Annotated in this window: 47 protein-coding genes, 3 rRNA genes and 2 pseudogenes (1 of these 52 cut by a window edge); 43 read left to right on the top strand and 9 right to left on the bottom strand. The window is 72.6% G+C overall.

What is annotated here, in order from left to right:
* Nucleotides 1-518 carry the 3' portion of an alpha/beta hydrolase gene (locus QQK22_RS08095; protein WP_284250470.1) on the top strand. Its footprint begins 250 nt before the window's first position, so only the last 518 of its 768 coding nucleotides appear in the window; the start codon falls outside the window, past its left edge; the stop codon is at nucleotides 516-518.
* Between the two features lie 84 nt (nucleotides 519-602).
* Here the strand turns inward: QQK22_RS08095 and QQK22_RS08090 are convergent, their stop codons facing one another.
* Nucleotides 603-989: a DUF1844 domain-containing protein gene (locus tag QQK22_RS08090; protein WP_284250469.1), complete on the bottom strand. Its 387-nt coding sequence runs from the start codon at nucleotides 987-989 to the stop codon at nucleotides 603-605.
* A gap of 294 nt (nucleotides 990-1,283) precedes the next feature.
* Between QQK22_RS08090 and infC the strand changes: the two genes are divergently transcribed.
* The 3 genes from infC (at nucleotide 1,284) to rplT (ending at nucleotide 2,925) form a co-directional block, all read left to right on the top strand.
* A complete protein-coding gene (gene infC / locus QQK22_RS08085; RefSeq protein ID WP_431310146.1) occupies nucleotides 1,284-2,186 on the top strand; it encodes a translation initiation factor IF-3 in 903 nt (300 codons plus the stop codon).
* A gap of 125 nt (nucleotides 2,187-2,311) precedes the next feature.
* Nucleotides 2,312-2,506, top strand: coding sequence for a 50S ribosomal protein L35 (gene rpmI, locus QQK22_RS08080; protein ID WP_284250466.1), 195 nt, complete (start codon nucleotides 2,312-2,314; stop codon nucleotides 2,504-2,506).
* A 26-nt stretch (nucleotides 2,507-2,532) separates the two neighbouring features.
* Nucleotides 2,533-2,925, top strand: coding sequence for a 50S ribosomal protein L20 (gene rplT / locus QQK22_RS08075; RefSeq protein WP_284250465.1), 393 nt, complete (start codon nucleotides 2,533-2,535; stop codon nucleotides 2,923-2,925).
* 112 nt (nucleotides 2,926-3,037) lie between these two features.
* Here rplT and QQK22_RS08070 read toward each other — a convergent pair whose 3' ends face one another.
* Nucleotides 3,038-3,607, bottom strand: coding sequence for a VOC family protein (locus tag QQK22_RS08070; protein ID WP_284250464.1), 570 nt, complete (start codon nucleotides 3,605-3,607; stop codon nucleotides 3,038-3,040).
* Nucleotides 3,608-3,777: 170 nt separating this feature from the next.
* On the opposite strand from QQK22_RS08070, the gene QQK22_RS08065 reads away from it, so the two are divergent.
* From QQK22_RS08065 to QQK22_RS08050, 4 genes are all read left to right on the top strand, one after another.
* A complete protein-coding gene (locus QQK22_RS08065; RefSeq protein ID WP_284250463.1) occupies nucleotides 3,778-4,593 on the top strand; it encodes a TrmH family RNA methyltransferase in 816 nt (271 codons plus the stop codon).
* Nucleotides 4,594-4,714: 121 nt separating this feature from the next.
* Nucleotides 4,715-5,491 (top strand): amino acid ABC transporter substrate-binding protein, encoded by a 777-nt coding sequence (locus QQK22_RS08060; protein WP_284250462.1) that lies wholly within the window; start codon nucleotides 4,715-4,717, stop codon nucleotides 5,489-5,491.
* A 3-nt stretch (nucleotides 5,492-5,494) separates the two neighbouring features.
* Nucleotides 5,495-6,193: an amino acid ABC transporter permease gene (locus QQK22_RS08055; protein WP_284250461.1), complete on the top strand. Its 699-nt coding sequence runs from the start codon at nucleotides 5,495-5,497 to the stop codon at nucleotides 6,191-6,193.
* The gene (locus QQK22_RS08050) at nucleotides 6,190-7,008 is read left to right on the top strand and encodes an amino acid ABC transporter ATP-binding protein (RefSeq protein ID WP_284250460.1); all 819 of its coding nucleotides are present in this window, start codon (nucleotides 6,190-6,192) and stop codon (nucleotides 7,006-7,008) included. Before QQK22_RS08055 ends, QQK22_RS08050 begins: the two co-directional genes overlap by 4 nt.
* An 86-nt stretch (nucleotides 7,009-7,094) precedes the next feature.
* Here QQK22_RS08050 and QQK22_RS08045 read toward each other — a convergent pair whose 3' ends face one another.
* Nucleotides 7,095-10,865: a GH92 family glycosyl hydrolase gene (locus QQK22_RS08045; RefSeq protein WP_284250459.1), complete on the bottom strand. Its 3,771-nt coding sequence runs from the start codon at nucleotides 10,863-10,865 to the stop codon at nucleotides 7,095-7,097.
* A 332-nt stretch (nucleotides 10,866-11,197) separates the two neighbouring features.
* Here QQK22_RS08045 and pheS point away from each other — a divergent pair, with 332 nt between their 5' ends.
* Genes pheS through QQK22_RS08025 form a run of 5 tightly spaced genes read left to right on the top strand, consistent with a single transcriptional unit; the run spans nucleotide 11,198 to nucleotide 16,761 of the window.
* A complete protein-coding gene (gene pheS, locus QQK22_RS08040; protein WP_284250458.1) occupies nucleotides 11,198-12,301 on the top strand; it encodes a phenylalanine--tRNA ligase subunit alpha in 1,104 nt (367 codons plus the stop codon).
* A complete protein-coding gene (locus QQK22_RS18695) occupies nucleotides 12,301-13,167 on the top strand; it encodes a phenylalanine--tRNA ligase subunit beta (protein ID WP_348525540.1) in 867 nt (288 codons plus the stop codon). The genes pheS and QQK22_RS18695 overlap by 1 nt, the downstream gene beginning before the upstream one ends.
* Complete coding sequence (locus tag QQK22_RS08035) at nucleotides 13,098-14,903, top strand: phenylalanine--tRNA ligase subunit beta (RefSeq protein ID WP_348525539.1); 1,806 nt, start codon at nucleotides 13,098-13,100, stop codon at nucleotides 14,901-14,903. Before QQK22_RS18695 ends, QQK22_RS08035 begins: the two co-directional genes overlap by 70 nt.
* Nucleotides 14,896-15,771 (top strand): SDR family NAD(P)-dependent oxidoreductase, encoded by an 876-nt coding sequence (locus tag QQK22_RS08030; RefSeq protein ID WP_284250457.1) that lies wholly within the window; start codon nucleotides 14,896-14,898, stop codon nucleotides 15,769-15,771. The genes QQK22_RS08035 and QQK22_RS08030 overlap by 8 nt, the downstream gene beginning before the upstream one ends.
* 54 nt (nucleotides 15,772-15,825) lie before the next feature.
* A complete protein-coding gene (locus tag QQK22_RS08025; protein WP_284250456.1) occupies nucleotides 15,826-16,761 on the top strand; it encodes an alpha/beta hydrolase fold domain-containing protein in 936 nt (311 codons plus the stop codon).
* Nucleotides 16,762-16,848: 87 nt separating this feature from the next.
* On the opposite strand, the pseudogene QQK22_RS08020 reads toward QQK22_RS08025, so the two are convergent.
* Nucleotides 16,849-17,831: pseudogene (locus QQK22_RS08020) on the bottom strand (quinone oxidoreductase family protein).
* Between the two features lie 128 nt (nucleotides 17,832-17,959).
* Here QQK22_RS08020 and QQK22_RS08015 point away from each other — a divergent pair.
* The 15 genes and pseudogenes from QQK22_RS08015 (at nucleotide 17,960) to rrf (ending at nucleotide 35,244) form a co-directional block, all read left to right on the top strand.
* On the top strand, nucleotides 17,960-18,334 hold the full coding sequence (locus tag QQK22_RS08015) for a DUF4267 domain-containing protein (protein ID WP_284250455.1): 375 nt from the start codon (nucleotides 17,960-17,962) through the stop codon (nucleotides 18,332-18,334).
* On the top strand, nucleotides 18,331-18,969 hold the full coding sequence (locus QQK22_RS08010) for a TetR/AcrR family transcriptional regulator (RefSeq protein WP_284250454.1): 639 nt from the start codon (nucleotides 18,331-18,333) through the stop codon (nucleotides 18,967-18,969). The genes QQK22_RS08015 and QQK22_RS08010 overlap by 4 nt, the downstream gene beginning before the upstream one ends.
* Before the next feature lie 8 nt (nucleotides 18,970-18,977).
* A complete protein-coding gene (argC, locus tag QQK22_RS08005; protein WP_284250453.1) occupies nucleotides 18,978-20,048 on the top strand; it encodes an N-acetyl-gamma-glutamyl-phosphate reductase in 1,071 nt (356 codons plus the stop codon).
* Nucleotides 20,045-21,208, top strand: coding sequence for a bifunctional glutamate N-acetyltransferase/amino-acid acetyltransferase ArgJ (gene argJ / locus QQK22_RS08000; protein ID WP_284250452.1), 1,164 nt, complete (start codon nucleotides 20,045-20,047; stop codon nucleotides 21,206-21,208). The genes argC and argJ overlap by 4 nt, the downstream gene beginning before the upstream one ends.
* Complete coding sequence (gene argB, locus QQK22_RS07995) at nucleotides 21,205-22,224, top strand: acetylglutamate kinase (protein WP_284250451.1); 1,020 nt, start codon at nucleotides 21,205-21,207, stop codon at nucleotides 22,222-22,224. Before argJ ends, argB begins: the two co-directional genes overlap by 4 nt.
* Nucleotides 22,221-23,471, top strand: coding sequence for an acetylornithine transaminase (locus tag QQK22_RS07990; protein WP_284250450.1), 1,251 nt, complete (start codon nucleotides 22,221-22,223; stop codon nucleotides 23,469-23,471). The genes argB and QQK22_RS07990 overlap by 4 nt, the downstream gene beginning before the upstream one ends.
* Nucleotides 23,468-24,484, top strand: coding sequence for an ornithine carbamoyltransferase (argF, locus tag QQK22_RS07985; RefSeq protein WP_284250449.1), 1,017 nt, complete (start codon nucleotides 23,468-23,470; stop codon nucleotides 24,482-24,484). The genes QQK22_RS07990 and argF overlap by 4 nt, the downstream gene beginning before the upstream one ends.
* The gene (locus tag QQK22_RS07980) at nucleotides 24,481-25,005 is read left to right on the top strand and encodes an arginine repressor (RefSeq protein ID WP_284250448.1); all 525 of its coding nucleotides are present in this window, start codon (nucleotides 24,481-24,483) and stop codon (nucleotides 25,003-25,005) included. Before argF ends, QQK22_RS07980 begins: the two co-directional genes overlap by 4 nt.
* A gap of 73 nt (nucleotides 25,006-25,078) precedes the next feature.
* On the top strand, nucleotides 25,079-26,527 hold the full coding sequence (gene argH / locus QQK22_RS07975; RefSeq protein WP_284250447.1) for an argininosuccinate lyase: 1,449 nt from the start codon (nucleotides 25,079-25,081) through the stop codon (nucleotides 26,525-26,527).
* A gap of 22 nt (nucleotides 26,528-26,549) precedes the next feature.
* A complete protein-coding gene (locus tag QQK22_RS07970) occupies nucleotides 26,550-27,206 on the top strand; it encodes a uridine kinase family protein (RefSeq protein WP_284250446.1) in 657 nt (218 codons plus the stop codon).
* Entirely contained in the window at nucleotides 27,199-27,849 is a 651-nt protein-coding gene (locus QQK22_RS07965) for a DNA-3-methyladenine glycosylase (RefSeq protein ID WP_284250445.1), read from the top strand. The genes QQK22_RS07970 and QQK22_RS07965 overlap by 8 nt, the downstream gene beginning before the upstream one ends.
* Before the next feature lie 64 nt (nucleotides 27,850-27,913).
* Nucleotides 27,914-29,182 (top strand): annotated as a pseudogene (gene tyrS / locus QQK22_RS07960) (tyrosine--tRNA ligase).
* A gap of 706 nt (nucleotides 29,183-29,888) precedes the next feature.
* A 16S ribosomal RNA gene (locus QQK22_RS07955) occupies nucleotides 29,889-31,417 on the top strand.
* A 473-nt stretch (nucleotides 31,418-31,890) separates the two neighbouring features.
* Nucleotides 31,891-35,006, top strand: a 23S ribosomal RNA gene (locus tag QQK22_RS07950).
* 120 nt (nucleotides 35,007-35,126) lie between these two features.
* Nucleotides 35,127-35,244: ribosomal RNA gene (gene rrf / locus QQK22_RS07945) — 5S ribosomal RNA — on the top strand.
* Together the 16S, 23S and 5S rRNA genes form the textbook arrangement of a ribosomal RNA operon.
* A 669-nt stretch (nucleotides 35,245-35,913) precedes the next feature.
* Here the strand turns inward: rrf and QQK22_RS07940 are convergent.
* Nucleotides 35,914-37,083, bottom strand: coding sequence for a hypothetical protein (locus tag QQK22_RS07940; protein ID WP_284250444.1), 1,170 nt, complete (start codon nucleotides 37,081-37,083; stop codon nucleotides 35,914-35,916).
* Here QQK22_RS07940 and QQK22_RS07935 point away from each other — a divergent pair.
* Genes QQK22_RS07935 through QQK22_RS07870 form a run of 15 tightly spaced genes read left to right on the top strand, consistent with a single transcriptional unit; the run spans nucleotide 37,042 to nucleotide 51,376 of the window.
* A complete protein-coding gene (locus QQK22_RS07935; RefSeq protein ID WP_284250443.1) occupies nucleotides 37,042-38,058 on the top strand; it encodes a hypothetical protein in 1,017 nt (338 codons plus the stop codon). The two genes, QQK22_RS07940 and QQK22_RS07935, sit on opposite strands and share 42 nt — an antisense overlap.
* Complete coding sequence (locus tag QQK22_RS07930) at nucleotides 38,055-39,104, top strand: HAD-IIA family hydrolase (RefSeq protein ID WP_284250442.1); 1,050 nt, start codon at nucleotides 38,055-38,057, stop codon at nucleotides 39,102-39,104. The genes QQK22_RS07935 and QQK22_RS07930 overlap by 4 nt, the downstream gene beginning before the upstream one ends.
* 33 nt (nucleotides 39,105-39,137) lie before the next feature.
* Complete coding sequence (locus QQK22_RS07925; RefSeq protein WP_284250441.1) at nucleotides 39,138-39,395, top strand: hypothetical protein; 258 nt, start codon at nucleotides 39,138-39,140, stop codon at nucleotides 39,393-39,395.
* Between the two features lie 2 nt (nucleotides 39,396-39,397).
* Nucleotides 39,398-40,258 (top strand): TlyA family RNA methyltransferase, encoded by an 861-nt coding sequence (locus tag QQK22_RS07920; protein ID WP_284250440.1) that lies wholly within the window; start codon nucleotides 39,398-39,400, stop codon nucleotides 40,256-40,258.
* Nucleotides 40,243-41,130: an NAD kinase gene (locus QQK22_RS07915; protein ID WP_284250439.1), complete on the top strand. Its 888-nt coding sequence runs from the start codon at nucleotides 40,243-40,245 to the stop codon at nucleotides 41,128-41,130. The genes QQK22_RS07920 and QQK22_RS07915 overlap by 16 nt, the downstream gene beginning before the upstream one ends.
* Nucleotides 41,127-42,143 carry an AAA family ATPase gene (locus QQK22_RS18690; RefSeq protein ID WP_348525538.1) on the top strand — a complete coding sequence of 339 codons (1,017 nt, stop codon included), beginning with the start codon at nucleotides 41,127-41,129 and terminating at the stop codon, nucleotides 42,141-42,143. Before QQK22_RS07915 ends, QQK22_RS18690 begins: the two co-directional genes overlap by 4 nt.
* Entirely contained in the window at nucleotides 42,140-42,853 is a 714-nt protein-coding gene (locus QQK22_RS18685; protein ID WP_348525537.1) for a DNA repair protein RecN, read from the top strand. Before QQK22_RS18690 ends, QQK22_RS18685 begins: the two co-directional genes overlap by 4 nt.
* An 8-nt stretch (nucleotides 42,854-42,861) precedes the next feature.
* Nucleotides 42,862-44,049 carry a putative cytokinetic ring protein SteA gene (gene steA / locus QQK22_RS07905; protein WP_284250438.1) on the top strand — a complete coding sequence of 396 codons (1,188 nt, stop codon included), beginning with the start codon at nucleotides 42,862-42,864 and terminating at the stop codon, nucleotides 44,047-44,049.
* Between the two features lie 3 nt (nucleotides 44,050-44,052).
* On the top strand, nucleotides 44,053-45,216 hold the full coding sequence (locus QQK22_RS07900) for a copper transporter (RefSeq protein ID WP_284250437.1): 1,164 nt from the start codon (nucleotides 44,053-44,055) through the stop codon (nucleotides 45,214-45,216).
* A complete protein-coding gene (locus QQK22_RS07895) occupies nucleotides 45,213-46,115 on the top strand; it encodes a hypothetical protein (RefSeq protein ID WP_284250436.1) in 903 nt (300 codons plus the stop codon). The genes QQK22_RS07900 and QQK22_RS07895 overlap by 4 nt, the downstream gene beginning before the upstream one ends.
* A complete protein-coding gene (locus QQK22_RS07890) occupies nucleotides 46,102-46,422 on the top strand; it encodes a hypothetical protein (RefSeq protein ID WP_284252831.1) in 321 nt (106 codons plus the stop codon). Before QQK22_RS07895 ends, QQK22_RS07890 begins: the two co-directional genes overlap by 14 nt.
* Nucleotides 46,335-47,783 carry a lipid II flippase MurJ gene (locus tag QQK22_RS07885; protein ID WP_284252625.1) on the top strand — a complete coding sequence of 483 codons (1,449 nt, stop codon included), beginning with the start codon at nucleotides 46,335-46,337 and terminating at the stop codon, nucleotides 47,781-47,783. The genes QQK22_RS07890 and QQK22_RS07885 overlap by 88 nt, the downstream gene beginning before the upstream one ends.
* Nucleotides 47,784-47,814: 31 nt before the next feature.
* Nucleotides 47,815-48,975: a glycosyltransferase family 4 protein gene (locus QQK22_RS07880; protein ID WP_284250435.1), complete on the top strand. Its 1,161-nt coding sequence runs from the start codon at nucleotides 47,815-47,817 to the stop codon at nucleotides 48,973-48,975.
* Nucleotides 48,976-48,989: 14 nt separating this feature from the next.
* Nucleotides 48,990-50,690, top strand: a complete 1,701-nt coding sequence (pyrG, locus tag QQK22_RS07875) for a CTP synthase (RefSeq protein ID WP_284250434.1) — start codon at nucleotides 48,990-48,992, stop codon at nucleotides 50,688-50,690.
* Nucleotides 50,687-51,376: an NUDIX domain-containing protein gene (locus tag QQK22_RS07870; RefSeq protein ID WP_284250433.1), complete on the top strand. Its 690-nt coding sequence runs from the start codon at nucleotides 50,687-50,689 to the stop codon at nucleotides 51,374-51,376. The genes pyrG and QQK22_RS07870 overlap by 4 nt, the downstream gene beginning before the upstream one ends.
* Here the strand turns inward: QQK22_RS07870 and QQK22_RS07865 are convergent.
* The 4 genes from QQK22_RS07865 to QQK22_RS07850 all read right to left on the bottom strand — a co-directional run bounded on the left by QQK22_RS07865 (nucleotide 51,350) and on the right by QQK22_RS07850 (nucleotide 57,248).
* Nucleotides 51,350-52,345: a COX15/CtaA family protein gene (locus QQK22_RS07865; RefSeq protein WP_284250432.1), complete on the bottom strand. Its 996-nt coding sequence runs from the start codon at nucleotides 52,343-52,345 to the stop codon at nucleotides 51,350-51,352. The genes QQK22_RS07870 and QQK22_RS07865 overlap by 27 nt on opposite strands.
* Before the next feature lie 189 nt (nucleotides 52,346-52,534).
* On the bottom strand, nucleotides 52,535-55,708 hold the full coding sequence (locus QQK22_RS07860; RefSeq protein ID WP_284250431.1) for a S8 family serine peptidase: 3,174 nt from the start codon (nucleotides 55,706-55,708) through the stop codon (nucleotides 52,535-52,537).
* Nucleotides 55,609-56,574: a S8/S53 family peptidase gene (locus QQK22_RS07855; RefSeq protein WP_284250430.1), complete on the bottom strand. Its 966-nt coding sequence runs from the start codon at nucleotides 56,572-56,574 to the stop codon at nucleotides 55,609-55,611. Before QQK22_RS07855 ends, QQK22_RS07860 begins: the two co-directional genes overlap by 100 nt.
* A gap of 242 nt (nucleotides 56,575-56,816) precedes the next feature.
* Entirely contained in the window at nucleotides 56,817-57,248 is a 432-nt protein-coding gene (locus QQK22_RS07850; protein ID WP_348525636.1) for an S-layer homology domain-containing protein, read from the bottom strand.
* Nucleotides 57,249-57,671: the final 423 nt, after the last annotated feature.

Below are 57,671 nucleotides of genomic sequence, written 5' to 3'. Positions count from 1 at the left end.
TCTACCAGGACATGGCGCACGGCGAGCGGTACTGGACCTACGTCTCGCAGGAGCTGCCCGAGCTCGTGCAGCGGATGTTCCGGGTGTCGGACCGGCGCGAGGACACCTTCGTGGCGGGCCAGTCCATGGGTGGCTACGGGGCAATGCGTATGGCGCTCGCGCACCCCGAGCGGTTCGCGGCGGCCGCGTCCCTGTCGGGTGCGCTGCACATGGCGCACCCGCAGGTGCGAGCCGAGCGCGGCGACTTCTACGCGACCGCCTTCGGGGAGGCCGACATCACGGGAACCGACGCCGACCTGCTCGCCCTGCTGCGCCGTCGGGATCTCGCGGAGCTCCCGGCGCTGATGCTCGCGTGCGGGGAGCAGGACGATCTGCTCCCCATGCAGCACGCGTTCCTCGCGGTGGCGGCCGACGTCGGCGTCCCCGTGAGCGTCTCGCTCACCCCGGGGGAGCACGAGTGGGGCTACTGGGACGCGCGCATCCGGGACGTCGTCGACTGGCTCCCCGTCCGGCGGTAGGACGGCGACGCCGACGTCGTCCGCGGGAGTCGACGTCGACCTCGAGCCTCCCGGCGCGAGACGTCCCGCGAGCGGGTCAGCGGCTCAGCGGACGGCGCCGGTCCACTTCTCGCCCGGGCCCTCGCCGGGGGCGTCGGGGAAGGCGGAGGCCTCGCGGAACGCGAGCTGCAGCGAGCGCAGGCCGTCCCGCAGCGGGCGGGCGTGGCGGTCGCCGATCTCGGGGGCGCCCGCCGTCACCAGGCCGGCCAGCGCGGTGATGAGCTTGCGGGCCTCGTCGAGGTCGGTCAGGTCGGCCCCCGAGGCGCCGTCGGTGTCGGGCGCTAGCCCGCACTTCACGGCGGCAGCGCTCATCAGGTGCACCGCCGCGGCCCCGATGATCTCGACGGCGGGGACGTCCGCGATGTCGCGGCTCGCCTCGGGCTGGCTCAGGTCGGCGGGCACGTCGGAGCCGGGGATGTCGGGGGAGGTCATGTCTGGTAGTGTTCCATGTCGACCAACCGGTCACGCACTCGTTCCTGCCTCGCGGCGGGGCCCGCGCGGGGTCGGTCAGCAAGCGGAGATCTCATCCCACCTCGTCCCGTCACCCGGGGCAGGTCCTCGGTCGGTGTGCGGTTCGCCGTCCACCTGCGCGTGTGCGTGCACACGCGACCGTCGAGGCCTCCGTCCGCACCGCGTTCGGGGGCCTTTCCCGTGCGCGGAGGTCGACACCGACACGACACCGAGGAGCACCACATCAGCGAGCCCCGCATCAACGAGCGGATCCGCGTGCCCGAGGTGCGTCTGGTCGGCCCGAACGGTGAGCAGGTTGGCATCGTTCGCGTCGAGGACGCGCTGCGGCTTGCCGAGGAGGCCGATCTCGACCTGGTCGAGGTGGCCCCGGACGCGCGGCCCCCGGTCTGCAAGCTCATGGACTACGGCAAGTTCAAGTACGAGGCGGCCATGAAGGCGCGCGACGCGCGTCGCAACCAGGCCAACACCGTGCTGAAGGAGATCCGTTTCCGGCTCAAGATCGACCCGCACGACTACGGCACCAAGAAGGGCCACGTCGAGCGGTTCCTGTCGGCCGGCGACAAGGTGAAGGTCATGATCATGTTCCGCGGTCGCGAGCAGTCGCGTCCGGAGATGGGCATGCGCCTCCTCCAGCGTCTCGCCGACGACGTCTCCGAGCTCGGTGTCGTGGAGTCCACGCCCCGCCTCGACGGCCGGAACATGACCATGGTCATCGGTCCGACCAAGAAGAAGGCCGAGGCCCGCGACGAGAACCGCCGCGAGCGTGCCCGCTCCGAGGCGCCCGCGAAGGCTCCGGCCGAGCAGATGTCCGCACCCGCGGCGCAGGCTGCTCCGGCGCCGGTCTCTCAGGCTCCGGCCGCTGCGGCTCCGACGCAGGCGCCTGCCGCTGCGGCGCCCACGTCTGCGGCCTCGACCGAGTCCGCTGCCGTGGAGTCGGCCCCGGCGAAGCCGGTGGCTGCGGCCAAGCCCGCGGCCGCTGCCAAGCCGGCAGCGGCTCCGAAGCCGGCGGCTGCTGCGAAGCCCGCTGCCGCCCCGAAGCCGGCGGCGGCGTCGAAGCCCGCGGCTCCGAAGCCGGCCGCGAGCCCGCGTCCGGCGGCACCCAAGCCGGGTGCGGCCAGGCCTGCGGCACCGCGTCCGGGTCCCAAGCCCGGCGCCTGAGCACCGACGCCGAGGGCTCGCGCCCGAGGCCACCCGCCGGGTCCCCACGACCGGCGACCAGCACGACCCGCACGTCCAGCACAACAGCACGTCCCCGCGCGAGCGGGCCAACCGAGGATGGCGAGATGCCGAAGAACAAGACGCACTCCGGTGCGAAGAAGCGTTTCCGTGTGACCGGGAGCGGGAAGATCATGCGCGAGCGCACCGGCGCCCGTCACCTGATGGAGCACAAGACCTCCACCCGTCGTCGTCGGCTCAACTCGGACGCTGCGGTGTCCCCCGCCGACCTCCCCAAGATCAAGAAGCTGCTCGGCCGCTGAGCCGTTCCAACTAGAAGGAGACTCACGTGGCACGCGTGAAGCGGGCGGTCAACGCCCACAAGAAGCGCCGGGTCGTTCTCGAGCGCGCCAGCGGTTACCGCGGTCAGCGTTCGCGCCTGTACCGCAAGGCCAAGGAGCAGGTCACCCACTCGCTCGGGTACGCCTACCGCGACCGTCGCGCTCGCAAGGGTGACTTCCGTCGCCTCTGGATCCAGCGCATCAACGCCGCGGCTCGCGCGAACGGCGTCACCTACAACCGGTTCATCCAGGGCCTCGGCCTGGCCGGCATCGAGGTCGACCGCCGCATGCTCGCCGAGCTCGCCGTGAGCGACCCGACGGCGTTCGCCGCCCTCGTGCAGCTCGCCAAGGCGGCCCTCCCGGCCGACGTGAACGCGCCGAAGGCGACGTCCGCGGCCTGAGCGACGCCGTCGCCGCACCGGCGACCAGCGTGACGACGACGCCCCGCCCTCCGATCGGAGGGCGGGGCGTCGTCGTGTCCGGAGCGTGCGGCGACAGGGGTTGTCGGAGGCCTCACTCCCGGGAGTACCCGTAGAGGTCCGTCTGCACCTCGTTCACCCAGATCTGCGCCTCGACGTCGCCCGGGTGGTCGGGGTGCTCGAGCCGCAGCGTGCGCGCGTAGGTCTCGTCGATGAACGTGGTCGGCACGCCGTGGACGTCGAGCCGGCGGGCCAGCGCGTCGAGGTCGGGGCACTGCAGCGACAGCACCGTCCCGGACCCCGCCGGCTCGGAGTGGTGGACGCCGACGAGGCCACCGCCCGCGGCTGCCAGCTCCACCCACCCACCCCCGTTCGAGGCGAGCCGAGGCACGAGGTCCAGGGTGCGCAGCACGGCGGCCGCCCCCTCGACGTCCGGCGTCATCCACAGCGGCTCGACGACGACGTCGGCGCCCGTCGGTGTCCGTCCGTGCTCCTGTGCTCGCGCCTCGCCACAGTCCGTCGCCCCGAGGGGGTCGAGCACGAGCGCCAGGCCGGACGCGGTCGTCACCCGCACCTCCCGCCCGTGCGCGGCGGTCCGGTGCTCCACCCGCAGATCGGCGTGAGCCACCTGCAGCGCGCGTGCGGCACCGTCGAGGTCCGTCACGAGCAGTCGCATCTCGGTGCGTCCGGCGTCGGGCCCGCCGGCGGGGGCGTCGTGCAGCGCGAGGCGGCCACCGGCGAGCGCGAGGTCGACCCAGCCGTCGGACTCCTCGAGCGGTCGTCCGCCGAGAGGCCGCGCCGCGACCCGTCGCCCCCGGCTGGGACACTGGTCGCATGCCGATCGCCCAGCCCGCCCTCAACCCCCGCTCCGACCGCGTGGCGACGCTGCGCCGCCTCGCGTCGCGGCAGGGACGGGAGCGCGCGGGGGAGCACCTCGTGGAGGGGCCGCAGGCGGTCCGCGAGGTCGTCCGGTTCGCTGCGAGTCGCGTGCGCGACCTGTACGTCACCGACGACGCGCGCGACCGGTGGCCCGAGATCGTGCGCGAGGCGCTCGAGCACGACCTCTACGTCCACGAGACCACGCCCGAGGTCATGGACCGTCTCTCGGGAGACGCGCAGGGCGTGCTCGCCGTCGCCCGCACCCACCTGCTCGGACCGGACGACCTGCCGGGCGCCGTGCAGGGCGCGCGCCTCGTCGTCGTGTGCGAGCAGGTGCGCGACCCCGGGAACGCCGGGACGATCATCCGGGCGGCGGACGCGGCGGGGGCCGACGCCGTCGTGCTCACCGCCGGGAGCGTCGAGGTGCACTCGCCGAAGGTCGTGCGCTCGAGCGCCGGCTCGCTGTTCCACCTGCCGGTGGTGACGGGGGTCGAGGTGGGTGACGCCGTCGCCCACCTGCGGCGCGCCGGCCTCACGATCCTCGCCGCCGACGGCGGGGGCGAGCACGACGTCGAGACCTCGCCCCTGCTCGCCGGGCCGACGGCCTGGGTGCTCGGGACGGAGGCGCAGGGTCTGTCCGCACGGGCGCGCGACCTGGCCGACGCCGTCGTGGCCGTCCCGCTGCGCGGCAGGGCCGAGAGCCTCAACGTGGCGATGGCGGCCACCGTCTGCCTGTACGCCTCATCGCGGGCGCACGCCGCGCAGCCCTAGGCCCGATCACGTCCGCCATGTGAGACTCGTGGGTGCGATGCAACCCGCGTCGCGCACCGCGCCTACCCTCCACCTCGGCCCGCGGACGCACCGCGGCGCCCCGTCACGAGGAGACCCCTTCATGTCACGTGTCCACAAGACCGCCGGCACCCTGGCGATCGCGTCGCTGACCCTCGCCCTCGCGGCCTGCGGCGGCGGTTCCGACGGCGACGACGCCGCGAGCGACGTCATCCGCGTCGGCACCGAGGGCACCTACTCGCCCTTCACCTTCCACGACACCGCCGCCGGCAACGAGCTCACGGGCTACGACGTCGAGGTCATCGAGGCGGTCGCGGCCGAGCTCGGGCGCGAGGTCGAGTTCTCCGAGACCCAGTGGGACGCGATCTTCGCCGGCCTCGAGGCGAGCCGCTTCGACGTCATCGCCAACCAGGTCACGGTCAACCCGGAGCGGCAGGAGAAGTACGACTTCACCGAGCCCTACACGGTGTCCACCGGCGTCGCCGTCCTGCCCACGGGCAGCGACATCACCTCGGTCGCCGACCTCGCCGGTCTCACCTCCGCGCAGTCCGCGACCTCCAACTGGGCCGCGGTGGCGCGCGAGTCGGGCGCCGAGGTGGAGGCCGTCGAGGGCTTCACGCAGGCCGTCACGCTGCTCAAGCAGGGGCGCGTCGACGTCACGCTGAACGACAACCTGGCCGTCCTGGACTACCTCAACACGAGCGGCGACACCGACGTCGAGATCGCGTTCGAGGTCGGCGAGCCCTCGGAGCAGGCCTTCGCGCTGCGCAAGGACTCGCCGCTCACCGCCGAGATCGACGGCGCGCTGCAGACCCTGCGCGAGAACGGCACGCTGGCGGAGATCTCGGAGCGCTGGTTCGGCGAGGACGTCTCGGGCTGACCCGTGGACCTCGACCTCGTCCGCGAGTCGATCGGCCCGCTGCTCCTCGGCACGATCCGCGGCACCATCCCGCTGACGGCGTTCTCGTTCGTCGGCGGAATGGTGCTCGCGGTGCTCGTGGCGCTCGCGCGGCTGTCCGCCGTCGCACCGCTGCGATGGCTGGCCCAGGGGTACGTCTCGATCATCCGGGGGACGCCGCTGCTGGTGCAGCTCTTCCTCATCTTCTACGCGCTGCCGTCGCTCGGGATCACGATCGACCCGTTCCCCTCGGCCGTCGTGGCCTTCTCGCTCAACGTCGGCGGGTACGCCTCGGAGATCGTGCGCGCCGCGATCCTGTCGATCCCGCGCGGCCAGTGGGAAGCCGCCGAGACGATCGGCTACGGCCGTGCCCTCGCGCTGCGGCGGGTGATCCTCCCGCAGGCGGCGCGCGTGGCCGTCCCGCCGCTGTCCAACACCTTCATCTCGCTGGTCAAGGACACCTCGCTCGCCTCGGCGATCCTTGTGACCGAGCTGCTGCGCAAGGCGCAGGAGATCGCCGCGCCGACCTTCGAGTTCCTCACGCTGTACTCCCTCGCGGCCGTCATCTACTGGGTGCTGTGCCTGGTGCTCTCCATCGGGCAGGGTTTCCTCGAGCGGCGGCTCGGCCGGCACCTGGCGCCGCAGGTCGCGAAGGTCGAGAAGGTCAGGCAGGAGATGGCATGAGCACGCACGACGGCCAGATCCGCGACGGCGAGATCCACGACGGTGGGAGCCTCGCCCCCGAGGAGACGCCGGAGGGCATCGAGGTCCGCGGTCTGGAGAAGTCCTTCGGCGCCACCCCTGTCCTGGAGGGCGTCGACCTCGACGTCGCCCCCGGCACGGTCACCGTGCTGATGGGTCCCTCGGGCTCCGGCAAGTCCACCCTCCTGCGCTGCCTCAACCTGCTGGAGACGCCGCAGGCCGGGCGGGTGCGGATCGGGGAGGACGAGATCGAGTTCGGCGCCCCGCTGCGCCGCGGGCGGGCGGCCGCGCTCCGGCGGCACTCCGCCATGGTCTTCCAGTCCCACCAGCTCTTCCCGCACCGCACGGCGCTGGAGAACCTGATGGAGGGGCCGGTGCACGCCCAGCGGCGGCCCCGCGCCGAGGTCGAGGTCGAGGCCCGGGCTCTCCTGGAGCGTGTGGGACTCGCGCCCAAGGCGGACGCCTACCCCGACCAGCTCTCGGGCGGGCAGCAGCAGCGTGTGGGCATCGCTCGCGCGCTCGCGCTGCGCCCCCGCGTCCTGCTGTTCGACGAACCCACCTCGGCCCTCGACCCCGAGACGGTGGGCGAGGTGCTCGCCGTCATCCGCGACCTCGCCGCCGAGGGGCGCACGATGGTCGTGGTGACCCACGAGGTGCGCTTCGCACGCGACGTCGCCGATCACGTCGTCTTCCTCGACGGCGGGGTGGTCGTCGAGCAGGGACCGCCGGGGCAGGTGCTGGTGGAGCCGCGGCACGAACGCACCCGCGCGTTCCTCGGACGGATCCTGTCGCACTGACGACCCCGCCGCCCGAGCGCCGTTCGCCGACCGCCCGGTCGCCGGCTCTCGCCGACGACCGGACGGTCGACCCGGGCGCTGGAGGCCTACGGAACCTCGACCACGAGGTGCCCGGCCTCCGCGGCGCGGTACAGGAACGCCGCCATCGCGTCACGGTTGACGGACGCGAGCGGTCGGTAGATCGCCGTCCCGTCGTTGCCGTGCCACCCCGTGGCGATGCCCTCCGACGCCAGCCACGCGATCTCGTCGGCGAACTGCGCGGAAGCCGGCACGTCGGGGAACGCCGCCGCGCCGTCGCCACCGACCTCGGGCGACCCCGCCGCCCGGTGCAGGAACGCGGCCATCGCGTCCCGGGCCACCGGCGCGAGCGGGCGGAACTCCGCGTGCCCCGTCCCGGCGTCGACCCATCCGGTCGAGATCCCCTCGTGCGCCAGCCACGCGATCTCGAGGTAGTGCTCGTCGCCCGGCGCGACGTCGGTGAACGGGGATGTCACCGGCGGCTCGAACGCGGGAGAGCCGGAGGCCCGGTACAGGAACGCCGCCATCGCGTCGCGCGCCACCGGGGCCAGCGGCCGGAACTCGCGCCCGCCCGCGCCGTCGTCCCACCCGCGCGAGAGGCCGCTCGAGGCGAGCCAGGAGATCTCCTTGGCGAACAGGCCGCCCTCGGCCACGTCGCTGAACGTCGGGACCTCCGGGTCGGGCGGCACCGGCGCCGTCGCGATCGAGAACACCATGAGGTCGGGGTTCGTCGGGAGCGTGACGGAGACGATCCGCCGGCCCTCGGGAGCGAGCGCCGGGGCCGTCGCGAAGACGAAGACCTGGTTCTGGTCGCCGTTGCGCTTCGTCATCCGCGCCACGACCTCGTTCCCCGGGATCGGCGCCACCGAACCCTGACCCGTGGGGAAGATCCAGTCCCCGAACGTCAGCGGGGTGGTCACGCTGGCCCCGTCGTCGAGGTGCAGCACGGCGTCGCCACCCTGCCGGCCGTTGGTCGCCGCTCCGACGAACGCGACCGCGTCGGTCGGATCGTCGAGCCGTACGGTCTGCCCGGCCGAGCGGATCGTGTCGGGTGAGCCGTGCGGCGCCGCAGGCCAGGTGAAGGTGAGCTCGCCGAGCTCGTGCTCCGACCCCGGGGTCAGGCCCTGCGCCGCCAGCTGCTGCCGCGAGTAGGAGTTGCCCTGCCGGTCGAAGTCACCGACCCGGGCGTCGGACTCGTCCGCCGTCCCGACGACGTCGTAGAGGTCCCCGATGCTGCCCGCGCCGCTCACCGTCAGCGTGATCGGCACCGTCACCGGCTCGGTCGTCCCGGGTGCGCTCAGCCGGACCGGGAACGTCCGCGTCCCGCCCGGGGCGTCCGGCCCGACGGCGAGCGTCACCGCGAGCCTGTTCGTCATCGGGTCGAGGGGTGCGGCCGTCGCGGTGACGTGCTCGTCGCCGTCGACCGCCACCGTGAGGTCGGAGGCCGGGTACCCGATCACGCGCAGGTCGAGCTGGGCCGTGACGCTCTCCCCGGGGGCCGCGGCGACGCGGACGTCGGGGGCGCCGACGATCACGGACCGCTCGCCGTCCCGGAACGACGGCGGCGGCGTCGTGCCCGCACCCCACCCCGTGTCGGACTCACCGAGGGTGTAGGCGATCGTGCCGCCGTCGTGGATGAGGTCCTCCGGCAGTGCGGTGCCGGACCACGGCTCGCCGTCGATCGTCATGCCGGTGATGACGCGCTTCCCGTCGGAGGCCCCCGGGGCCTCGACCGCGAGAGTGCCGCCGCCCGCGAGCGTGATCTCCGAGCGGTCGAAGCGCGGCGTGTTGATCGAGACGACGTCCGTCCCCGGCGTCACCGGGTAGAGCCCGAGCGCCGCCCACACGTACCACCCGGCCTGCGCCCCGAGGTCGTCGTTGCCGGGCTTGCCGTTCGGCACCGGCTGGAACAGCTCCGCGACGATCCGGTCGATCAGGGCGGACGCGCGCGCCGGCTCTCCCAGGTAGTTGTAGATCCACGGCACGCCGAAGTTCGGTTCGTTGCCGATCCACAGGGTCGGCTCGCTCGGGCCCGAGTTGAGCTCGGTGGTGAAGGTGTCCAGACGCTCCACGGCCGCCTCGCGCCCTCCGATCGACTCCATCAGCGCGGCGACGTTCTGCGGCACGAGCCAGAGGTACTGCTCGGCGTTGCCCTCGTCGAAACCCTCCTGGCCGAAGCCGCCGGCGGTCGGCCGCACGAACGTCCCGTCGACGTTGCGCGCCGCCAGCCCGTTCTGCGCCGGGTCGAACACGTTCTGCCACCACTGGCTGCGCGGCCGGAAGGCTGCCTCGACGTCGTCGCGTCCCAGCTCCCGGGCCAGGGTCGCGATCGCGAAGTCCGCGATCGACCACTCGAGCGTGATCGACGCCCCGTTGATGCCGTGGTCGCCGCGGTACTGAGCCATCTGGGGCGCGTAGCCGCGCTCCAGGTACGTCTCGATCCCGCGGCGCTGGACGTACCCGTTGGCGGTCGCGCCCGACGACGTCGCCCCCTTGACCATGTACTCGAGCGCCGTCGCGACGTCGAAGTCGCGGGCGCCGAAGGCGTACATGCTCGCCAGGAGCGGGACGGAGGAGTCCCCGCTCATCTGGCCGACGTGACCGTTCGCCACCGGCCACCGCGGCAGCCACCCCGTCTGCTCGGCGATGTCGACCAGGGACTGCGCCATGTCCGAGGCGCGGTCGGGGTCGAGGATCGTCTGGAGTGCGCCGAGGGAGCGGTAGGTGTCCCAGTCGGAGAAGTTCGCGTACTGGGTGCGCCCGTCCTCCAGCGTGCGGATCTGGTCGTCGAACCCGATGACGCGGCCGTCGACGTCGCTGAAGGTGTTGGGGTGCAGGAGCGAGTGGTAGAGCGAGGTGTAGAACATCGTCAGGTCGGTCTCGGACCGGCTCGCGACCCGGATCCTGCCGAGCTCGGCCGCCCACGCCTCACGCGCCTGCTGCTGGGTGGCGGCGTAGTCGAAGTCCGGGATCTCGGTCTCGCGGTTGCGCGTCGCGCCCGCGACGTCGACGTAGGAGATGCCGACGGTCGCCCGCACCTCGCTCCCGGCCGGGAACGTCAGGGTGGCGCCGGAGCGGGCGTTCGACGCCGAGCGCTCGCCCGGGCGCACCTGCTGGCCCTGCCAGGTCGCGAACGACTCGAAGGGCTGGTCGAACTCGATCGAGTAGTACAGCGTGTAGCGGTTGGGCTTGCTGCAGAAGCGGCCGGTCGTGACGGATCCGGTGAGCACCGAGTCGCCGACGACCTCCGTCGTCGAGCCGGTCACCGGGGACAGCGATCCGCCGGCGTTGACGATCACGGTGCCGGGGCCGCCGCCGTCGGGGAACGCGATGTCGAGACCGCCCGAACGCGTGGCCGCCGACAGCTCGACGTCGACGTCCGAGTCCAGGAGCGTCACGGCGTAGCGACCGACCTCGGCCTCCTCCTGGCCGTGGTCGTAGCGCTCGGTCCGCTCCCAGGGCCGCGCCCCGGCGTCGCCCGTCACGGGGAGGATCGGGACGTCGCCGAAGATGCCGCACCCGGCGGCCGCATGGGTGGTGCTGAATCCCTTGATGCGGTCCGTGCGGTGGCGGTAGCCGGCGTACGAGCCCGGGGTGTCGGGGGAGAGCTGCATCATCCCGTAGGGCATCGACGGGCCGGGGAAGTTGTTGATCTCGCCGACAACGCCCGTCGCCTCGCCCGTGCCGACCATCGGGTCCACGTAGGGGAGGGGGTCGGTCACGAGCTCGGGGCCGTCCCCGGCGTCCGGTGCGGCGCTCGCGGCGGTGGCGCTCGCCGTCGCGATCAGGAACGTGCTGGTCAGGGCGGCGACGGCGCGTCGCCAGCGGGGGTGGGTCATGGCACCTCGAGTCCTCGGGTGGGTGCGTCCGCCGGGGCTGCGTCGCCCGCCGGCTCCGGTGCCGACAGGCGCCCGGGGCGAGGGGCGCCCCGTCAGCGTAGCGGGTGCCGGACAGCGCTGTCAGGAGGGCGGTCGTCGAGGACCTCTGGCAGGATGGGGACGTGTCCGTGATGCTGCACCCCGCCCGCGCCGGCCGCCGATTTCCGCGGCCCGGCCGCTGCTGCGCCTGACGGCGCGGAGCGACCCGGGCGATCAGCGGGACCTCGGCGGCCACGTGCCGACCAACCCCGCGTGCACCAGCAGACGAACCGTTCCCGGAAGGAACCCCTGTCATGACCAGCGACACCACGCTGCCCGACACCCCGCAGCCCGACGCCGTCGGCCCGACGGACGCCGACGCGATCGAGCGCGTCACGACCCGGGCGCTCGACGCCGTCGCCGCCGCCGACTCCCTCGAGACGCTCAAGGCGGTGCGCATCGAGCACACCGGTGAGCGCAGCGCGCTCGCGCTCGCGAACCGCGAGATCGGCAGCCTGCCCAAGGAGGAGAAGGCCGCGGCCGGCAAGCTCGTCGGCGGCGCGCGCGGCCGCGTCGGTGCGGCGCTCAAGGCTCGCGAGGCCGAGCTCGCCGAGCTCCACGCCCAGCACGTGCTGCGGACCGAGACGATCGACGTCACGCTCACCGCCGCGCGCGGCACCGCAGCCGCCGTCACCACGGGCGTGGCTGGGGCGCGCCACCCGATCGCGACGACGTCCGAGCAGATGGCCGACATCTTCGTCGGCATGGGCTGGGAGATCGCCGAGGGGCCCGAGGTCGAGCACGAGTGGTTCAACTTCGACGCGCTGAACTTCAAGCCGGACCACCCCGCGCGCCAGATGCAGGACACGTTCTTCCTCGACGGCGACGCGCACCTCGTGCTGCGCACCCACACCTCGCCGGTGCAGGCGCGCGCCCTGCTCGAGCGCGGTGTCCCGCTCTACGTCGCGTGTCCCGGTCGGGTCTTCCGCACCGACGAGCTGGACGCGACGCACTCCCCGGTCTTCCACCAGGTCGAGGGCATCGCGATCGACGAGGGCCTGACGATGGCGCACCTCAAGGGCACGCTCGACCACTTCGCGAAGGCGATGTTCGGGGCCGACGCGCGCACACGCCTGCGCCCGGCGTACTTCCCGTTCACCGAGCCGAGCGCCGAGATGGACCTGTGGTTCCCGCAGAAGAAGGGCGGCCCGGGCTGGATCGAGTGGGGCGGCTGCGGCATGGTCAACCCGAACGTGCTGCGCAGCGTCGGCGTCGACCCCGAGCGCTACTCCGGCTTCGCCTTCGGCATGGGCATCGACCGCGCCGTCATGCTCAAGCACGGTCTCGAGGACCTGCGCGACCTGTTCGAGGGCGACATGCGGCTCTCACGCACCTACCCCCTGGGAGGGGAAGCCTGATGCCGAACGTCGTCCTGCCCTGGCTCGCCGAGCACGTCGAGCTGCCCGCCGACCTCACCGCCGCCCAGCTCGCCGAGGACCTCGTGCGCGTCGGGCTCGAGGAGGAGGCGATCCACACCTCCGGCGTGACCGGCCCCGTCGTGGTCGGCCGCGTGCTGGCGAAGAACCCCGAACCGCAGAAGAACGGCAAGGTCATCAACTGGTGCCAGGTGGACACCGGTGAGCGTGACGAGGCCGGCGAGGTGGTCGAGCGCGGCGTCATCTGCGGCGCGCACAACTTCGAGGTCGGCGACACGGTCGTGGTGTCCCTGCCCGGCGCCGTGCTGCCCGGCGACTTCGTCATCGCCGCGCGCAAGACCTACGGCCACGTCTCCAACGGCATGATCTGCGCGGCCGACGAGCTGGGGCTCGAGAAGTCCGGCGAGGGCATCATCGTGCTCGCCACCGCGGCGCAGCGCGAGGCCACGCCGGAGTCGGTCCCGGCCCCGGGCACCGACGCGCTCGCGCTCCTCGGCCTCGCGGACGAGGTGCTCGAGATCAACGTGACGCCCGACCGCGGCTACTGCTTCAGCGTGCGCGGCGTCGCCCGCGAGTACGCGCACTCGACCGGTGCCGCCTTCACCGACCCCGGCCTGCCCGCGCCGCGGGGAGCGCGCCGCAGGTCCCGTCGGCCACGCCCGGCGGCTTCGCCGTCGAGATCGACGACGCCGCGCCCATTCGCGGCGAGGTCGGCGCCGACCGGTTCGTCGCGCGCGTGGTTCGCGGGCTCGACCCGAGCGCGCCCACGCCCGAGTGGATGCAGCGACGCCTGCGCCAGGCCGGCATGCGGCCGATCTCGCTCGCCGTCGACGTCACGAACTACGTGATGCTCGACCTCGGGCAGCCGTTGCACGCCTACGATCTCGCGCAGGTGCACGCCCCGATCGTCGTGCGCCGCGCCCGCGCGGGCGAGAGCCTCACCACGCTCGACGACGTGACGCGGACCCTGCACGAGCAGGACCTCCTCATCACCGACTCGCCGGAGGGTTCGCGCGCCTCGCGCCCGATCGGCATCGCCGGCGTCATGGGTGGAGCCAGCACCGAGGTCACGGACGCCACCACCGACGTCCTGATCGAGGCGGCGCACTTCGACCCCGTCACGATCGCCCGCTCCGCCCGCCGCCACCGCCTCCCGAGCGAGGCGTCCAAGCGGTTCGAGCGCGGCGTCGACCCCCGCCTGCAGGCGATCGCGGCGCAGCGCGTGGTCGACCTCCTCGTCGAGCACGGCGGAGCCCGCGCCGACGACGAGGCCGTGACCGACGTCGACGAGACCACCTCGCCGACGACGATCACGCTCGACCCCGCCGCCGCGCGGCGGCTCATCGGCGTGCGCTACACGTACGACGAGGTGCACGACACGCTCGAGGCGCTCGGAGCCGCCGTGACCGACATCGCCGACGGCGAGGCCCGCGAGCTGCTCGTGACCCCGCCGACCTGGCGCCCCGACCTCACCGAGGCCGTGGACCTGATCGAGGAGGTCGTGCGCCTGCGGGGCTACGACGCCGTCCCCACGATCGCGCCGCGCGCGACGCCGGGCGCCGGGCTCACGACGGCGCAGCTGCTGCGCCGCAGCGCCGAGCGGACTCTGGCCGAGGCGGGGCTCGTGCAGGTGCTGTCCTACCCGTTCGTGGGTGCCGGGGTGCACGACTCCCTGGGCGAGGCCGCCGACGACCCGCGCCGCACCGCCGAGCGCCTGGCCAACCCGCTGGCCGACGACGCGCCCGAGCTGCGCACCAGCCTGCTGGCCACGCTGCTCCCGCTCGCGACGCGCAACCTCAGCCGCGGCGCGGCGACGGCGGCCGTGTACGAGGTCGGGTCGGTCACGCAGGGCCGTGACGAGAACGGTGGGGCCGCCACGGGGCAGCCGCTCCTGCCCGACGGCGGCGCGCACCCCGGCGAGGAGACCGTCGCGGCGCTGCTCGCGGCAGTCCCGCACCAGGAGCGGCACGTCGCCGGCGTCCTGGCGGGAGGCGGTGCAGCGCCCGGCGGCGAGGGTTCCGCCGCGCAGGCCGAGACCGCCATCGCCATCGCCCTGCGGCTCGCGGGTGCGCTCGGCGTCGACGTCGAGGTGGCCGCGGCCGAGCACGCGCCGTTCCACCCGGGCCGGTGCGCGGCCGTGACGCTGGCCGACGGCACGCTGGTGGGCCACGCGGGCGAGCTCGCCCCCGCCGTCGCGAAGGCCTTCAACCTGCCCGCGCGCGCCGCGGCGTTCGAGCTGGATCTCGACGCCCTCGTGGCGGCGGCGAGCGCGCGGGACCTCCGGGTCGGCAAGCTCTCGACGTTCCCGATCGCCAAGGAGGACGTCGCGCTCGTCGTCGACGCGGCCGTGCCGGCGCAGACCGTGCGTGCCCTCGTGCTCGAGGCGGCCGGCGATCTCGCCGAGAGCGTCGAGCTGTTCGACGTCTACACGGGTGACCAGGTGGGCGAGGGGAAGAAGTCGCTGGCGTTCGCGCTGCGGCTGCGCGCCGCCGACCGTACGCTGACCGCGGCCGAGACCGCCGGGGTGCGGGATGCGGTCGTGGCGCTGGCGGCCGAGCGCGTCGGCGGGGTGCTGCGTGGCTGACGCGCCTGCGGCGGGCACCGATGTCGCAGCGCCGCTCGGTGCCCCCGGGCCAGCCGCCGTCGCCCTCGTCACCGGCGCCTCGCGCGGCATCGGCCGCTCGGTGGCGCTCGCCCTCGCGGCGCAGGGTCTCGCCGTCGGGCTCCTCGCGCGCGACGGCGACGCCCTCGCACAGGTGGCGCGCGAGATCGAGGCGGCGGGCGGTCGTGCCGCGGTGGCGACGGCCGACGTCGGCGAGTACGCGCAGGTGAGCGCCGCCGTCGCGCACCTGGTCGAGGCGCTCGGCACGCCCGACCTGCTCGTCAACAACGCCGGCCGCATCGACGCCGAGGTCCCGCTGTGGGAGGCCGACGTCGAGCAGTGGCAGGGCGTCGTCGCCACGAACCTGCTCGGGTCGTTCCACGTCTCGCGCGCGGTGACCGCGCGGATGGTGGCGGCCGGGGGCGGTCGGGTGGTCGACATCGTCTCGGGCGCCGGCGCGAGGGACTGGGACGTGACCTCGGCCTACACCGCCACGAAGGCGGCGCAGATCCGCACGGTCGGGCACCTGCACGAGGCCGGGGTCGGTCACGGGCTGCGCGCGTTCGCGATCGCGCCGGGCACGGTCGAGACCGCGATGTCGACCTCGATGAGGCTCCACGCCGGTCGGACGAGCTTCACGCCGGTGGAGCGCACCACGGACCTGATCGGTGCGATCGCGCGCGGTGAGCTCGACGACTGGTCGGGCACCTACCTGCGCGTCACGAACGACACGCCCGAGGCTCTCGCGGCGCACGGCGCCCCGCAGGGCCTGGCGCGGCGTTTCGGCGTCCACCCGTGGGGGCCGGACGACCCGCTGGCCGCCGAGACCATGGTGCCGCCGCGCTCCTGAGAGGGGGACCCGCGGTCCCACGACACGGGATCGCGGGCGCGGCACACTGAGCCCGTGAGCGACCACCCGCCCGACTTCCACCCCGAGCTCCGCCGCGCGCGCTGGATCCCGCCGTTCGCCGTCGGGCCGCGCGGGGCGGCCGTGATGCGGCACGTGCCCGTGAGGTCGCAGCGACCGCCGGCCGGCGTCGCGGTCGCCGAGGTGGCGGTCTCCCCGCACGCGAGCGTGCGGTTGATCCGTCCCGCCGCGATCGCCGCGCCGGTGCCGGTGCTCCTGTGGATCCACGGCGGCGGGCACCTGTTCGGGGCGCCCGAGCAGGACGACGCCGTCTCCTTCCGTCTCGCGCAGGAGCTGGGGATCGCCGTCGCGGCCCTGCGCTACCGCCTCGGCGCGGTGGCGCCCGCGCCCGCGTCCCTCGAGGACGGGCACGCTGCGCTCGCGCACCTGGCCGCCCACGGCGAGGAGCTGGGGGTCGACGTCGCGCACCTCGCGATCGGCGGTGCCAGCGCCGGGGGCGGGCTCGCGGCCGGTCTCGTGCAGGAGGTGCACGACCGTGGATCCGCCGCCGTGGCGCTGCAGCTCCTGGTGTACCCGATGCTCGACGACCGCACGGTGGTGCGCCCCGAGCGCGCGCCGCCGCACGTGCGCATGTGGACGCCGGGCAGCAACGCCCACGGCTGGCGCGCCTACCTGGGTCGGGAGCCGGGCGGCGCGGCGGTGCCGGCGTCGTGGGCCCCGGCGCGGCGCGAGGACCTCACCGGGCTGCCGCCCGCCTGGATCGGGACGGGCACGCTGGATCTGTTCCACGACGAGGCCGTCGACTACGCGCAGCGCCTGCGCGCGACGGGGACGCCGTGCGACCTCGTGGAGGTGGCGGGCGCGTTCCACGGCTTCGACCAGCTCTTCCCGCGCACCGCCGTTGTGGCGCAGTTCCAGCGTGCGCAGCGGGAGGCGCTGCGGGCGGCCGGGATCGTGGCACCGGGCCGCTGAGCCCGAGCCGCTCCAGCGAGAACGCCGGGCGCTGCTCGAGGCCGCGTCTCGAGCAGCACCCGGCGTTCTCGCGCGGTGGTGGGACTCTCAGACGGTCAGCACGACCTTGCCGGTGGTGGCGCGGGACTCCAGCGCTGCGTGGGCGTCAGCCGCCTCGGCGAGGTCGTAGGTCGCCCCGATGCGGACGCGCAGCCGGCCGCCGCGCACGGCCTCGAACAGCTCGTCGGCGCGTTCGCGCAGCTCCTGCGTGGTGGCGGTGTAGTCGCCCAGGGTGGGGCGGGTGACGAAGAGCGAGCCGCCGGCGTTGAGGCGCTGGAGGTCGACCGGGGGCACCTGACCGCTGGAACCGCCGAACAGCACGAGCACCCCGCGCCGGCGCAGGCTCGCGAGGGAGGCGTCGAAGGTGGCGCGGCCCACGCCGTCGTACACCGCCGCGACGCCGGCGCCACCCGTGGCCTCCCGCACGAGGGCGGGCAGGTCGCCTGCGAGGTCGTCGAGCTGGTCGTAGCGGATGACGACGTCGGCTCCCGCCTCGCGCGCCAGCGTCGCCTTCTCCTGCGTCGAGACCGTCGCGATCACCCGGCCGCCGCGCGCCACGGCGAGCTGCGTGAGCAGGAGACCGACGCCGCCGGCGCCGGCGTGCACGAGGACGTCGTCGCCGGGCTGCACGGGGTGGGTCGAGGTGGCGAGGTAGTGCGCCGTGAGGCCCTGGAGGGGAGGGCGGCGGCGGTGGCGTCGTCGACGTCGTCGGGGACGCGCAGCGCGCGGTCGGCGGTCACGACGACGCGCGAGGCGTAGGAGCCGGGCGCGTCGGCCCACGCGACGCGGTCGCCGACGGCGAGGTCGGTGACTCCCTCGCCCAGCGCGGTCACACGGCCCGCGCCCTCGGACCCCACGACGTGCGGGTAGGCCACTGGGTAGATGCCCGCGCGGCGATAGGTGTCGATGAAGTTGACGCCGGCCGCGGCCACCGCGACGGCCACCTCGCCGGGTCCGGGGTCGGGGTCGGGCAGGTCGACGAGTTCGAGGACGTCGGGGCCGCCGGCCTGGCGGGCCTGGATCGCGCGCATGGGAGCGACGCTACGCCCGTCGACGGGTGCAGCGGGTGCGACGGGGCGGCTCGCCCGGCGGGCTGCGCCGCGACGGCGTGCGGTACGTTGTCAGAGATCTCGAATCTTTCATTGAAAGGAAGCCGACGGTGCTCACCCTGGGTCGGATCGTCCTCGTGCTCGCCGGTCTGGCGATCGCGGTCATCGGTGCGCTGTACCTGCTGCGCCCCGCTGCGGTGGCGCCGTCGTTCGGCTTCCCGCCGACGACCCGCCAGGCGGAGGTCGTGTGGTTGCGGGTCAAGGGCGTGCGGGACCTCGCCACCGGGGTCGCGGCGGCGGTGCTGCTCCTGGCCGCCCCTCCGGCGGTCGCGGGCGCGGTGCTCCTGGCGTTCACGCTCGTCCCGATCGGCGACGCCGTGCTCGTCCTCGCCCACGGCGGCAGCAGGGCGCGGGCCTGGGGCGTCCACGGGGCGACGGCGCTCGGGATGGCCGTCGGTGGCGTGGCGCTGCTGGTGGGCGCGTGAGCCGGACGACGGAGTCGAGCCCGCCGACGGCGGCATCGACCATCGCGCCGTCACCCCGGGAGCGACGCGCTGCCGAGCGCCGTCGTCGCATCCTCGACCTCGCGGTCGAGCTGGCCGAGACCGAGGGGTGGCCCGCGGTGACGACCCGTCGTCTCGCCGCCGCCATCGACTACACCCAGCCGGTCATCTACCAGCACTTCGCCAGCCGTGACGCGCTGGTGGCCGCGGTGGTGGCCGACGGATTCGCGGACCTGGGCGCGCGCGTGATCGAGGCGGCAGGCAGCGGGGAGGAGCGGCTCCTGGCCGCCTGCCGCGCCTACGTGGAGTTCGGCGCCGAGCGGCCGCGGCTGTACGAGGCGATGTTCACGGCCGAGGTCCCCGTCGCCTTCGACGCACCCGACACCCCGGCTCCCGTTCGTGGCGCCTTCGACGTGCTGCGTGACATCGTGGAGTCCGAGCGGCCCGACGCCGACGCCACCGTGACCGCCGAGCTCCTGTGGGCGTGCTGCCACGGGTTGGTGTCGCTGCGAGCCTCCGGGCGCATCGCCGCGGAGCGCGTGGCTGATCACCTCGGCAGGCTGGTCGCCGCGCCGGCGGAGGCGCCGCCGCGGTCCGGACCCCACTCGGGTGTATAGTTATACGCATGCCTGTATCAGTAGCGATCGCCGGTGCGAGCGGTTACGCCGGGGGTGAGGTCGCACGACTCGTGCTCGGCCACCCCGACCTCGAGCTCGGCGCGCTGACCGCGCACTCCAACGCCGGCGAGCCCGTCGCGGCCCACCAGCCGCACCTCGCCGCGCACCCGGCGGCCGCCGGTCGCACCTTCGCCCCGACCACGGCGGCCGAGCTTGCGGGCCACGACGTCGTCGTCCTCGCCCTGCCGCACGGCGCCTCGGGTGCGGTGGCGGCCGAGCTGGCGGCCACGGACCCGGGCTGCATCGTGGTCGACGTCGGCGCCGACCACCGCCTGTCCGACCCGCAGGCGTGGCGCGACTACTACGGCAGCGAGCACGCAGGCACCTGGACCTACGGCATGCCGGAGCTGCTGCACGCCGGTGAGCACACCGCCCAGCGGCAGCGCGCCGAGCTCGCCGCCACGCGCCGGATCGCCGTGCCCGGCTGCAACGTCACCGCCGTCACGCTGGGCCTGCAGCCCGCGATCGCCGCCGGCCTGATCGAGGTCGACGACGTGGTCGCGGTCCTCGCCGTCGGCTACTCCGGCGCGGGCAAGGCCCCGAAGGCGAACCTCCTCGCGTCCGAGGCGCTCGGCTCGCTCGTGCCCTACGGCGTCGGCGGCGTGCACCGCCACGTGCCCGAGATCCTGCAGAACTTCGCGGTCACCGGCGCCGCGAACCCGCGGATCTCCTTCACCCCCGTCCTCGTGCCCACCTCGCGCGGCATCCTCGCGACCACGACGGCGCGCGTGCGCGAGGGCGTGACGGAGGCGGACCTGCGCGCGGCCTGGGAGGTGTACGACGCCGAGCCGTTCGTGCACACGCTGCCCGCCGGCCGCTGGCCCACCTCGGCCGCCACCACGGGCGCCAACACCGCGCTCGTACAGCTCGCGCTCGACGAGCGCGCCGGCCGCGTGGTCGTCACCAGCGCGATCGACAACCTCGTCAAGGGCACCGCCGGTGCCGCCCTGCAGTCCCTCAACCTCGCGCTCGGCCTGCCGGAGACGGCGGGTCTGCCCACGATCGGAGTCGCCCCGTGAGCGTCACCTCACCCGCAGGATTCCGGGCCGCCGGCGTCACCGCCGGCCTCAAGGCCTCAGGGAAGCCCGACCTCGCTCTCGTGGTGAACGACGGCCCGCTCGCCGTCGCGGCCGGGGTCTTCACCAGCAACCGCGTCGTCGCCGCGCCCGTCGTGTGGTCGCGCGCGGTGGTGGGCGACGGCGTCGCCCGCGCGGTGGTGCTCAACTCCGGTGGCGCCAACGCCTGCACGGGCGCCGAGGGCTTCGCCGACACCCATCGCACCGCCGAGCACACCGCCGCCGCGCTCGGCGTCGACCCGGGCGACCTCCTCGTGTGCTCCACCGGGCTGATCGGCGAGCGCCTGCCCATGGACACCCTGCTCGCGGGGGTCGACGACGCCGTCGCGCACCTGAGCGAGACCGGCGGCGACGACGCCGCGACCGCGATCATGACCACCGACAGCGTCAGCAAGACCAGCCACGTCGCGGGGGAGGGCTGGTCGGTCGGCGGCATCGCCAAGGGCGCGGGCATGCTCGCCCCCGGCCTCGCGACCATGCTCGTGGTCATCACCACGGACGCCGTCATCGACGCCGGACGCGCCGACGCCGCGCTGCGCGGCGCGACCGCCACGACGTTCGACCGCGTCGACTCCGACGGCTGCATGTCGACCAACGACACCGTGCTGCTGCTGGCCTCGGGCGCCAGCGGCGTCGAGCCGGCGCCGGGCGAGCTCGAGGACGCGCTGACGCGCGTGAGCGCCGACCTCGCCCGCCAGCTGGTGGCCGACGCCGAGGGCGCGAGTCACGACATCGCCGTCACGGTGGAGAACGCGACGAGCGAGGAGGCGGCCGTCGCCGTCGCGCGCGCCGTGACGCGGTCCAACCTGTTCAAGGCCGCGGTGTTCGGCAACGACCCGAACTGGGGGCGCGTGCTCGCCGCCGTCGGCACGGTGCCGCCCGAGGTGGCGCCCTACGACGCGCTGGAGCTCGACGTCGCCATCAACGGCGTCCAGGTGTGCCGCGCCGGAGGCGTCGGCGAGGACCGCAGCCTGGTGGACCTCGCCGCGCACCGCGAGGTGCAGGTCACGATCGACCTGCACGCGGGCGGGGCGAGCGCCACCGTCTGGACCAACGACCTGACCCACGACTACGTCCACGAGAACAGCGCGTACTCCACATGAGCGACAGCAGCAGCGAGACCGACGTGACCGGCACCGACGTCGAGGTCTCCGACGACTTCTACTTCGACACCGAGCGCGACCTGTTCGCCTACCAGAAGGCGGAGGTGCTCATCCAGGCGCTGCCCTGGCTCGAGCGCTTCGAGAACGCGATCGTGGTGGTGAAGTTCGGCGGCAACGCGATGGTCGACGCCGAGCTCGAGCAGGCGTTCGCCGACGACATCACGTTCCTGCGCCGCGCCGGGCTGCGCCCGGTGATCGTGCACGGCGGCGGCCCCCAGATCAGCGAGATGCTCGGGCGCCTCAACATCGACAGCGAGTTCCGCGGCGGGCTGCGCGTCACCACGCCCGAGGCGATGGACGTCGTGCGCATGGTGCTCACCGGGCAGGTCCAGCGGCGCCTCGTGACGATGCTCAACGCGCGCGGCCCGCTCGCGATCGGGCTCTCGGGCGAGGACGCGGGTCTCTTCCGCGGCAAGCGCCGCACCGCCGTCGTCGACGGCGAGGAGGTCGACGTCGGCCAGGTGGGCGACGTCAGCGTGGTCGACCCGGCCGCCGTCGCCGACGTGCTCGCCGCCGGCCGCGTGCCGGTGGTCTCCACGATCGCGGTCGACGAGGACGATCCGACCCAGATACTCAACGTCAACGCCGACACGGCCGCCTCGGCGCTCGCCGTCGCCCTCGGTGCGACGAAGCTGGTGGTGCTGACCGACGTCGAGGGGCTGTACGCCGCCTGGCCCGACCGCGGCTCGCTCGTGCGCCGCATCGGTGCGCAGCCGCTCGCCGCGCTCCTGCCCACCCTGTCCTCCGGCATGGTGCCGAAGATGGAGGCGTGCCTGCGCGCCGTCGACGGCGGTGTACCCCAGGCCCACGTGATCGACGGTCGGGCCGCGCACGCGCTGCTGCTGGAGATCTTCACGACCGACGGCGTCGGCACGATGGTGCTGCCCGGGGACCGGGCGGCCGAGTTCGAGAAAGCGGCTCCGTCGAAGCAGTCCACGAAGGAGGAGGAGGCGTGACCGACCTCGCCACCGCCGGCTCCGGCGCGGAGCTCACCCGGCGCTACACCGGTGCGCTGATGAACACGTTCGGCACGCCGCAGCGCGTGCTCGTGCGCGGCGAGGGCGCGTACGTGTGGGACGCCGACGGCGCGCGCCACCTCGACCTGCTCGGCGGCATCGCCGTCAACGCGCTGGGACACGCGCACCCCACGCTCGTCAGCGCCGTCGCGGCGCAGCTCGGCACGCTCGGGCACGTCTCGAACTTCTTCGCAACGCCCACGCAGGTCACGCTCGCCGAGCGGCTGCTCGAGATCGCCCAGGCGCCCGACGGGTCCCGCGTGTTCTTCACGAACTCCGGGACCGAGGCGAACGAGGCCGCGTTCAAGATGATCCGGCTGCACGGGCGAGCCCGCGGCGCCTCGCGTGTGCTCGCGCTCGAGGGCGCGTTCCACGGCCGCACCATGGGCGCGCTCGCGCTCACCCACAAGGCCGCCTACCGGGAGCCGTTCGAGCCGCTGCCGGGCGGGGTCGAGCACGTCCCGTTCGACGACGTCGCCGCCCTCGAGGCCGCGTTCGCGGCCGGGGTCGCCGGGCTCGTCATCGAGCCGATCCAGGGCGAGGCCGGGGTGCGCACGCCCGTCCCGGGCTACCTCGCGGCCGCCCGCGAGCTCGCCACCCGGCACGACGCGCTGCTCGTCCTTGACGAGGTGCAGACCGGCGTCGGTCGCTGCGGGCACTGGCTCGCGCACCACGACCCCGAGATCGGCGGCGGCGTCGTGCCCGACGTCGTGACGCTCGCCAAGGGTCTCGGCGGCGGCATCCCCGTGGGCGCCGTGATCGCCTATGGGCAGGGGCCCGGGACCCTGTTCGGCCCCGGCAACCACGGCACGACCTTCGGCGGTAACCCCGTCGCGGCCGCGGCCGCCCTGGCCACGATCCACGTGATCGAGCGCGACGCCCTGCTGGCTCACGTGCGCGACCTCGGCGCCGCCTGGCGCGCGCAGCTCGCCGCCTGCCACCCTCGCGTGACGCAGGTGCGCGGACACGGGCTGCTGATCGCCATCGAGCTCGACGCCCCGATCGCCGCGCACGTGCAGGCCGCGGCGCTCGAGGCCGGCTTCATCGTCAACGCCCCGACCCCGACGTCGCTGCGGCTCGCCCCGCCCCTCATCCTCACGGCCGAGCAGGCCGCCACCTTCACGGCCGCGCTGCCGGCCGCCATCGACGCCGGCGTCCGCGCCCCGCACGCGCAGGAGCAGTCATGAGCACCGAGTTCGATTCCGCCGAGTTCGACCCCGCCGAGATCGACCACGACGCGACGGGGGCGGCCCGGTCCTTCCTGGCCGACGACGACCTGAGCAGCGCCGAGCAGCGCGCCGTGCTCGAGCTCGCCGCGACGCTCAAGGCCGACCGGCACGCCCGCACGCCGTACGCCGGCCCGCGCTCGGTCGCGATCATCTTCGACAAGCCGACCCTGCGCACCCAGGTCTCGTTCACGACGGCGGTCGCCGAGCTCGGCGGCTACCCGCTCATGGTCGACGGCGCGCTGGCGCAGATCGGGCGGCGGGAGTCGGTCTCCGACGTCGCCAGGGTCCTGGGGCGGCAGGTGTCGGCGATCGTCTGGCGCACCTTCCACCAGAGCGACCTCGAGGCGATGGCTGCGGACTCGGGCGTGCCGGTCGTCAACGCGCTGACCGACGACTACCACCCGTGCCAGGGTCTGGCCGACCTGCTGACCATCGCCGAGCACACCGGCGGCCTGTCCGCCTCCGGCCCGGCGCTCGCCGGGCGCGTGCTCGCCTACGTGGGCGACGGGTCGAACAACATGGCGCACTCCTACCTGCTCGCCGGTGCGCTCGCGGGCATGGACGTGCACCTCGGCTGCCCCGAGGGCTACGGCCCACGCCCCGACGTCATCGCGCGGGCGCAGCGGATCGCGGCCGAGACCGGCGCCGCGATCGGTGTGCACGCCGACCCGCGCCACGCCGTGGTGGGGGCCGACGCCGTCGCGACCGACACGTGGGTGTCGATGGGGCAGGAGGCCGAGAGCGGGGAGCGCGAGGGCGTCTTCCTGCCGTACCAGCTCGATCAGGACCTGCTGGACCTGGCCGACCCCGCCGCCGTCGTGCTGCACTGCCTGCCCGCGTACCGCGGCAAGGAGATCACCGCCGAGGTGCTCGACGGCCCCCGCGCCGTGGTGTGGGACGAGGCCGAGAACCGGCTGCACGCCCAGAAGGCCGTGCTGACCTTCCTGGCCGAGCACCGGCGGGAGCCGTGAGCGAGTCCGGCCGCGTCCCGCCGACCAAGGCCGCACGGCACGCGCTGATCACCCGGGCGATCACGCGCGGGTCGATCCGGTCGCAGGCGGATCTGTCGGCCGCGCTCGAGGCCGACGGTGTCGTCGTCACCCAGGCGACGCTCTCGCGCGACCTGCTCGAGCTCCGGGCGCAGAAGACCCACACGCCCGACGGCCTGGTCTACACGCTGCCGCCCGAGGGCGGCGCCTACCACGGCACGCGCGTGGCCGACCAGGAGCCGCACCTGGCCCGGCGCCTGGAGAAGCTGACCGCCGAGCTGCTCGTCTCGGCCGACTCCAGCGGTAACCTCGCCGTGCTGCGCACCCCGCCGGGCGCCGCGCACTTCTTCGCCTCGGCGATCGACCAGTCGATCATGCCGGGCGTGCTGGGCACGATCGCGGGCGACGACACCGTCGTGGTCATCGCGCGCGAGAGCGACGGCGGCAAGGGGGTGGTCGAGACGTTCGTCGAGCTCGCCCGCGCCGGCAGCCACCACGCCTGACCCTGCCCGACCCTGCGTGACCCTGCCTGACCCAGATCCACCCACCTGCCTCACGAACCACTGGAGCACCCCTGTGACCACGCCGAGCGGCACCACCAACACCGGCGCGCTGTGGGGCGGCCGGTTCGCCTCCGGTCCGGCCGACGCGATGGCCGCGCTCTCGCGCAGCACCCACTTCGACTGGGTGCTCGCGCCCGTCGACCTCGCCGGCTCGCGTGCGCACGCCCGCGCGCTGCACCGCGCCGCGCTGCTGACCGACGCGGACCTCACCACGCTGATCGGTGCGTTGGAGCAGATGGAGGACGACGTCCTGGCAGGCACGCTGCTGCCCGACCCCGGTGACGAGGACGTCCACGGCGCGCTCGAGCGCATCCTCATCGAGCGTGTCGGGGGCGAGGTGGGCGGCCGCCTGCGCGCCGGCCGCTCCCGCAACGACCAGATCGCGACCCTCGTGCGGATGTTCCTGCGCGATCACGCGCGCGACGTCGCCGCCGGGGTGCTCGACGTCGTCGACGCCCTCGTGGACCAGGCCGGGGCCCACCCGGACGCGCCGATGCCGGGCCGCACGCACCTGCAGCACGCGCAGCCCGTGCTGCTCGCGCACCACCTGCTCGCGCACGCCTGGCCGCTGCTGCGCGACGTCGAGCGGCTGACCGACTGGGACCGCCGCGCGGCCGTGTCCCCCTACGGGTCGGGCGCCCTGGCGGGCTCCTCGCTCGGGCTCGACCCCGACGCCGTCGCGCACGAGCTCGGGTTCGGGGCCGGCGTGGAGAACTCGATCGACGGGACCGCCGCGCGCGACGTCGTGGCGGAGTTCTCGTTCGTCGCGGCGATGATCGCGGTCGACCTCTCGCGGCTGTCGGAGGAGGTCATCCTCTGGGCGACCAAGGAGTTCGGCTTCGTCACGCTGGACGACGCGTACTCGACCGGGTCGAGCATCATGCCGCAGAAGAAGAACCCGGATGTCGCCGAGCTCGCTCGCGGCAAGGCCGGGCGTCTGATCGGCGACCTCGCGGGTCTGCTCGCCACGCTCAAGGGTCTCCCGCTTGCGTACAACCGCGACCTGCAGGAGGACAAGGAGCCGGTGTTCGACGCCGTCGCGCAGCTCGAGATCCTGCTTCCCGCCGTCTCGGGGATGGTCGCGACGCTGCGCTTCCACACGGGGCGGATGGCCGAGCTGGCGCCGCAGGGGTTCTCGCTGGCCACGGACGTCGCCGAGTGGCTCGTGCGCCGCGGTGTGCCGTTCCGCGACGCGCACGAGATCGCCGGTGCGTGCGTGCGCGCGTGCGAGACCCACGAGCCCGCCATCGAGCTCGCCGACCTCAGCGACGCCGAGCTCGCCGCGGTCAGCGAGCACCTCACGCCCCAGGTGCGCGAGGTGCTGACCGTGGCGGGTTCGGTCGCCTCGCGCGACGGTCGCGGCGGGACCGCCCCCGTGCGCGTGGTGGAGCAGCTGGCGCGGGCCGCCGAGCGCTCGGGGGAGCTGCGGGCGTGGGTCGCACCGTCGGAGGACGAGGACTGAGCGCGCGAGCACGCTGACGGCCGTGGACCACCTCAGCGCCGGGGCGATCGCCGACGTCGTCCTCGCGCCGGACGCCGCCGAGCTGGCCGACGGCGTGCGTCTGCTGTGCATCGACGGTCTCGCCGGGGCGGGCAAGACGACCCTGGCGCACGCCGTGGCGGCGCGGGTGCGCGCGGGCGGGCGCGGCGTCGCCGTCGTGCACATGGACGACCTCTACGAGGGGTGGGGCGGGCTGCTCGGGGCGCGCGACCAGCTGGTCGGTGTGCTCGAGGCCTTGGCCCGCGGCGAGCGGGCGAGCTTCCGCCGCTGGGACTGGCACGCCTCGCGCCGGGGCGGGACGCTCGAGGTGCCCGCGGCCGACGTCGTGGTCGTGGAGGGGTGCGGGAGCGCGCCGCCGTTCGTCGACGGGCGGGCGGCGCTGCGCGTGTGGGTCGCGGCGCCGGACGCGCTGCGGCTGCGCCGCGGCCTGGAGCGCGACGGCGAGGCGATGCGCCCCGACTGGCTCGCCTTCATGGCCGACGAGCGACAGCTGCTGGCGCGTGATGCGACCGACGTGCGCGCCGACGTCGTGCTCGGACCGACGGGGGAGGTGCTGCGCGGGGCGGAGCGGCTCGACGACGTCGGCCCACGGGGGCGGGGGAGCGGCCCGGCGCTGTGGGAGGATCGCGGTCATGCGTGAGCGGTCGGCGGCGGTGCTCGAGGGTGCGCAGGGCGCCCCTCGCGTCGCCCCCGACGCCGCGTGGTTCACCCGGTCGCCGCAGGAGGTCGCGCTCGGCCTGCTCGATGCCCACGTGCGGGCGAAGAGCGCCGACGGCGCGGTGACGGTCCGCCTGAGCGAGGTCGAGGCGTACGGCGGCGCGGACGACCCGGGCTCGCACGCGTTCCGCGGTCGCACCGCACGCAACGCCGCGATGTTCGGCCCGCCCGGGCACGTCTACGTCTACTTCACGTACGGCATGCACTGGTGCGCCAACCTCGTCACGGGGCCCGACGGCGAGGCCTCCGCCGTGCTGCTGCGCGCCGGGGAGGTCGTCGAGGGTGTGGAGCTCGCGCGGACGCGACGTCCGACGTCGCGCACCGACCGCGACCTCGCCTCCGGACCCGCCCGGCTGGCGAACGCCCTGGGGATCCGCGGCGGGCACGACGGCGCGGACGCCCTCGACCCCGGGGGTGCGGTGTCGCTGCGCGTGCGCGAGGTGCCGGCCGGCGGTGTGGCGGGCGGCCCGCGCACCGGGGTCTCCGGCGACGGCGGACTCGCCCGCTATCCGTGGCGGTACCGGCTCGAGGGCGACCCCACGGTCTCCCGCTACCGGGCCGCGTGACCGGACCCCGCTTCCCGCCACACCTCCCGCCGTCCCGCGGCGGCCCACCGACGAAGGACCTGACGTGACCGACCTGATCGAGGAGCTCCGCTGGCGCGGACTCATCTCCCAGACCACCGACGAGGACGCGCTGCGCGCCGCGCTCGCCGAGGGGCCCGTGACGTACTACGCGGGCTTCGACCCGACGGGCCCGAGCCTCCACCACGGCCACCTCGTGCAGCTGATCCTCCTGCGCCACCTGCAACTCGCCGGACACCGGCCGATCGCCCTCGTGGGTGGGGCGACCGGTCTCATCGGTGATCCGCGGCAGTCGGGGAGCGGCTGCTCAACTCGACCGACGTGGTGGCGGGGTGGGTCGACCGCCTCCGCGCGCAGATCGAGCCGTTCCTCGCGTTCGACGGCGAGAACGCCGCGCGGATGGTCAACAACTTGGACTGGACCGCGGAGCTCTCGGCGATCGATCTCCTGCGCGACATTGGCAAGCACTTCCGGATGGGCACGATGCTCGCCAAGGACGTCGTCGCCCGGCGTCTCGCGTCCGACGAGGGCATCTCGTTCACCGAGTTCAGCTACCAGCTCCTGCAGGGCAACGACTACCTGGAGCTGCACCGCCGGCACGGCGTGACGCTGCAGACCGGCGGCAGTGACCAGTGGGGTAACCTGCTGTCCGGGGTCGAGCTCATCCGCAAGGCCGAGGGTCGTGCGGTGCACGCGTGGGCGACCCCGCTGATCACGAAGGCCGACGGGACGAAGTTCGGCAAGACCGAGGGCGGCGCCGTGTGGCTCGCCGCCGACATGATGAGCCCGTACGCCTTCTACCAGTACTGGGTGAACGCGTCCGACGCCGACGCCGTGAGGTGGCTGCGCACCTTCACCTTCCGCACGCGCGAGGAGATCGAGGCGATCGAGCGGGCGACGGCGGAGCGCCCCCAGGCGCGCGAGGCCCAGCGCACGCTGGCGGCCGACGTGACGACCCTGGTGCACGGTGCGGGGGCGACGGCGGCCGTGGAGGCTGCGAGCGCGGCGCTGTTCGGCCGGGGAGCTCGCCGAGCTCGACGGCCCGACGCTCGACGCCGCGGTGGCCGAGCTCGCCAGCGCACCGCTCGTGGTGGGGGAGACCACGGTGCTCGACGCGCTGGTGGGGACCGGCCTGGTGAAGGGGCGCAACGAGGCCCGACGGGCGATCACCGAGGGCGGCGCCTACGTCAACAACGTCAAGCAGGACGACGGCGACCGCGTGCTCGGTGAGGCGGACCTCCTCGGCGGGCGGCACGTGCTGCTGCGCCGGGGGCGGCGCAACCTCGCCGTGGCGAGCGTGACGGCGGCGGGCTAGCAGGCGGCGCACGATCCCGCGGCCGCGCCGGGCCGGCCGTCGTCCTCGCGGGCCGGGCATGCAGCCGGCTCCCGATCCGGCAGCGGCGGAGAGCCGATCGGCCTTCGCGTGCGCCGGGAGCCGGCCGGCCCAGGACGCGTGATGACGCGGAGCCGTCTCGCGAACGGCTCGTCCGGATGGCGCGCACTGACGTCGGCGCAGGTCAGACCTGTGCGGGTGATCGGAGCCACCCGTGCGACACGCCCGGGATCCCGGTCGAGTTGCGCGGTCGACGATCGCCGCGTAAGTTTTCATCCCGTTGCGCCGAGCAGAACAGCCCGAAAGGGCGGGATGCGGAAGGCCGGCCAAGGATCGGAACGAACGGGATGACCCGGGCGGAGATCCACCCCCTCGATCTTGAGAATGCGGCGGTTTTGACCGCGGCGCCGAGATCGGGTAGGTTTGAGAAGTTGCCCTGGCGGGCCAGTGAGGGAAGCCTCGCGGAAACGCTGGTGTGGTGTGTTGTTTGAGAACTCAACAGTGTGTTTGTGAACTTGATGCCATGTGTTGATCGCATGCCTGTGGGTGTGTGGTTGATGTTGATAGTTTTTTGGCTCTCGTGCTGGTTGCGCCTTCGACTTTTGGGTTGGGGGTGTGGTTGGTGTGGGGGTTTTTGTTGGGGTCATTCCCGTTGTATGGATTCCCGCCTTCGGGTTGGGGTTTGTTTTTGACGGAGAGTTTGATCCTGGCTCAGGACGAACGCTGGCGGCGTGCTTTACACATGCAAGTCGAACGATGAAGGGGTGCTTTCATCCTGGATTAGTGGCGAACGGGTGAGTAACACGTGAGTAACCTGCCCCTGACTCTGGGATAAGCCTGGGAAACTGGGTCTAATACTGGATACGACATTCTCCTGCATGGGATGGGTGTGGAAAGGGTTTCTGGTTGGGGATGGGCTCGCGGCCTATCAGCTTGTTGGTGGGGTGATGGCCTACCAAGGCTTTGACGGGTAGCCGGCCTGAGAGGGTGACCGGCCACACTGGGACTGAGACACGGCCCAGACTCCTACGGGAGGCAGCAGTGGGGAATATTGCACAATGGGCGGAAGCCTGATGCAGCGACGCCGCGTGAGGGATGACGGCCTTCGGGTTGTAAACCTCTTTCAGTAGGGAAGAAGCCTTTCGGGGTGACGGTACCTGCAGAAGAAGCGCCGGCTAACTACGTGCCAGCAGCCGCGGTAATACGTAGGGCGCAAGCGTTGTCCGGAATTATTGGGCGTAAAGAGCTCGTAGGCGGTTTGTCGCGTCTGCTGTGAAATCCTCAGGCTCAACCTGGGGCGTGCAGTGGGTACGGGCAGACTAGAGTGCGGTAGGGGAGACTGGAATTCCTGGTGTAGCGGTGGAATGCGCAGATATCAGGAGGAACACCGATGGCGAAGGCAGGTCTCTGGGCCGTTACTGACGCTGAGGAGCGAAAGCATGGGGAGCGAACAGGATTAGATACCCTGGTAGTCCATGCCGTAAACGTTGGGCACTAGGTGTGGGGTCTGTTTCCACGGATTCCGCGCCGTAGCTAACGCATTAAGTGCCCCGCCTGGGGAGTACGGCCGCAAGGCTAAAACTCAAAGGAATTGACGGGGGCCCGCACAAGCGGCGGAGCATGCGGATTAATTCGATGCAACGCGAAGAACCTTACCAAGGCTTGACATGCACGGGAAGCCGCCAGAGATGGTGGTCTCTTTGGACACTCGTGCACAGGTGGTGCATGGTTGTCGTCAGCTCGTGTCGTGAGATGTTGGGTTAAGTCCCGCAACGAGCGCAACCCTCGTCCTATGTTGCCAGCACGTGATGGTGGGGACTCATAGGAGACTGCCGGGGTCAACTCGGAGGAAGGTGGGGATGACGTCAAATCATCATGCCCCTTATGTCTTGGGCTTCACGCATGCTACAATGGCCGGTACAAAGGGTTGCGATACTGTGAGGTGGAGCGAATCCCAGAAAGCCGGTCTCAGTTCGGATTGGGGTCTGCAACTCGACCCCATGAAGTCGGAGTCGCTAGTAATCGCAGATCAGCAATGCTGCGGTGAATACGTTCTCGGGCCTTGTACACACCGCCCGTCAAGTCATGAAAGTCGGTAACACCCGAAGCCAGTGGCCCAACCTCCTGTAGGGGGAGCTGTCGAAGGTGGGATTGGCGATTAGGACTAAGTCGTAACAAGGTAGCCGTACCGGAAGGTGCGGCTGGATCACCTCCTTTCTAAGGAGTTACATGTCACCGGCCGCCTCGTGTCCTCACGCGGTGCCCTTCGTGCTCGCCCGCTGCCTGGCCCTGCTGCTGGGGGTGGGTTGAGCTGTGGGGTGTGTGGGGCGGGGTGCCGGCAGCCGAACACTGCCCGCCTGGGGTGGTGGGGGTGCTGATGTGCTCTGTGGGTGGAACGTCAGGTTCATTCCTCCGTCTCGTACCTTGAGGTTCGTGGTTCCCGTCATATGGGGGGCTGCGGGCCCGGGTGTGGGTTCGGGGGGCACACTGTTGGGTCCTGAGGCAACACGCTGGTTGCCCGTCCTGGTGCTGGGAGAGCTTCGGCGCTCCTGGCCGGGGGTGGGTGGTGGTGGTTGTTCCTCTGGTTGCCTCTTCCTTCGCGTGTTCACCTCTTGGGTGGGCGTGTGGGGGTGGGTGGGGTTGGTTGTTTGAGAACTGCACAGTGGACGCGAGCATCTTTGATCTTTTGTGGTCAAGTGTTTAAGAGCAAACGGTGGATGCCTTGGCATCAGGAGCCGAAGAAGGACGTTGTGGCCTGCGATAAGCCTCGGGGAGTTGGCAAACGAGCTGTGATCCGAGGATGTCCGAATGGGGAAACCCCGCACGAGTCATGTCGTGTGACCTGCACCTGAATATATAGGGTGTGTGGAGGGAACGCCGGGAAGTGAAACATCTCAGTACCGGCAGGAAGAGATATTCCGTGAGTAGTGGCGAGCGAAAGCGGATCAGGCTAAACCGTGTGCGTGTGATACCCGGCAGGGGTTGCGTATGCGGGGTTGTGGGAATCGACTGGCACTGCTGCCGCAAGTGCGATGGAGTAAGAAAATCGTGTCATAGTCGAACACTCTTGAACGGGTGGGGATACAGGGTGCGACCCCCGTAGACGAAATGGCATGGTCTCCTGTTCGAATCTCCCGAGTAGCACGGGGCCCGTGAAATCCCGTGTGAATCTGGCAAGACCACTTGCTAAGCCTAAATACTACCTGATGACCGATAGCGGACAAGTACCGTGAGGGAAAGGTGAAAAGTACCCCGGGAGGGGAGTGAAATAGTACCTGAAACCGTTTGCTTACAATCCGTCGGAGCCTCCTTGGTTGGGGTGACGGCGTGCCTTTTGAAGAATGAGCCTGCGAGTTAGTGGTACGTGGCGAGGTTAACCCGTGTGGGGAAGCCGTAGCGAAAGCGAGTCCGAATAGGGCGTTACAGTCGCGTGCTCTAGACCCGAAGCGAAGTGATCTACCCATGGGCAGGTTGAAGCGCGTGTAAGAGCGTGTGGAGGACCGAACCCACCAGGGTTGAAAACCTGGGGGATGACCTGTGGGTAGGGGTGAAAGGCCAATCAAACTTCGTGATAGCTGGTTCTCCCCGAAATGCATATAGGTGCAGCGTTGCGTGTTCCTTGCCGGAGGTAGAGCTACTGGATGGCCGATGGGCCCTACCAGGTTACTGACGTCAGCCAAACTCCGAATGCCGGTAAGCCAGAGCGCAGCAGTGAGACTGTGGGGGATAAGCTTCATAGTCGAGAGGGAAACAGCCCAGATCACCAGCTAAGGCCCCTAAGCGTGTGCTAAGTGGGAAAGGATGTGGAGTTGCCCAGACAACCAGGAGGTTGGCTTAGAAGCAGCCACCCTTGAAAGAGTGCGTAATAGCTCACTGGTCAAGTGATTCCGCGCCGACAATGTAGCGGGGCTCAAGCACACCGCCGAAGCTGTGGCATTCACACATGAGATAAGCCTTCGTGGTTCAGTCGTGTGGATGGGTAGGGGAGCGTCGTGTGGGCAGTGAAGCTGCGGAGTGATCCAGTGGTGGAGCCTACACGAGTGAGAATGCAGGCATGAGTAGCGAAAGACGGGTGAGAAACCCGTCCGCCGAATGACCAAGGGTTCCAGGGCCAGGTTAATCCGCCCTGGGTAAGTCGGGACCTAAGGCGAGGCCGACAGGCGTAGTCGATGGACAACGGGTTGATATTCCCGTACCGGCGAAGTACCGCCCATACCGAGCCCGGTGATACTAACCGCCCAAACCATCCCACCGTGACCTTCGGGTCGCACCGGGGTGGGGCGCGCGGGACCTGAACCGGTAGTAGGTAAGCGTGTTAACAGGGGTGACGCATGAAGGTAGCCAGTTGGAGCGATGGTTGACTCCTTCCAAGCCTGTAGGACGCACGATAGGCAAATCCGTCGTGCAAGCGTTCCGAGAGGTGATGGTGACCGCGAACGCGGGAATATGGTGATCCTATGGTGCCAAGAAAAGCCTCGACGCGAGGGACTAGCCGCCCGTACCCCAAACCGACTCAGGTGGTCAGGTAGAGAATACTAAGGCGATCGAGACAATCGTGGTTAAGGAACTCGGCAAAATGCCCCCGTAACTTCGGGAGAAGGGGGCCCGGAGCGTGACCCCGCCTTGCGTGGGTGAGCGTGCAAGGGCCGCAGAGACCAGGGAGAAGCGACTGTTTACTAAAAACACAGGTCCGTGCGAAGTCGCAAGACGATGTATACGGACTGACGCCTGCCCGGTGCTGGAAGGTTAAGAGGACCGGTTAGACCCTCGGGTCGAAGCTGAGAATTTAAGCCCCAGTAAACGGCGGTGGTAACTATAACCATCCTAAGGTAGCGAAATTCCTTGTCGGGTAAGTTCCGACCTGCACGAATGGCGTAACGACTTCTCCGCTGTCTCAACCGCGAACTCGGCGAAATTGCACTACGAGTAAAGATGCTCGTTACGCGCAGCAGGACGGAAAGACCCCGGGACCTTTACTATAGCTTGGTATTGGTGTTCGGAGCGGCTTGTGTAGGATAGGTGGGAGACTGTGAAACCTTTACGCCAGTAGGGGTGGAGTCGTCCTTGAAATACCACTCTGGTCGCTTTGGACATCTAACTTCGGTCCGTGATCCGGACCAGGGACAGTGCCTGGTGGGTAGTTTAACTGGGGCGGTTGCCTCCCAAAATGTAACGGAGGCGCCCAAAGGTTCCCTCAGCCTGGTTGGCAATCAGGTGTCGAGTGTAAGTGCACAAGGGAGCTTGACTGTGAGACTGACAGGTCGAACAGGGACGAAAGTCGGGACTAGTGATCCGGCGGTGGCTTGTGGAAGCGCCGTCGCTCATCGGATAAAAGGTACCCCGGGGATAACAGGCTGATCTTGCCCAAGAGTCCATATCGACGGCATGGTTTGGCACCTCGATGTCGGCTCGTCGCATCCTGGGGCTGGAGTCGGTCCCAAGGGTTGGGCTGTTCGCCCATTAAAGCGGCACGCGAGCTGGGTTTAGAACGTCGTGAGACAGTTCGGTCCCTATCCGCTGCGCGCGCAGGAAACTTGAGAAGGGCTGTCCTTAGTACGAGAGGACCGGGACGGACTAACCTCTGGTGTGCCAGTTGTTCCGCCAGGAGCACTGCTGGTTAGCTACGTTGGGAAGGGATAACCGCTGAAAGCATCTAAGCGGGAAGCCTGCTTCAAGATGAGGTTTCCATCACCCCTTTGAGGGTGGAGAGGCTCCCAGTAGACCACTGGGTGATAGGCCGGAAGTGGAAGCGGGGACTAAAGACCCGTGGAGCTGACCGGTACTAATAAGCCGACCACTTCACCACAACAACAAAAACTCAATACATGTTGCGACGCGTCCACTGTGCGGTTCCCGAACCACCAACACACCACCACCCCACCCGCAAGGGCCCGGGGCGAGGCGTATGTTGACAGTTCCATAGAGTTACGGCGGCCATAGCGAGGCGGGAAACGCCCGGCACCATTCCGAACCCGGAAGCTAAGCCCCTCAGCGCCGATGGTACTGCCCTGGAGACGGGGTGGGAGAGTAGGACACCGCCGAACACCCATTAAGCCGAAAGGCCCCACACCCACCCGGGTGCGGGGCCTTTCGCACACCCACACCCAGGCGCAGGCGAGTAGATCCCCGACCCTTCGCGAGAGGATTACTGACCCACCGCGAGAGGATCGCGGACCCTCCCCGAACTGTTGCGGACCCGCCGGGCGACTGTCCGTTCGGGGCGCATCGACCGTCTGGTGCAGCCGGAGTCGTGACACCGGCCGGTCAGGAGTTTCTGCTCGTGAGGGTGAAGGACGGTCGACGGCGTCGTCGGCTCCCTGCGTGCGGACGCGCTATCTCGGAGAGGGGGTTCCCTTGACCGTCGTGGTTCGAGGGCTGGTTCCTGTGCTGTCCCGACGGACGGGTCCACGTTCGCGGACGGGTCGGGACAGCGCGACTCAACGGGGTGATTCACCTTCACCTGTTCGAGCAGATCGTGCTTGTTGTTCCGGACGTCTGGTGAGGTTGTCAGTGGTGACCCTCACGGCGGCACAACTGCGGGGAGGCTCCCCGCCTGGTAGCGGCGAGTATCGTTGGGTGGTCCTGTTGGTCGTGCAGCGGGAGTACAACCAACGCGTGTGTGAGCCGAACCGCCACCGCAGACAGGAGCACCACTGATGGCCGACGAGTCTCGCGCGGATCGCCGCGCCGATCAGAACAAGGGTCGACCGGGATCAGAAGGTTCCTGGGATGCCCGTGATGGCAGGTCGAGCCGGCCGCGCTCGGGAGGGCCCACGCGCGGGCGCGCGCCGGGCGCAGCCTCCGGGCGCAGCGGCCGCGACGCGAGTGAGCGGGGCGGTCGTGATGAGCGTGGTCCCCGTACCGGCGGCTACCAGGGCGGCCGTGATGAGCGTGGCCCCCGTACCGGCGGCTACCAGGGTGGCCGTGATGAGCGTGGCCCCCGTACCGGCGGCTACCAGGGTGGCCGTGATGAGCGTGGCCCCCGTACCGGCGGCTACCAGGGTGGCCGTGATGAGCGTGGCCCCCGTACCGGTGGGTACCAGGGCAACCGCGACCGCGATGAGCGCGGTCCCCGTACCGGCGGCTACCAGGGCGGCCGTGATGAGCGTGGCCCCCGTACCGGTGGGTACCAGGGCAACCGCGACCGCGATGAGCGCGGTCCCCGTACCGGCGGCTACCAGGGCGGCCGTGATGAGCGTGGCCTCCGTACCGGCGGCTACCAGGGTGGCCGTGATGAGCGTGGCCTCCGTACCGGCGGCTACCAGGGTGGCCGTGATGAGCGTGGCCCCCGTACCGGTGGGTACCAGGGCAACCGCGACCGCGATGAGCGCGGTCCCCGTACCGGCGGCTACCAGGGCGGCCGTGATGAGCGTGGCCCCCGTACCGGCGGCTACCAGGGTGGCCGTGATGAGCGTGGCCCCCGTACCGGTGGGTACCAGGGCAACCGCGACCGCGATGAGCGCGGTCCCCGTACCGGCGGCTACCAGGGCGGCCGTGATGAGCGTGGCCCCCGTACCGGCGGCTACCAGGGTGGCCGTGATGAGCGTGGCCCCCGTACCGGTGGGTACCAGGGCAACCGCGACCGCGACGAGCGTGGTCCCCGTACCGGTGGGTACCAGGGCGGCCGGGACCGGGATGACAGCGGACGTGGCGATCGCCGCGGCTCGTTCGCGCCGCAGGGTGAGCGGTCGTTGCGCCCGGGGCAGGAGCGTCGTGCGGAGCGGGTCGAGGACCCGTACCTGCCCGACGAGATCGAGTTCTCGATGCTGGACCGCGAGACCCGCCGCAGCCTCCGGGGCCTGACGAAGGAGAACGCCGGCGTCGTCGGGCGTCACCTGGTGATGGCGGGTCGTCTCCTCGACGTCGAGCCCGAGCTCGCGCACGAGCACGCCCTCGCGGCGCTGCGCCGCGCAGCCCGGATCGACATCGTCCGCGAGGCCCTCGCGCTCACCTCCTACGCCACGGGTCGCTACGCCGACGCCCTCCGTGAGGTACGCGCAGCACGCCGTCTGAGCGGCGTGGACGCGCACCGTGCCCTCGAGGCGGACGCGGAGCGAGGACTCGGCCGTCCCGAGCGCGCGATCGCCGTCATCCGCGAGGCCGGCGAGGTCGAGCCGGCCGAACGCGTCGAGCTCACCCTCGTCGAGGCCGGTGCTCGCCTCGACATGGGGGAGACCGAGGTCGCGCTCCTGCTGCTCGAGGAGCTGACCGTCCCGCAGGGCGAGGCGGAGCTCGCCGACCGGGTGCTCCAGGCCCGGATTCCGGTTCTCCGCGCGCTCGGACGCGAGGACGAAGCTGCGGCGCTCGAGTCGAGCGTCTCCGCCGGGGTCGGCGACGACGAGGAGGACATCGTCGTGTTCGACCTCGACGAGGACCCCGAGAACGAGTCCACCGCAACGGTCGATCCGGAGCGAGAGGCCGCCACCGACGTCGAGGCGTCAAGGGTGGACGGGGCGAAGACATACCCGAACGACGTCGACGCACCCGCCGCGGTCGTGAGCCAGGGCGAGGCGTTCGACGATGACGACGTGATGGACCTCGTCGATGAGATCCAGACCGCCGAGCCCGAGCCCGAGACCGAGGCCGTCGTGGTGCCTGTCATCGACGACGGTGAGGTTGAGTCGGCCGACGTGGCTGGGGACGGCCCCGAGGTCGTCGAGCAGCCCACCGTGGATGACCAGCCCGAGGTCGAGGTCACCGCAGATGTGACGCTGGCTCCCGAGCCCGAGCCCGAGCCCGAGCCCGAGCCCGAGCCCGAGCCCGAGCCCGAGCCCGAGCCCGAGCCCGAGCCCGAGCCCGAGCCCGAGCCCGAGCCCGAGCCCGAGGACGACGACGACGACGAGGAGCGCCTCTTTTGAGCACCTACCTCCGCGCCTCCGCGACCCCGCTCGCCCAGGCGCACGACGCGCTCCTCCTCGACCTCGACGGGGTGGTGTACCGCGGGGCCGCCGCCGTCGAGCACGCGGCCGACTCGATCGCTGCCGCCGCGGCGGCGGGGGCGCAGCCGGTCTACGTCACGAACAACGCGGGCCGGCCGCCGCAGGTGGTGGCCGACCAGCTCACCGACCTCGGGATCCCCACCGACCCCGCGCACGTCATGACCTCCTCGCTCGCCGCGGCCACGACCCTGGCGCGTGACCTCCCGGCCGGGTCCACCGTCCTGTGCGTCGGCGGCCCCGGCCTGCGCCAGGCCATGGAGGCCCAGGGCTACCGCGTGGTGACCGACGCGCACGAGAAGCCCGACGCCGTCGCGCAGGGCTACGGCCCCGAGGTCGGGTGGGCGCAGCTGACCGAGGCGGCCTACGCGATCGGGCAGGGCGCGCGCTACGTCGCCACCAACCTCGACGCGACCCTCCCGACCGAGCGCGGCATGGCCGTCGGCAACGGCTCGCTCGTGGCCGCCGTCGTCAACGCGACGGGGGTGCGCCCGACGTCGTCAGGCAAGCCCGAGGCAGGCATCTTCCACGAGGCGGCCGCGCTCGTCGGCGCCACCCGCCCCGTCGTCGTCGGCGACCGCCTCGACACCGACCTCGCGGGCGCGCGCGCCGCGGGAATGCCCGGCCTCCAGGTCCTGACCGGCGTGCACCAGGCCTACGACCTGTTCGCCGCACAGCCGCACGAGCGCCCCGACATGCTCGCGCTCGACCTGCGCGGCGTGCTCGAGCCGCACCCCGAGGTCGTCCCCACCGGCGACCACCTCGGCGGCTGGCGCTGCCGCGACGCCGTCGTGCGCGTGTCCGGGACCGATCTCCACGTGGTGCGTGACGACGTCGCCCAGGCCCTCGCGAGCCTCACCGAGATCACGCTCGACGAGCTGCGTGCGGCCTGCTGCGCCGCGTGGGAGGCTGCCGACGGCGGGACCGGGCTCGCGCTCGCACCGCGCCCCCTGGCGGTCGTGGTCTAGGAGGCGCGCCCGCGCCGGAGGAGGAGAGCAGGCATGGACAGCACGCCGGAGGATGCCGGGACGGACGCGGCCCCGGCGACGAGCGCCGGGCCGGTCCCCTCCCCGCCCGGATCGCGCCCCGGACCACGCCCGGGTCCGCGCCCCGGGCCGGATCGGGCGGCGCCCGACCCGCCGCTCCCGGAGCTGCCCGACGCCGAGGCGCTGGCGGCCATGACCATCCGCGAGCACGTCGTCCTCTTCGAGGACCTGCACCGGGCCCTGGCCGACCGCCTCGACGAGTCGGCCGGCTAGGGATGCGTGCCGACGTCGCCCTCGTGGAGCGCGGACTCGCGACCTCCCGCACGCAGGCCCAGCGACTCATCGCCGCCGGCGACGTGACGCTGGACGGCCGGGTCCTCACGCGCCCCGCCGTCGCCGTCCTCGAGCAGCACGTGCTCGCCGTCGCCCCGGGCGACGACTACGTCTCCCGCGCCGCGCACAAGCTCGCGGGCGCGCTCGACGCGCTGGCCGGGGCCGGCCTCGCCGGTCCGCCCGTGGCGGGCGTCCGTGTGCTCGACGCCGGTGCCTCCACGGGCGGGTTCACGGACGTCGTGCTGCGGCGCGGCGCGGACCACGTCGTCGCCGTCGACGTCGGCAGCGGCCAGCTCGACCCCCGCATCAGGTCCGACGCCCGCGTCACCGTCCTCGAGCACACCAACGTCCGCACCCTCACCCCCGAGCAGATCGGGGGAGTCGCCGACCTCCTCGTGGCCGACCTCTCCTTCATCTCGCTGCGCCTCGTGCTCGACCCGCTGGCCGCGTGCCTCGCGCCGGGTGCGCACGCCGTCGTGCTCGTGAAGCCGCAGTTCGAGGTCGGCCGCGAGCGGCTCGGCTCCGGGGGAGTCGTGACGGATCCCCGGCAGCGCACGCGCGCCGTCGTCGGCGCCCTGGACGCCGCCGCGGCGAGCGGGCTGCGCGCCCGCGCCGTCCTGCCGAGCGCCCTGCAGGGGATGCACGGGAACCAGGAGTACGTGGCCTGGTTGGAGCGCGTCGCACCCGGGGCGACGCCGTCGCCAGGTGCCGAGGTCGACGCCGCCACCGCGCGGGAGCACGCCCGGGTCGCCCAGGGTGCCGTCGCCGGGCGCCTCGTGCCCGCAGAATGGGGGACGTGGTGAATCGCGAAGTCCTGGTCGTCTCGCACTCGCACGACCGCGCGCGTCAGGCGCGCACCGAGCTGGAGCAGCAGCTGCACGCGCACGGCATGACCGTGCGCGCCGCCGAGGAGATCGCCCCGTTCGACGCCGTGCTGCCGCCCCAGCCGTCCTGGTTGCGCGAGGTGGAGGTCGTCGTCGTGCTCGGCGGTGACGGCACGATCCTGCGGGCCGTCGAGCTCGTGCGCGGCACGGACGTGCCGGTCGTGGGCATCAACCTCGGCCACATGGGCTTCCTGGCGGAGTCCGACGTCGCCGAGATCACCGACCTCGTGGACCAGATCGCGCGGCGCGACTACACCGTCGAGCGCCGCATGACCATCGACGTCCGCGCGTACACCCCCGACGGCCGGGTGCACGAGACCTGGGCCATGAACGAGGCCACCGTCGGCAAGAACCGGCCCGAGCGGATGATCGAGCTCGCCATCGGTGTCGACGGCCGCGCCCTGGAGACCTTCGGGTGCGACGGCGTCGTGCTCGCCACCCCCACGGGGTCGACGGCCTACGCCTTCTCGGCCGGAGGCCCCGTCGTGTGGCCCGACGTCGACGCGATGCTGCTCGTGCCGCTCAGCGCCCACGCCCTGTTCGCCCGCCCCCTCGTGGTGGGACCGGCCAGCGTGCTCGAGGTCGAGCTCCTCACCCGCACGGCCACGCCCGCCACCATGTGGTGCGACGGTCGCCGCACGCTCGACCTGCCGCCGGGCAGCCGCGTCGAGGCGAGGCGAGGCGCCGTCCCGGTCGCGATCGCCCGGCTCAGCCCCGGCCCGTTCTCCGAGCGGCTGGTGCGGCGGTTCGACCTCCCGGTCGCCGGGTGGCGGGGGAGGGGCCAGCAGTGATCGAGGAGCTCCGCATCCGCGACCTCGGCGTCATCGCCGAGGCGACCCTGACGCCGTCGCCCGGCTTCACGGCCATCACGGGCGAGACCGGTGCGGGCAAGACGATGCTGCTGAGCGCGCTCGACCTCCTGCTCGGCGGGCGCGCCGACGCCTCGCGCGTGCGCGTCGGGGCCGAGCGGGCGTTCGTCGAGGGCCGCTTCACCGGCGTGCCGGCAGCGGCCGTCGAGCGCGCCGAGGACGCCGGGGCCGACCTCGACGACGACGCGCTCATCCTCGCGCGCACCGTCGTGGCGCAGGGCCGCTCGCGCGCGCACGTCGGCGGGTCGAGCGTGCCGCAGGCGGTGCTCGGTCAGATCGGCGAGCAGCTCGTCACCGTGCACGGCCAGGCCGACCAGTTCCACCTGCGCAGCCGCTCGACGCAGCGCGACGTCGTCGACGCGTTCGCCGGACCGGACCACGCCGCCGAGCTCGAGCGCATGCGCACCGCGCACGCCGCGCTCCGCCGCGCGCAGGAGGCGCTCGCGGAGTTCACCGCCACGAGCCGCACCCGTGCCCTCGAGGTCACCACCCTGACCACGGCCCTGGCCGAGATCGACGACGCCGAGCCCCAGCCGGGCGAGGACCTCGCCCTGCGCGAGGAGGTCGACCGGCTCGACAACGGCGAGACGTTGCGCGCCGGCGCCGCGGAGGCGATGACCGCCCTGTCCGGCCGCGGCGCGGACGACGCGGGCGCCGTCGACCTTCTGGAGGCCGCCGCACGCGCCCTCGTGCGCGCGTCGGAGCACGACACCACGCTCGCGACGCTCGCGGAGCAGATCTCCGAGGCGGCCCGCACCGGCGCCGACCTCAGCGCCGAGATCGGCGGCTACGTCGCGGGTCTCGAGACCGACCCCGGCCGGCTCGACGTCGTGCACGCGCGTCGCGCCGTCCTGGCCACCCTCGGTCGCACCTACGGGATCCCGTGGGCGGAACGCGGACCGGACGACCCCCGGCCGGCAGCACCGACGCGGTGATCCTCTGGGCGCAGCACGCCCGCACCCGGCTCGAGGAGCTGACCGGTCCCGGTCAGGACGCCGACTCGCTGCGCGAGAGGGTGTCCGAGCTGGAGGCGACGTGCACCGCGATCGCGGCGGGGATCACGAGTGCGCGCCGGGCCGCGGGGGACCGGCTCGCCTCCGCCGTGACCGCCGAGCTCGCCGGGCTCGCGATGGCCTCGGCGCAGGTGGAGGTCACCCTCGACCCGGTCCCGCTGGGCGCCTCGGGCGCCGACGACGTCGCGATCGTCCTGGCGCCGCACCCCGGGGCGCCGGCGCGTCCGCTCGGGCAGGGCGCGTCCGGCGGTGAGATCTCGCGCGTCATGCTCGCGCTGGAGGTCGCGCTGGCCGACGCCGGCGAGGCGACCCCCACGACGTTCGTCTTCGACGAGGTCGACGCCGGGATCGGTGGCCGCACGGCCAGCCAGGTCGGGCAGCGCCTGGCCGAGCTGGCGCGGACCGCCCAGGTCGTCGTCGTCACGCACCTCGCCCAGGTCGCCGCCTACGCCGACCACCACATCGTGCTCGAGAAGGACACGGGTGCCGCGGACGGCACCGTGACGAGCGTGCGCGCCGTCGCCGGCCAGGACCGCACGGCGGAGCTCGCGCGGATGCTCTCGGGTGAGACGACCACCACGGCGCTGCGGCACGCCGCGGACCTCCTGGAGAGGTCCGACGTGGGACGATAGGCCCCGCCATGAGACTCAGACCCCTCCGCCGCGCCGCGGTCGCCGACGACCCGGACGGGACGATCAGCGGTCCCGCGCGCGTGGATCCCCGCACCAAGGCGCTGACCAAGCGGCTGAAGGCGGGCGACGTCGCGGTCATCGACCACCTCGACATGGACCGGGTCTCGGCCGAGGCGCTCGTGGCCTGCGCACCGGCCGCCGTGCTGAACGCCGCGCGCTCCACCTCGGGGCGCTACCCGAACGTCGGTCCGCAGATCCTGCTCGACGCCGGGATCCCCCTCGTGGACGGGCTCGGCCAGGACGTCATGGCCCTCAAGGAGGGCGCGCGGCTCACCGTCCACGACGGCGAGGTCCGCTCCGGGACCACGGTGGTGGCCACCGGCGTGCTCCAGGACGCGGCCACGATCGAGGCCGACCAGGCGAAGGCGCGCGAGGGCCTCTCGGACCAGCTCGAGGCGTTCGCGCAGAACACCATGGACTACATGCTCAAGGAGCGCGATCTGCTCCTGGACGGCATCGGGGTGCCGCGCGTCGAGACGAAGATCGAGGGCCGCGCCGTCCTCATCGTGGTGCGCGGCTACCACTACAAGGAGGACCTCGCGATGCTGCGGTCCTTCATCCGCGAGAGCCGTCCGGTCCTCATCGGGGTCGACGGCGGCGCCGACGCCATCATCGAGGCCGGCTGGAAGCCGGACCTCATCGTGGGCGACATGGACTCCGTCTCCGACTCCGCCCTCACCAGTGGCGCCGAGGTCGTCGTGCACGCCTACCGCGACGGGCGCGCCCCGGGTGCGGCGCGCGTCGCCGAGCTGGGTGCCACCCACGTCGTCTTCCCCGCGACCGGGACGAGCGAGGACGTCGCCATGCTCCTGGCGGACGACATGGGCGCCAAGCTGATCGTCGCCGTCGGGACGCACGCGACCCTCGTGGAGTTCCTCGACAAGGGTCGCTCGGGCATGGCCAGTACCTTCCTCACGCGCCTGCGCGTGGGCAGCAAGCTCGTCGACGCCAAGGGCGTCTCCCGCCTGTACCGCTCCACGATCTCCACCTGGCAGCTCGTGGTGCTGATCCTCGCCGGCCTCGCCGCGCTCGCCGTCGCCCTCGCCGTGACCCCCGCCGGTCAGGCGGCGCTCGAGCTGCTCCTGGCCCGGTGGGACGACATCTCCACCACCATCCGTCGATTCTTTGGAGGGTGAGGCGTGATCGACTTCCGCTACCACCTCGTCTCGCTCATCTCGGTCTTCCTCGCGCTCGCCGTCGGCATCGTGCTCGGCGCGGGTCCGCTGCGCGGCACGATCTCCGACCAGCTCACCGGCCAGGTCGAGGGGCTGCGCGAGGAGATGGGCGCGCTGCGCGCGGAGATCGACGAGAACCGTGCCTCGATGGCGGACACGACCGCCTTCATCGAGAGCGCGGCGCCCGCGCTGCTCGACGGCGTGCTCCCGGGCTACCGCGTCGCCGTCGCGACCTTCCCCGGCGTGACCGACGACGTCACCTCCGCCGTGTCGCAGCGGCTGGAGGAGTCCGGCGCGGAGATCACGGCTCGGGTCGAGCTCACCGCCGACTGGGCGGACCCCGAGGCCGAGGACGTGCGCGACGAGGTCGCGGCTGCCGTCCGGGCGGACGTCCCCGGCGCGACCGCGGCGGACACGAGCGACGTCGTTCTCGGCAGCGCGCTCGCGCTCGCCCTGACCGGGGCGAGCGCGGGCGACCCGCGCCAGCCGTCGGCCGACGCCCAGGCGGTGCTCACCGCGCTGACCGAGCCGTCGAGTGACGCCGACGCCCTCGTCCGGGTCGAGGGGCAGGCCGCGCCGGCCGATCTCGTCATCGTCCTCACGACGCCGCAGGTCGCCCCCGAGTCGGGTGCCACCGCGGACCCCGCGCTCGAGCCGACGAATGTGACCTGGGCGCTCACCCTCGCCGCGCTGGCCGAGCAGAGCCCGACGGTGGTCGCCGGATACGCCGCGATCGACACCGACACCCTCATCCGCGTCCGCGGCGAGCGGAGCGTCGCGACCGTCGACGGGCTGGACACGGTGGCCGGCCAGGTGACTGTGCCGCTGGTGCTCGCGGCGGTCGCGGCCGACGAGGAGCCCGCCCCGTACGGCTTCGGGATCGGGGCCCAGGACCCGCTTCCGGCCCGGCAGGAGCTGAGCGGCCCTCCCGCGCTCGAGCCGGCCCCGGATCCGACGTCGGGTTCCGGTGACGACGAGGGGGCGACCGACGGGACCGACGACACCGAGGGCTCCGGGGCGGAGGACGGGACGCCGACCGGCGCCACGGACGCGTCGACCGCACCGGAGGACGCCAGCAGCCTGCTCGACGGACTCGCGGGCGTCGGCGCGGGCGGGGACGGCCGGTGAACTCGCTCCTGTCCGGTGTGCACGCCGCGGCCTGGACCGTCGGTGCGGCCGCCCAGGCGCGGCGCAGCGAGCGCGACTCCTGGCGTCGCACCAACTTCCGGGGCCGCAGCGTGAGCCTCGCGGGAGGTCTCGCGACGGCGACCGGTGCCCTCGCCGGTACGGTCGCCACCGGTGGTGCACCCGCCCTGGCGGGCGGCGTCGCCGTCGCCGCCGCGGGTGGTCTCGGGGCCCTGGACGACCTGACAGAGCGCCCGGACGACCGCGGGACCAAGGGCCTGCGCGGGCACCTGGGTGCGCTCGCGCGCGGCACCGTGACGACGGGTGCCGTCAAGCTGGTCGGTATCACGGCCGCCAGCCTCGTGGCCGGGGCAGTCCTGGCGACCGACCGCCGCGACCGTCGCGGGACGGCCGCCCTCGGCACGGCGCTGGACGCCGTGACCAGCGGTGCCCTGGTCGCCGGCACGGCGAACCTCCTGAACCTGCTCGACCTGCGCCCGGGTCGCGCGCTCAAGGCCACCGCGCTCCTCGGCGGCCCGCTCGTCGCGGTCGGTGGACCGGGCGCCGGGGTGGCCGCGGCCGCCGTCGGAGCAGCCGTCGCGGCCGCCCCGTCCGACCTCGCGGAGACGACGATGCTCGGCGACACCGGCGCCAACGCGCTGGGTGCGGCGCTCGGGGTGGCGCTCGCCTCGCGCGGGCCGGTGGTGCGGTCGGCCGCGCTCGCCGTCGTGGTGGCCGGGACGCTCGCCAGCGAGCGCGTCAGCTTCTCCCGCGTGATCGACCGGCAGCCGGTGCTCGCGCGTATCGACGCCTTCGGGCGGCTGCCCGCCGATGCGCCTGCCGACCCGCACGCCGTGGCCGCCGACGCCGTCGCTCCGGCCGGGAGCCGTGACGCCCGCTGACGGCGAGCGCACCGCCGCGCGCGGGCGTCTCGCGCGCCTGACCGCCGGGGTGGCCGGCGCGGCGGCGGTGCTGACCGTGCTGACCCTGCTGGCGCGCCTGGTCGGGTTCGCGCGCTGGTTCGCGCTGAACGCGTGGGTGGGACCCAACGAGGTCGGCACCGCGTACTCGACCGCCAACACCGTGCCCAACGTGCTGTTCGAGGTCGCGGCCGGGGAGCGCTGGCCGGCGCCGTCGTCCCGCTGCTGGCCGGACCGCTCGCGAAGCACCTGCGCCGCGACGTCGACCGCACGGCCTCGGCGCTGCTGACGTGGGCGGTGCTCGTCCTGGTCCCGGTCGCGGTCGCCACCTTCCTGGCCGCACCCCTGGCGGTGCGGGCGCTCTCGGGTCCGTCCGCGCCGGACGACCAGGTGGAGCTCGCCACGACGCTCCTGCGCATCTTCACCGTCCAGATCCCGCTCTACGGCGTCGGGGTGGTCCTCTCGGGCGTGCTGCAGGCGCACCGCCGCTTCGTGTGGCCGGCGCTCGCGCCGCTGCTGTCCAGCCTCGTCGTCATGCTGTCCTACGGCCTCGTGGGGCTGTGGGCGCCGTCGGACCCGACCGCGGCCGAGCTGACCACGGCCGCCGTCGCCGCGCTGGGTTGGGGCACGACCGCCGGCGTCGTCGTCCTCAGCCTCCCGCTGCTGCTCCCCGTCGCGCGGCTCGGGGTGCGGCTGCGTCCCACGCTCCGCTTCCCCGATGGCGTGGCGGCGCGGGCGCGATCGCTCGCCCTGGCCGGGATGGGCGGCCTGCTCGCGCAGCAGGTCAGCGTCGTCGTCGCCGTCCGCGTGGCCAACACCTTCGGGTCCACGGACGGCACGCTCAACGTCCACCAGTACGCCCAGGCCGTCGTCCTGCTGCCCTACGCCGTGCTCGCCGTCCCGGTCGCGACCGCGATGTTCCCCCGGCTGGCCGAGCACGCGGCCGCGGGCCGCCGCGAGGCGCTCGCGCGCGAGAGCGCGCTGTCCACACGCGTGATCGTCGTCGTCGCCGCGGCGGGGGCGGCCGCGCTGGTGGCCGCCGCCGGGCGCGTGGAGCAGGTGTTCGGCGTCTACGCCCGCGGCAGCTCCGGGGTCGAGGGCATGGCGGCCGCGATCGTCGGCGGCGCCGCCGGCGTCGTCGGGCTCGCCCTGGTCTTCCACCTCTCGCGCGTGCTCTACGCGGTCGAGCACAACCGCACCGCGCTGGTCGCGATCAGCGCGGGCTGGCTCACGGTGGCGCTGAGCGCCGTCGCGGGAGCGCTGCTCCTGGTGGGCACGGCGCCGGACGGCGGCGACTCGGTCACGACCCTCGCGGTCCTCGGCGCGGCGACCAGCGTAGGGACGCTCGCCGGGTCGCTCGCCCTGCTGGCGGGCGTGCGGCACGCGCTCGGTGCGGACGCCGTCGCGGGTGTCGGCCGGACCGCGCTCGTCTCGCTCGTGGGCGCCGCGGCCGGTGCGCTCGCCGGAGGCTGGCTCGCCGGTCTCGGCCCGACGGCGCAGGGCGGCTCCGGCCTCGGCGCGGCGCTCGGCCTCGGGGCCGCGGGAGGCCTCGTGGCCGGCGCGATCGCCCTCGGCGTCGCGGCGCTCGGGGACCGCCAGGCGCTCGCGCGGCTGCGGCACGCGCGCGGCGGAACCGCCCCCACCCGTTGACCACGACCGAGCGAGCCGAGCAGGAGCAACCATGACCAGGATCCTCCAGGTCGTCGGCCACGCGGCCGGCGGCATCGGCGTGCACGTGGCGGACCTGTCCGCGGGCCTGCGCGCCGCCGGCGACGCCGTGCGGGTCGTCGTGCCCGCCGCGACCGCGGGCAGGTTCGACCTGGGCGACGCGGGCAGCGGCGGCGTCGACACGCGGGCCTGGCCCGTGCGCTCCTCGCCGCAGGCCTACGCCCGCGGGCTCGCCCGCCTGCGCCGCGTGGTGCGCGCCAGCGACGTCGTCCACGCCCACGGGCACCAGGCCGGCCTGACGGCGCTGCTGGCCGCCGCCGGCACCGGGGTCCCCGTCGTCGTCTCCTGGCACAACGCGATCCTCGCGCGGCGCGGTCCCGGCGCCCTGGCCGAGCGGTGGCAGGCGCGTCGCGCGGCGCTCGTCACGGGCGCGTCGCAGGACCTCGTGGACCGCGCGGCCGCGCTCGGGGCCCGCCGCAGCGAGCTCGCTCCCGTCGCCGCGCCCGCCGCGGGGAGGTTCGACGGCGATCGTGCGGCGGCGCGCGCCGTCGTGCGCCGTGCGCTGCGCGAGCGGGGCGAGAGCGGTGCCGACCCCGCGACCGACCCCGCGACGGAGCCCGCGAGCGACGACGGCGAGGTGTGGATCCTCACGGTCTCGCGCATCGCGCCGCAGAAGGACCTCGGCGTGCTCGTCGAGGCCGCGCGGCTCGTGCAGCGCGAGGGTGCCGCGACGGCGGTGCGCTGGTTCGTCGTCGGCGACGGCGACGCACCCCTGCGCGCGGAGCTCGAGCGCGCCGCGGAGGGCCTGCCGTTCCACCTCGTGGGGGCGCGCGAGGACGTCCCGGCCTGGATGGCCGCGGCCGACGTCCTGGTGGTGCCGAGCCGGTGGGAGGCGCGCGCCCTGGTGGTCCAGGAGGCCCTCGCGGCGGGTCTGCCCGTGGTGGCGACCGACGTCGGCGGCCTCCCGGAGCTCGTGACCGGGTGCGGTTCCCTCGTGCCGGTCGGCCACGCGCCGGCGATCGCGGCCGCCGTGACCCACCTGGTGACGCACCCCGAGCGGCGGGCCGACCTCGCCGCGCGAGCGCGCGAGCGGTTCGCGCAGCTGCCGACGTCGGCCGACGTCGTCTCGGCGTGGCGCGAGCGCTACGCGTCGCTGGCCCCGGCGAAGCGGTAGGGTGGAATTCCGTGGTGGAACACTCCAGACGGAACCTTGCCAGCAGCCCCTCGAGCGTCACGAAGCACGTCTTCGTCACGGGTGGGGTGGTCTCCTCCCTCGGGAAGGGCCTGACGGCCTCGAGCCTCGGCCAGCTCCTGCGGGCGCGCGGGATGCGCGTCACGATGCAGAAGCTCGACCCCTACCTGAACGTGGACCCGGGGACGATGAACCCGTTCCAGCACGGTGAGGTCTTCGTCACGGAGGACGGCGCCGAGACCGATCTCGACATCGGTCACTACGAGCGCTTCCTCGACGTCGAGCTCGACCAGGGCTCCAACGTCACCACCGGCCAGGTCTACTCCACGGTCATCGCCAAGGAGCGACGCGGCGAGTACCTCGGCGACACCGTGCAGGTCATCCCGCACATCACCGACGAGATCAAGACGCGCATGCGGGCGCGGGCGCACGACGACGACGCGCCCGACGTGATCATCACCGAGATCGGGGGCACGGTCGGCGACATCGAGAGCCAGCCGTTCCTCGAGGCCGCGCGCCAGGTGCGCCAGGACGTCGGCCGCGCCAACGTCTTCTTCCTCCACGTCTCCCTCGTGCCCTACATCGGCCCGAGCAAGGAGCTCAAGACCAAGCCGACGCAGCACTCCGTGGCCGCCCTGCGCAGCATCGGCATCCAGCCGGACGCGATCGTGTGCCGCTCCGACCGGCCGCTGCCCGAGGGCATCAAGACGAAGATCGCGGCGATGTGCGACGTCGACGACGAGGCCGTGGTCAACTGCGCCGACGCGCCGAGCATCTACGACATCCCCAAGGTCATCCACTCCGAGGGCCTGGACGCCTACGTGGTGCGCCGCCTCGGCCTGCCGTTCCGCGACGTCGACTGGACCACCTGGGGGTCGGTGCTCGACGCCGTGCACCACCCGCGCGACGAGGTCGAGATCGCGCTCGTCGGCAAGTACGTCGGCCTGCCCGACGCCTACCTGTCCGTCACCGAGGCGATGCGCGCCGGTGGTTTCGCCAACGACGCCCGGGTGACGATCCGCTGGGTCGAGTCCGACCAGTGCGAGACGCCGGAGGGCGCGCGCAGGGCCCTCGAGGGCGTTGACGCCGTGCTGGTTCCCGGCGGGTTCGGCGTGCGCGGGATCGAGGGCAAGCTCGGCGCGCTGACCTACGCGCGCCGCAACCTCGTGCCCACGCTCGGGATCTGCCTGGGCCTGCAGTGCATGGTGATCGAGTACGCGCGCACCGAGCTGGGCCTGCCCGAGGCGTCCTCCTCGGAGTTCGACCCGGCCACGCCCGACCCGGTCGTCGCGACGATGGCCGAGCAGCTCGCGATCGTGGGCGGCGACGGCGACCTCGGCGGCACCATGCGGCTGGGCTCCTACGAGGCCGTGCTGACCCCGGGGTCGGTCGCCGCCGCGACGTACGGCGCCGAGCGGGTCACCGAGCGCCACCGCCACCGCTACGAGGTGAACAACGCCTACCGCGAGCGTCTGGAGGAGGCGGGGCTGCGGATCAGCGGGACCTCGCCGGACTCCTCGCTCGTGGAGTTCGTCGAGCTCCCGGCCGACGTGCACCCCTACTACATCGCCACGCAGGCGCACCCCGAGTTCAAGTCGCGCCCCACGCGGGCGCACGAGCTCTTCAGCGGACTGGTCGACGCCGCACTCGCGCGGCAGCGCGACACGCGTCTGCTCGAGGTCGAGCAGGTCCGGTGAGCGGTCCGACGGCGGCGGGCGCCGCTGACGGGAGCCTCACGAGCGGCGCCTCGTCCGTCATCGCGGACGAGCGGCGCGAGCGGCCCGTCGTCGCGAGCGAGACCGTTCTGGACGGCGCGATCTTCGACGTCGAGCGCCGGCGGGTCGACCTGGACGAGGCCGGGGTGGTGACGCGGGAGTTCGTCACGCACCCCGGGGCGGTCGCCGTCGTCGCCCTCGACGACGAGGGCCGCGTGGCCATGATCCGGCAGTACCGCGTCCCGGTCGCCGCCCACCTGTGGGAGATCCCCGCCGGGCTGCTGGACGCCGGGCCGGAGGAGTCCCTCCTGCTGGCCGCGCAGCGCGAGCTCGCCGAGGAGATCGATCTGCGTGCGGCGCGCTGGGACGTGCTGGTGGACCAGGCCAGCTCGGCCGGGATGACCACCGAGGTGGTGCGCGTGTTCCTGGCGCGCGACCTGTCGGCGGCGCCCGCCGGGGACTTCGTCCGCGAGGGCGAGGAGGCCGAGATCGAGCTGCGCTGGGTGCCGCTGGCCGACGCCGTCGACGCCGTGCTGGCGGGCGCGGTGCACAGCGTGAGCGCCGTCGTCGGTCTGCTCGCGGCCGAGCGGGCGCAGCGGTCGGGCTTCGCCGCTCTGCGGCCGGTGACGGCCGCGTCCCTCCTACGCCCGGACGTGATCCCTGCCTGAGGCCCACGGTGTGTCGGCGTCCTCGGCGGCGCCGCGGGTCCGCAGGGAGAGCACCGCGAAGGTGACGGCGGTGACGAGCCCGGCCGAGCCGATGAGGTGGATCGCCACGAGCCCGATCGGGAGCCCGGTGAAGTACTGGGTGTAGCCGATTCCGCCCTGCGCGAGCGTCACGACGGCGAGGATCCACCAGGTGCGGCGGACCCGGGCGAGGGTGGTTCGGGCGTCGGCGTCGTCGGCGTCGCTGGTGGTCTCGGCCGCCCGCACCCCGCGGTGGTGCAGGACCACGAGCACCCCGGCGAGGGCCAGGACGAAGACCCACACCGAGACGGCGTGCAGCCGGGCCATCAGCGCCGGGTCGACCGGGAACCGGTAGCCGACCTCGGAGTCGCCCGAGTGCGGGCCGGCGCCGGTCGTGATCACGCCGAGCACGACCACGACGGCGGTGAGCAGGCCGAACCCGGCGGGCACGGCGCGCAGGACGGCGGCCCGCCAGCCGCTCGCGAGGAGCCGGGGCCGGCGCGCACCGTCACCCTCGCGAAGTCGGGCCACCAGCACGGCCGATCCCCAGACGAGGGCGGCCGAGATGAGGAAGTGGCCGCCGACGACTGCCGGGTGGAGGTCCACCAGGACCGTGATACCCCCGATCAGCGCCTGGACCAGCACGCCGACGAGCGGGACCAGCCCGAGGATGCGGAAGCGCACGGTGCGTGCGCGGGTCGCGGGGGAGAAGAGGATGAGGACGGCGAGCGCGAGCGCGATCACGACGAGCACCCCGGTCAGGGTGCGGTTGCCGAACTCGATGAAGGGGTGCAGCGTCGTCGCCTCGTGGAACACGGGGGTGAACTCGCCCGGTTCACACTCGGGCCAGGTGGAGCACCCGAGCCCGGAGGCCGTCAGTCGCACGACGCCGCCGGTGAGGATGATCACGGACTGCGCCACGAGGTTGGCGACCGCGACGACGAACGTCACGCGCGGGGTCATTCGAGCCGTGACGCGAGGCGTCCGGGAGGGGCGGGGCTGGCGACGGCGGACACCGTCCCAGCGTATCCGCGGTGCCGCGCGGCTCCCAGCCGCGCGAGCGTGGCCGCCGACACAGCGCTGCGGGCGCCCGGTGGTTCGGGCGCCCGCAGCGGTGGTGCTGGGTGGAGCGTGTGCGTCCTAGGACAGCACGTTGGTGTTCAGGCGGTAGAGGAAGGCGGCCATGGCGTCGCGCTGGACGGGGCTGAGCGGCTCGAACCGGTAGGTCGAACCGTCCGAGTTCAGCCAACCCGTGGTGATGCCGTTGTCCTCGAGCCAGCTGATCTCACGGAAGTACTGCGTGGTCGTGGTGACGTCCGTGAACTCGGCGGTGGAGGGTGTGGTGTAGCTGTCCACGTCGACGCCGGCCTGCTGGGCGTAGCGGTAGACGAAGGCGGCGATGGCGTCGCGGTTGATGTTCGCCAGGGGGCGGTACTCCTTGCCGGCGGGGGTGTCCCATCCGGTGGTGATCTTGGCGTCGTACGCCCAGGCGATCTCGGTGTAGTAGCGGTTGTCGGTGGGGACGTCGATGAAGGGTGAGGTGGTGGGTGGGGTGTAGTTCTGGGGTTTGGCCAGGCGGTAGAGGAAGACGGCCATGGCGTCGCGGGCGATGGGTGCCTGGGGGCGGAACTCCTTGCCGGTGGGGGTGTCCCATCCGGTGGTGATGCCCTGCTGGGCGAGCCAGGTGATGTCGGCGTAGAACTGGTTGTTCTCCGGGACGTCGGTGAAGGTCTGGGTGGCGGGGACCTGTGGCACGACGTTGCCGACGTCGATGATCTGGCCCTGCTTGCCTGCCTGGTTGTGCAGGTGGAGCAGGAGGACCTTCTCCCCGGAGGGGGTGGTCTCCACGCGCTGGTCCAGCGGGCCGAGGTCCTCGGTGCTGGAAGCCCGGGGAGTGCTGGGCGCGGGGGCCGGGCGGGTGACGTCGATCGACGTCCCCGGCAGACCCTCGAACACCGGCGCGCCTCCGTCACCGAACACCAGACCCTCACCCGTCGTGTACGACAGGTCGCTGACCGTGTCGTAGGTGTCCCCCGGAAGATCCCGCGCCATGCCCCGGACCGTGATCCCGAGCTCGACACCCGCCGCCACCTCCTCCGACGTGTAGCCGAGCGAGAGCAGTGACACCGGGAGCGCCGCGGCGCTCGAGTCGAAGAGGTTGCGGTCGACCTCCGGGGTGAGGGCGTCGACCCACTTGGCGTCGATGGCCTCGCCGTCCGGGTCGTAGAGGAAGGCGAGTGTCTGGTCGGCGTAGGTCTGGGTGCTGGCGGCGTACGCCTTCTCGGCCACGAGCGTGTACGTCCCGCGAGGGGTCTCCAGCTCGACCTGCAACCACACGTCCGCGCCGAGCGTCACCCAGGGCGCGTAGGTCTCGATCCCGATGGCGAGCTGCGGCTCGGGACCGTCGGCGCCGCTGACCGTGTACTCGGAGATCCCGATCGACCTGAGGTCGACCGCCTGACGGCTGCGGACGTCGGCCGGTTCGACCTGCGGTGACTGCGCCAGGAGGTTGAACGGCGCGACGATCGAGAGCCAGCCGCTTCCGTCCAGCCCGGTGCCGGCGAGCCCGAAGGCGGTGCTGGTGGCCTGCGGGGTCCCGAAGGTGATCGGGCCCGCGGTCGTCGTGCTCACAGGCTTCACGGCCGCGTTCACCGGGACACGCAGGAGGTCGGCCTGCGGAGCACCGGTGAGCTCGATCCACCCCTGGGGAGAGGTGACGAACTCCCGGTGGTCGCCGAAGGTGGGGTCGATCTCGTCCATGGTCGGGTCCAGCGTCCGCCGCACCGCGGCGGGGTCGGCGACCTCGAGCGTCACCTCGACGGTCGCGGTACCCCCGGCGGGGACCGTGACGCTCTCCGACGACAGCCGGTAGGTGACGCCGGCGACCTCGGTCTGCGGGCGGTAGCCGACACCGACCGTCGCCGCGGCGTCACCGCTGTTGAACACCTCGAGAGTCCTGGTGACGCTCGTGGGTGCGTCGACCTCGATCACACCGAAACCCAGCGAGACGCCGGCCGGGTTGTCCTTGTCGTAGGCGATGACTGAGGTCGAGGTGGCGGCGAGGGCGTCGACTCGACCGGATCCCACGCGCTGCGGTCCGAAGACGTCCTCCCCGAGCGTCACGTCGTGGGTGGCGGTGTTCACCACGCCCGCCTTGACCTGGGTCGCGGTCCACCCGGGATGGGCCTGACGCGTCAGGGCCACGATCCCGGCGGCGTGCGGTGCCGCCATGGAGGTGCCGGTGTAGTTGAGGGTGCCGTTGCCCGTGCCGACGTTCGCCGAGACGATCGAGGTCCCCGGCGCCGCGACGTCGGGCTTGTTCGTCCCCAGGACGCTGTGGCCGCCGCGCGAGGAGCTGGCGTTGAGCGTGTCGACGCTCTCCGGGACCGTCACGCCGCGGAACACGAGGGTGTCGTCGAACGTCACGCTGAAGGGCGCGAGCACCGTGATCTCGCCGCTGGCGGCGTCGTAGTCGAGCAGATCAGCCGTGTCCGACGCGAACAGCTGGGCGGTCGGGATGGTGTCCGCGCCGGTGAGGGCGGTGGCGAAGCCGTCGGCGACGTTGGAGAACAGCACACCGGCCGCACCCGCGTCCGCGGCGTTGGCCGTGCGTGCGGCTGAGCCGCAGGGCAGCGCGGCGTCGTCGTTCCAGGCGACGACGACGGTCGCACCCTCGACGCGCTCGGCGTCCTCCTCGCTGTACGTCTCGCAGCCCGAGTTGTAGGCGAGCGACCCAGGGGTGAGGGCGACCACGTCCGAGGGCCCGACCGGGCCGTCGGGGAACTCGTAGGCGATCGAGTACTGGGAGGGTGCGGTGTCCTCGACACCGTCGACCGTGAGGGAGATGCCGGCGTAGTCACTCGTGCCGCTGACGGAGTTGGCCACCATGATCGAGGCGTTCGCGTTGCCGGGCGAACCTGCGATCTCGGTGACGTCACCCGAGTTGCCGGCGGAGATGACGAACGACTTGCCCGCCGCCACCAGTGCGTCGATCTGGTCGTTCTCCGGGTCGTCGGCGTTGCCGAACGTCTCGCCCAGCGACAGGTTGACCACCGTCACCTGCTCGGCGAGAGCGTTCGTCGGGTCGCCGAGCCAGTCGAGGGCGTCCCCGACCACCCAGGTGCTGCCCGCGCACCCGAACACCTTGAGGGCGACCAGGTCGGCCTCGGGCGCGGCGCCGGGGCCGATCGCCATACCGAGCTGATCCTCGGCCGTCAGGGTGCCGTAGTCACCCTGGAACGTCGCGCCGTCGGCCGAGACGCCCCAGCCGGCCGCCGTGCCGGCGACGTGCGTGCCGTGCGCGCCGCTGCGCACGATGGTCGGGTCGACGTCGGTGCACAGCGAAGCCGCCTCGTCGATCGGGTTGGGGTCGGGGTCGACGGGGAGCGACGTCCGGGTGGAGCCGTGCAGACGGCCGGCGAAGTCGTACCCCCGACCACCTTGCCCTGGGGCCAGGTCGGGGCCGCCGTCAGGTAGGCCTCGGCGGGGGCGCCCAGCGACCCGGGGTAGGACTCGGCCGGGACGGGGTCGCTCGTGAAGGTCGCGTGGGTGAAGTCGATGCCGGAGTCGATGACGGCGATCGTCTGACCCTCGCCCGTCAGGCCACCGGCAGCCTGCCATGCCGCGGACGTCCCGGTCAGCAGGTTCGAGCCACCGTGGGACTGGGGCTCCTTCGGCACGATCGGGCGGATCGAGACGACGTCGTCACGCTCGGCGAGGTCCCGGAGTGCGTCGGCGTCAGCGGTCAGGGCCACCCCCGACACGGTGTTCGTCGTCGTGTAGAGGACTTCGGTCCCGGCGGGGAGGACGCCGACGACGTCGGCGACGTCCCGCTCGACCGCGGCGGCCGCCGATGCGGCCTCGTCCTGACCCTGGGCGCTGAGACCGTCGATCTGTGCCCGGGCCAGCACCTCCCGCGTGGTCGGGGTCGTGAGCTTCACGAAGACGGTGGTCGGTCCGTCGCCCGCGTCCAGGGTCCGGACCTTCTCGTCCGGCACCGACGGGACCGAGGTCTTGTCGGTCCCGAGCGGCTCGGCGGCCGGGAGCGTGGTCGGGTCGGACAGATCGTCCGGGGCGGCGGGCTCGGCCGTCGCTCCGACGGCCGTGGTGATCAGCAGCGCTGCGGCGGCCGCAGCGGCGGTCGGGAAACGCCACCGTGGGCGGGGGAGGGGAGAGGACACGCGTTCGCTCCAGGGTTCTCGGGTGACCTGATGACGTCAGGTGAGAGCGACATTAAGGGGCCATCATTCTGGAGTAAAGAATTCCTGGACGATTGCTGATGACGTTCTTTTCGGAACTGATTGGGAGGCTATTTGTTCGGGAGGGAACGGTGGGAGAAAGACGACAGCGGGCGCCCGGCCTGGTCGGCCGGACGCCCGCTGTCGTGCGAGGTGGTGGGTCGGGATGCCCACCGTCGAAGGTTCTAGCTCAGGACCTCCGTGCTCAGGCGGTGCAGGAATGCTGCCATGGCGTCACGCTTGGTCGACTCGAGCGGGCGGAACGACCCGTCGTCCCAGCCGCGTGCGATGTCGACCGACGCGAGCCAGCTGATCTCGCGGTAGAACTGCTGACCGGGCGCGACGTCCGTGAACGGCGAGTCCGCCGGCTCCGGGAAGCCGGACAGGTCCAGGCCCTCGTTCTCGGCGTACCGGTACAGGAACGCCGCGATCGCGTCGCGGGCGATCGGCTCGAGCGGGCGGAAGGTACCGTCCGGCCACCCGGTCGTGATCCCGGCCTGCGAGGCCCACACGATCTCCGTGTAGAACTGGTTGCTCTCCGGCACGTCGCTGAAGGGCGAGGAGTCGGGGAGGTCGACGTCGGGCTCGCCCGCGAGACGGTAGAGGAACGCCGCCATCGCGTCGCGGTTGATCGGGCTCAGCGGCTCGTAGCGGAACGTGCCGTCGCCGTTGTCCCAACCGCGCGAGACGCCCTCGGCGGCGAGCCAGGTGATGTCGTCGTAGAACAGGTCGCCCTTCGTCACGTCGGTGAAGACGATGTCGCCGGGCACCTGCGCCTTGACGTTCTGCACGTCGACGATCTGGCCCTGCTTGCCGACCTTGTTGTGCAGGTGCAGGAAGAGCACCCGCTCACCGCTCGGCACGGTCTCGACGCGCTCCTGGGTGGAGACGCCGCCGGGACCGGCGAGGTCCGGTCGCGGCTGGCCGGAGAGTGCCGGAGCGGTGGCACCACCGAGACGTGTGACCGGGATGGAGGTGTTCGGCAGGCCCACGAGCACCGCGGCGCCCTGGTCGGCGAAGCCGAGGCCCTCGCCCCACGT

This window comes from Litorihabitans aurantiacus, assembly GCF_030161595.1.
GTDB classification, from domain to species: Bacteria; Actinomycetota; Actinomycetes; order Actinomycetales; family Beutenbergiaceae; genus Litorihabitans; species Litorihabitans aurantiacus.
Note: the sequence above shows the minus strand (reverse complement) of the source record. Positions and strands in the feature narration are given on the sequence as shown.

Coding starts and splice junctions, on each gene's coding strand:
- argF (WP_284250449.1), top strand. CDS start 23,468: ATGAGCACCGAGTTCGATTCCGCCGAGTTCGACCCCGCCGAGATCGAC.
- QQK22_RS08065 (WP_284250463.1), top strand. CDS start 3,778: ATGCCGATCGCCCAGCCCGCCCTCAACCCCCGCTCCGACCGCGTGGCG.
- QQK22_RS07850 (WP_348525636.1), bottom strand. CDS start 57,248: ATGGCGGCGTTCCTCTACCGTCTCGCGGGCGAGCCCGACGTCGACCTC.
- QQK22_RS07935 (WP_284250443.1), top strand. CDS start 37,042: ATGGCGGGTCGTCTCCTCGACGTCGAGCCCGAGCTCGCGCACGAGCAC.
- QQK22_RS07925 (WP_284250441.1), top strand. CDS start 39,138: ATGGACAGCACGCCGGAGGATGCCGGGACGGACGCGGCCCCGGCGACG.
- QQK22_RS07880 (WP_284250435.1), top strand. CDS start 47,815: ATGACCAGGATCCTCCAGGTCGTCGGCCACGCGGCCGGCGGCATCGGC.
- QQK22_RS08090 (WP_284250469.1), bottom strand. CDS start 989: ATGACCTCCCCCGACATCCCCGGCTCCGACGTGCCCGCCGACCTGAGC.
- QQK22_RS08035 (WP_348525539.1), top strand. CDS start 13,098: ATGCAGCGACGCCTGCGCCAGGCCGGCATGCGGCCGATCTCGCTCGCC.
- pheS (WP_284250458.1), top strand. CDS start 11,198: ATGACCAGCGACACCACGCTGCCCGACACCCCGCAGCCCGACGCCGTC.
- QQK22_RS07920 (WP_284250440.1), top strand. CDS start 39,398: ATGCGTGCCGACGTCGCCCTCGTGGAGCGCGGACTCGCGACCTCCCGC.
- steA (WP_284250438.1), top strand. CDS start 42,862: ATGAGACTCAGACCCCTCCGCCGCGCCGCGGTCGCCGACGACCCGGAC.
- QQK22_RS07965 (WP_284250445.1), top strand. CDS start 27,199: ATGCGTGAGCGGTCGGCGGCGGTGCTCGAGGGTGCGCAGGGCGCCCCT.
- argB (WP_284250451.1), top strand. CDS start 21,205: ATGAGCGACAGCAGCAGCGAGACCGACGTGACCGGCACCGACGTCGAG.
- QQK22_RS08045 (WP_284250459.1), bottom strand. CDS start 10,865: ATGACCCACCCCCGCTGGCGACGCGCCGTCGCCGCCCTGACCAGCACG.
- QQK22_RS08050 (WP_284250460.1), top strand. CDS start 6,190: ATGAGCACGCACGACGGCCAGATCCGCGACGGCGAGATCCACGACGGT.
- QQK22_RS18695 (WP_348525540.1), top strand. CDS start 12,301: ATGCCGAACGTCGTCCTGCCCTGGCTCGCCGAGCACGTCGAGCTGCCC.
- QQK22_RS08060 (WP_284250462.1), top strand. CDS start 4,715: ATGTCACGTGTCCACAAGACCGCCGGCACCCTGGCGATCGCGTCGCTG.
- QQK22_RS07915 (WP_284250439.1), top strand. CDS start 40,243: ATGGGGGACGTGGTGAATCGCGAAGTCCTGGTCGTCTCGCACTCGCAC.
- argC (WP_284250453.1), top strand. CDS start 18,978: ATGCCTGTATCAGTAGCGATCGCCGGTGCGAGCGGTTACGCCGGGGGT.
- rpmI (WP_284250466.1), top strand. CDS start 2,312: ATGCCGAAGAACAAGACGCACTCCGGTGCGAAGAAGCGTTTCCGTGTG.